Annotated in this window: 56 protein-coding genes and 2 pseudogenes (1 of these 58 running past the window's edge); 23 read left to right on the top strand and 35 right to left on the bottom strand. The window is 71.5% G+C overall.

The genetic code is table 11. The features are described from left to right. Positions 1–301: 301 nt before the first annotated feature. The 4 genes from RM590_RS22410 to RM590_RS22425 form a co-directional block, all read right to left on the bottom strand. Complete coding sequence (locus RM590_RS22410) at positions 302–2,359, bottom strand: beta-galactosidase (RefSeq protein WP_311706467.1); 2,058 nt, start codon at positions 2,357–2,359, stop codon at positions 302–304. A gap of 80 nt (positions 2,360–2,439) precedes the next feature. Further along, positions 2,440–3,789, bottom strand: coding sequence for an ABC transporter substrate-binding protein (locus RM590_RS22415; RefSeq protein ID WP_311706468.1), 1,350 nt, complete (start codon positions 3,787–3,789; stop codon positions 2,440–2,442). 236 nt (positions 3,790–4,025) lie between these two features. Beyond that, positions 4,026–4,967: a carbohydrate ABC transporter permease gene (locus RM590_RS22420; protein ID WP_311706469.1), complete on the bottom strand. Its 942-nt coding sequence runs from the start codon at positions 4,965–4,967 to the stop codon at positions 4,026–4,028. A gap of 7 nt (positions 4,968–4,974) precedes the next feature. Further along, positions 4,975–5,898, bottom strand: coding sequence for a carbohydrate ABC transporter permease (locus RM590_RS22425; protein WP_311706470.1), 924 nt, complete (start codon positions 5,896–5,898; stop codon positions 4,975–4,977). A gap of 199 nt (positions 5,899–6,097) precedes the next feature. Between RM590_RS22425 and RM590_RS22430 the strand changes: the two genes are divergently transcribed. Then, positions 6,098–7,087, top strand: coding sequence for a LacI family DNA-binding transcriptional regulator (locus RM590_RS22430; protein WP_311706684.1), 990 nt, complete (start codon positions 6,098–6,100; stop codon positions 7,085–7,087). Positions 7,088–7,186: 99 nt separating this feature from the next. Further along, the gene (locus tag RM590_RS22435; RefSeq protein WP_311706471.1) at positions 7,187–7,789 is read left to right on the top strand and encodes a dihydrofolate reductase family protein; all 603 of its coding nucleotides are present in this window, start codon (positions 7,187–7,189) and stop codon (positions 7,787–7,789) included. A gap of 40 nt (positions 7,790–7,829) precedes the next feature. Here the strand turns inward: RM590_RS22435 and RM590_RS22440 are convergent, their stop codons facing one another. The 4 genes from RM590_RS22440 to RM590_RS22455 form a co-directional block, all read right to left on the bottom strand. Beyond that, the gene (locus RM590_RS22440) at positions 7,830–9,293 is read right to left on the bottom strand and encodes a GH1 family beta-glucosidase (RefSeq protein ID WP_311706472.1); all 1,464 of its coding nucleotides are present in this window, start codon (positions 9,291–9,293) and stop codon (positions 7,830–7,832) included. A gap of 55 nt (positions 9,294–9,348) precedes the next feature. Beyond that, positions 9,349–10,284, bottom strand: coding sequence for a carbohydrate ABC transporter permease (locus RM590_RS22445; protein ID WP_311706473.1), 936 nt, complete (start codon positions 10,282–10,284; stop codon positions 9,349–9,351). 16 nt (positions 10,285–10,300) lie between these two features. Next, positions 10,301–11,263 carry a carbohydrate ABC transporter permease gene (locus RM590_RS22450; protein ID WP_311706474.1) on the bottom strand — a complete coding sequence of 321 codons (963 nt, stop codon included), beginning with the start codon at positions 11,261–11,263 and terminating at the stop codon, positions 10,301–10,303. Positions 11,264–11,547: 284 nt separating this feature from the next. After that, the gene (locus tag RM590_RS22455; RefSeq protein WP_311706475.1) at positions 11,548–12,873 is read right to left on the bottom strand and encodes an ABC transporter substrate-binding protein; all 1,326 of its coding nucleotides are present in this window, start codon (positions 12,871–12,873) and stop codon (positions 11,548–11,550) included. Between the two features lie 203 nt (positions 12,874–13,076). Between RM590_RS22455 and RM590_RS22460 the strand changes: the two genes are divergently transcribed. Then, positions 13,077–14,093 (top strand): LacI family DNA-binding transcriptional regulator, encoded by a 1,017-nt coding sequence (locus RM590_RS22460; RefSeq protein ID WP_311706476.1) that lies wholly within the window; start codon positions 13,077–13,079, stop codon positions 14,091–14,093. 23 nt (positions 14,094–14,116) lie between these two features. On the opposite strand, the gene RM590_RS22465 is transcribed toward RM590_RS22460, so the two are convergent. The 8 genes and pseudogenes from RM590_RS22465 to RM590_RS22500 all read right to left on the bottom strand — a co-directional run bounded on the left by RM590_RS22465 (position 14,117) and on the right by RM590_RS22500 (position 21,281). Beyond that, positions 14,117–15,073 carry a hypothetical protein gene (locus RM590_RS22465; RefSeq protein ID WP_311706477.1) on the bottom strand — a complete coding sequence of 319 codons (957 nt, stop codon included), beginning with the start codon at positions 15,071–15,073 and terminating at the stop codon, positions 14,117–14,119. Positions 15,074–15,451: 378 nt separating this feature from the next. After that, positions 15,452–16,435 (bottom strand): hypothetical protein, encoded by a 984-nt coding sequence (locus RM590_RS22470; protein ID WP_311706478.1) that lies wholly within the window; start codon positions 16,433–16,435, stop codon positions 15,452–15,454. Positions 16,436–16,537: 102 nt separating this feature from the next. After that, on the bottom strand, positions 16,538–17,140 hold the full coding sequence (locus RM590_RS22475; protein ID WP_311706479.1) for a hypothetical protein: 603 nt from the start codon (positions 17,138–17,140) through the stop codon (positions 16,538–16,540). After that, entirely contained in the window at positions 17,137–18,534 is a 1,398-nt protein-coding gene (locus tag RM590_RS22480) for an AAA family ATPase (RefSeq protein WP_311706480.1), read from the bottom strand. The genes RM590_RS22475 and RM590_RS22480 overlap by 4 nt, the downstream gene beginning before the upstream one ends. 77 nt (positions 18,535–18,611) lie before the next feature. Further along, complete coding sequence (locus RM590_RS22485) at positions 18,612–18,899, bottom strand: hypothetical protein (RefSeq protein ID WP_311706481.1); 288 nt, start codon at positions 18,897–18,899, stop codon at positions 18,612–18,614. 75 nt (positions 18,900–18,974) lie between these two features. Continuing rightward, positions 18,975–19,610: a hypothetical protein gene (locus RM590_RS22490; RefSeq protein WP_311706482.1), complete on the bottom strand. Its 636-nt coding sequence runs from the start codon at positions 19,608–19,610 to the stop codon at positions 18,975–18,977. A 210-nt stretch (positions 19,611–19,820) separates the two neighbouring features. Further along, a pseudogene (locus tag RM590_RS22495) lies at positions 19,821–20,157 on the bottom strand (arsenate reductase/protein-tyrosine-phosphatase family protein); the annotation flags it as partial. A 188-nt stretch (positions 20,158–20,345) separates the two neighbouring features. Next, the gene (locus RM590_RS22500; RefSeq protein WP_311706483.1) at positions 20,346–21,281 is read right to left on the bottom strand and encodes an NADP-dependent oxidoreductase; all 936 of its coding nucleotides are present in this window, start codon (positions 21,279–21,281) and stop codon (positions 20,346–20,348) included. A 113-nt stretch (positions 21,282–21,394) separates the two neighbouring features. On the opposite strand from RM590_RS22500, the gene RM590_RS22505 reads away from it, so the two are divergent. Continuing rightward, positions 21,395–21,781 carry a winged helix-turn-helix transcriptional regulator gene (locus tag RM590_RS22505; RefSeq protein ID WP_311706484.1) on the top strand — a complete coding sequence of 129 codons (387 nt, stop codon included), beginning with the start codon at positions 21,395–21,397 and terminating at the stop codon, positions 21,779–21,781. A 439-nt stretch (positions 21,782–22,220) separates the two neighbouring features. On the opposite strand, the gene RM590_RS22510 is transcribed toward RM590_RS22505, so the two are convergent. Further along, complete coding sequence (locus tag RM590_RS22510; RefSeq protein WP_311706485.1) at positions 22,221–22,766, bottom strand: NUDIX hydrolase; 546 nt, start codon at positions 22,764–22,766, stop codon at positions 22,221–22,223. A 277-nt stretch (positions 22,767–23,043) separates the two neighbouring features. On the opposite strand from RM590_RS22510, the gene RM590_RS22515 reads away from it, so the two are divergent. Continuing rightward, entirely contained in the window at positions 23,044–23,556 is a 513-nt protein-coding gene (locus RM590_RS22515) for a GntR family transcriptional regulator (protein WP_394813951.1), read from the top strand. Continuing rightward, positions 23,553–24,332 (top strand): GntR family transcriptional regulator, encoded by a 780-nt coding sequence (locus tag RM590_RS22520; RefSeq protein WP_311706487.1) that lies wholly within the window; start codon positions 23,553–23,555, stop codon positions 24,330–24,332. The genes RM590_RS22515 and RM590_RS22520 overlap by 4 nt, the downstream gene beginning before the upstream one ends. Before the next feature lie 207 nt (positions 24,333–24,539). On the opposite strand, the gene RM590_RS22525 is transcribed toward RM590_RS22520, so the two are convergent. Further along, positions 24,540–25,721, bottom strand: coding sequence for a helix-turn-helix domain-containing protein (locus tag RM590_RS22525; RefSeq protein WP_311706488.1), 1,182 nt, complete (start codon positions 25,719–25,721; stop codon positions 24,540–24,542). An 846-nt stretch (positions 25,722–26,567) separates the two neighbouring features. On the opposite strand from RM590_RS22525, the gene RM590_RS22530 reads away from it, so the two are divergent. Beyond that, positions 26,568–27,302 carry a class I SAM-dependent methyltransferase gene (locus tag RM590_RS22530; RefSeq protein ID WP_311706489.1) on the top strand — a complete coding sequence of 245 codons (735 nt, stop codon included), beginning with the start codon at positions 26,568–26,570 and terminating at the stop codon, positions 27,300–27,302. Here RM590_RS22530 and gap read toward each other — a convergent pair. After that, positions 27,299–28,303 carry a type I glyceraldehyde-3-phosphate dehydrogenase gene (gap, locus tag RM590_RS22535; RefSeq protein ID WP_311706490.1) on the bottom strand — a complete coding sequence of 335 codons (1,005 nt, stop codon included), beginning with the start codon at positions 28,301–28,303 and terminating at the stop codon, positions 27,299–27,301. The genes RM590_RS22530 and gap overlap by 4 nt on opposite strands. Positions 28,304–28,383: 80 nt before the next feature. Between gap and RM590_RS22540 the strand changes: the two genes are divergently transcribed. Next, the gene (locus RM590_RS22540; protein WP_311706491.1) at positions 28,384–28,833 is read left to right on the top strand and encodes a MarR family winged helix-turn-helix transcriptional regulator; all 450 of its coding nucleotides are present in this window, start codon (positions 28,384–28,386) and stop codon (positions 28,831–28,833) included. Positions 28,834–28,879: 46 nt separating this feature from the next. Here the strand turns inward: RM590_RS22540 and RM590_RS22545 are convergent, their stop codons facing one another. Together RM590_RS22545 and RM590_RS22550 are read right to left on the bottom strand one after the other, a co-directional pair. Then, the gene (locus RM590_RS22545) at positions 28,880–29,542 is read right to left on the bottom strand and encodes a UdgX family uracil-DNA binding protein (RefSeq protein WP_311706492.1); all 663 of its coding nucleotides are present in this window, start codon (positions 29,540–29,542) and stop codon (positions 28,880–28,882) included. Between the two features lie 29 nt (positions 29,543–29,571). Beyond that, positions 29,572–30,264, bottom strand: a complete 693-nt coding sequence (locus tag RM590_RS22550; RefSeq protein ID WP_311706493.1) for a cysteine hydrolase family protein — start codon at positions 30,262–30,264, stop codon at positions 29,572–29,574. An 81-nt stretch (positions 30,265–30,345) separates the two neighbouring features. Here RM590_RS22550 and RM590_RS22555 point away from each other — a divergent pair, with 81 nt between their 5' ends. The 3 genes from RM590_RS22555 (at position 30,346) to RM590_RS22565 (ending at position 33,171) form a co-directional block, all read left to right on the top strand. Further along, positions 30,346–30,996 (top strand): TetR/AcrR family transcriptional regulator, encoded by a 651-nt coding sequence (locus tag RM590_RS22555; protein ID WP_311706494.1) that lies wholly within the window; start codon positions 30,346–30,348, stop codon positions 30,994–30,996. 140 nt (positions 30,997–31,136) lie between these two features. Further along, positions 31,137–32,570 (top strand): dihydrolipoyl dehydrogenase family protein, encoded by a 1,434-nt coding sequence (locus RM590_RS22560; protein WP_311706495.1) that lies wholly within the window; start codon positions 31,137–31,139, stop codon positions 32,568–32,570. A 94-nt stretch (positions 32,571–32,664) separates the two neighbouring features. Then, positions 32,665–33,171 carry a DinB family protein gene (locus tag RM590_RS22565; protein WP_311706496.1) on the top strand — a complete coding sequence of 169 codons (507 nt, stop codon included), beginning with the start codon at positions 32,665–32,667 and terminating at the stop codon, positions 33,169–33,171. A gap of 13 nt (positions 33,172–33,184) precedes the next feature. On the opposite strand, the gene RM590_RS22570 is transcribed toward RM590_RS22565, so the two are convergent. Next, positions 33,185–34,201 carry a peptidyl-alpha-hydroxyglycine alpha-amidating lyase family protein gene (locus RM590_RS22570; protein WP_311706497.1) on the bottom strand — a complete coding sequence of 339 codons (1,017 nt, stop codon included), beginning with the start codon at positions 34,199–34,201 and terminating at the stop codon, positions 33,185–33,187. Positions 34,202–34,356: 155 nt separating this feature from the next. On the opposite strand from RM590_RS22570, the gene RM590_RS22575 reads away from it, so the two are divergent. Next, complete coding sequence (locus RM590_RS22575) at positions 34,357–34,941, top strand: RICIN domain-containing protein (RefSeq protein WP_311706498.1); 585 nt, start codon at positions 34,357–34,359, stop codon at positions 34,939–34,941. On the opposite strand, the gene RM590_RS22580 is transcribed toward RM590_RS22575, so the two are convergent. The 3 genes from RM590_RS22580 to RM590_RS22590 all read right to left on the bottom strand — a co-directional run bounded on the left by RM590_RS22580 (position 34,934) and on the right by RM590_RS22590 (position 36,406). Continuing rightward, complete coding sequence (locus tag RM590_RS22580) at positions 34,934–35,563, bottom strand: uridine kinase family protein (RefSeq protein ID WP_311706499.1); 630 nt, start codon at positions 35,561–35,563, stop codon at positions 34,934–34,936. The genes RM590_RS22575 and RM590_RS22580 overlap by 8 nt on opposite strands. A 42-nt stretch (positions 35,564–35,605) precedes the next feature. Further along, positions 35,606–36,007 carry a hypothetical protein gene (locus RM590_RS22585; protein ID WP_311706500.1) on the bottom strand — a complete coding sequence of 134 codons (402 nt, stop codon included), beginning with the start codon at positions 36,005–36,007 and terminating at the stop codon, positions 35,606–35,608. 93 nt (positions 36,008–36,100) lie between these two features. Next, positions 36,101–36,406, bottom strand: coding sequence for an ABC transporter permease (locus RM590_RS22590; RefSeq protein WP_311706501.1), 306 nt, complete (start codon positions 36,404–36,406; stop codon positions 36,101–36,103). Between the two features lie 389 nt (positions 36,407–36,795). Here RM590_RS22590 and RM590_RS22595 point away from each other — a divergent pair, with 389 nt between their 5' ends. Continuing rightward, positions 36,796–36,969: a LacI family DNA-binding transcriptional regulator gene (locus RM590_RS22595; RefSeq protein ID WP_311706502.1), complete on the top strand. Its 174-nt coding sequence runs from the start codon at positions 36,796–36,798 to the stop codon at positions 36,967–36,969. Positions 36,970–37,126: 157 nt separating this feature from the next. Next, entirely contained in the window at positions 37,127–38,089 is a 963-nt protein-coding gene (locus RM590_RS22600; protein ID WP_311706503.1) for an NADP-dependent oxidoreductase, read from the top strand. Here RM590_RS22600 and RM590_RS22605 read toward each other — a convergent pair. Next, entirely contained in the window at positions 38,073–39,071 is a 999-nt protein-coding gene (locus RM590_RS22605; protein ID WP_311706504.1) for a zinc-dependent alcohol dehydrogenase family protein, read from the bottom strand. The two genes, RM590_RS22600 and RM590_RS22605, sit on opposite strands and share 17 nt — an antisense overlap. Before the next feature lie 89 nt (positions 39,072–39,160). Here RM590_RS22605 and RM590_RS22610 point away from each other — a divergent pair, with 89 nt between their 5' ends. Further along, complete coding sequence (locus RM590_RS22610) at positions 39,161–39,502, top strand: ArsR/SmtB family transcription factor (protein WP_311706505.1); 342 nt, start codon at positions 39,161–39,163, stop codon at positions 39,500–39,502. Between the two features lie 23 nt (positions 39,503–39,525). Here the strand turns inward: RM590_RS22610 and RM590_RS22615 are convergent, their stop codons facing one another. Genes RM590_RS22615 through RM590_RS22625 form a run of 3 tightly spaced genes read right to left on the bottom strand, consistent with a single transcriptional unit; the run spans position 39,526 to position 41,543 of the window. Next, entirely contained in the window at positions 39,526–40,572 is a 1,047-nt protein-coding gene (locus RM590_RS22615; RefSeq protein WP_311706506.1) for a cytochrome P450, read from the bottom strand. 10 nt (positions 40,573–40,582) lie between these two features. After that, positions 40,583–41,131, bottom strand: coding sequence for an FcoT family thioesterase (locus tag RM590_RS22620; RefSeq protein WP_311706507.1), 549 nt, complete (start codon positions 41,129–41,131; stop codon positions 40,583–40,585). A 1-nt stretch (position 41,132) separates the two neighbouring features. Beyond that, on the bottom strand, positions 41,133–41,543 hold the full coding sequence (locus tag RM590_RS22625; RefSeq protein ID WP_311706508.1) for a hypothetical protein: 411 nt from the start codon (positions 41,541–41,543) through the stop codon (positions 41,133–41,135). A gap of 210 nt (positions 41,544–41,753) precedes the next feature. On the opposite strand from RM590_RS22625, the gene RM590_RS22630 reads away from it, so the two are divergent. Next, complete coding sequence (locus RM590_RS22630) at positions 41,754–42,140, top strand: RNA-binding S4 domain-containing protein (RefSeq protein ID WP_311706509.1); 387 nt, start codon at positions 41,754–41,756, stop codon at positions 42,138–42,140. A 17-nt stretch (positions 42,141–42,157) separates the two neighbouring features. On the opposite strand, the gene RM590_RS22635 is transcribed toward RM590_RS22630, so the two are convergent. The 4 genes from RM590_RS22635 to RM590_RS22650 form a co-directional block, all read right to left on the bottom strand. Further along, on the bottom strand, positions 42,158–42,466 hold the full coding sequence (locus tag RM590_RS22635) for a GNAT family N-acetyltransferase (protein ID WP_311706510.1): 309 nt from the start codon (positions 42,464–42,466) through the stop codon (positions 42,158–42,160). A gap of 50 nt (positions 42,467–42,516) precedes the next feature. Beyond that, the gene (locus RM590_RS22640; RefSeq protein WP_311706511.1) at positions 42,517–43,122 is read right to left on the bottom strand and encodes a DUF305 domain-containing protein; all 606 of its coding nucleotides are present in this window, start codon (positions 43,120–43,122) and stop codon (positions 42,517–42,519) included. Beyond that, entirely contained in the window at positions 43,119–43,787 is a 669-nt protein-coding gene (locus tag RM590_RS22645) for a DUF3105 domain-containing protein (RefSeq protein WP_311706513.1), read from the bottom strand. Before RM590_RS22645 ends, RM590_RS22640 begins: the two co-directional genes overlap by 4 nt. Positions 43,788–43,893: 106 nt before the next feature. Beyond that, positions 43,894–44,268 (bottom strand): hypothetical protein, encoded by a 375-nt coding sequence (locus tag RM590_RS22650; protein ID WP_311706514.1) that lies wholly within the window; start codon positions 44,266–44,268, stop codon positions 43,894–43,896. Positions 44,269–44,414: 146 nt separating this feature from the next. Here RM590_RS22650 and RM590_RS22655 point away from each other — a divergent pair. From RM590_RS22655 to RM590_RS22670, 4 genes and pseudogenes are all read left to right on the top strand, one after another. Then, positions 44,415–45,185 (top strand): annotated as a pseudogene (locus RM590_RS22655) (sporulation protein); the annotation flags it as partial. Positions 45,186–45,473: 288 nt separating this feature from the next. Further along, positions 45,474–46,403 (top strand): sulfotransferase family protein, encoded by a 930-nt coding sequence (locus RM590_RS22660; RefSeq protein WP_311706515.1) that lies wholly within the window; start codon positions 45,474–45,476, stop codon positions 46,401–46,403. Continuing rightward, on the top strand, positions 46,400–46,855 hold the full coding sequence (locus tag RM590_RS22665) for a hypothetical protein (RefSeq protein ID WP_311706516.1): 456 nt from the start codon (positions 46,400–46,402) through the stop codon (positions 46,853–46,855). Before RM590_RS22660 ends, RM590_RS22665 begins: the two co-directional genes overlap by 4 nt. Further along, positions 46,852–48,036, top strand: a complete 1,185-nt coding sequence (locus tag RM590_RS22670) for a glycosyltransferase family 4 protein (RefSeq protein WP_311706517.1) — start codon at positions 46,852–46,854, stop codon at positions 48,034–48,036. Before RM590_RS22665 ends, RM590_RS22670 begins: the two co-directional genes overlap by 4 nt. Positions 48,037–48,051: 15 nt before the next feature. Here RM590_RS22670 and RM590_RS22675 read toward each other — a convergent pair whose 3' ends face one another. Both RM590_RS22675 and RM590_RS22680 read right to left on the bottom strand, forming a co-directional pair. Continuing rightward, complete coding sequence (locus RM590_RS22675; RefSeq protein ID WP_311706518.1) at positions 48,052–48,903, bottom strand: ABC transporter permease; 852 nt, start codon at positions 48,901–48,903, stop codon at positions 48,052–48,054. Then, complete coding sequence (locus RM590_RS22680; RefSeq protein ID WP_311706519.1) at positions 48,903–51,602, bottom strand: alpha/beta fold hydrolase; 2,700 nt, start codon at positions 51,600–51,602, stop codon at positions 48,903–48,905. Before RM590_RS22680 ends, RM590_RS22675 begins: the two co-directional genes overlap by 1 nt. 148 nt (positions 51,603–51,750) lie before the next feature. On the opposite strand from RM590_RS22680, the gene RM590_RS22685 reads away from it, so the two are divergent. The 3 genes from RM590_RS22685 to RM590_RS22695 form a co-directional block, all read left to right on the top strand. Next, positions 51,751–51,978 carry a potassium transporter TrkA gene (locus RM590_RS22685; RefSeq protein WP_311706520.1) on the top strand — a complete coding sequence of 76 codons (228 nt, stop codon included), beginning with the start codon at positions 51,751–51,753 and terminating at the stop codon, positions 51,976–51,978. A 3-nt stretch (positions 51,979–51,981) separates the two neighbouring features. Then, positions 51,982–53,217, top strand: a complete 1,236-nt coding sequence (locus RM590_RS22690) for a cation:proton antiporter (RefSeq protein ID WP_311706521.1) — start codon at positions 51,982–51,984, stop codon at positions 53,215–53,217. A 200-nt stretch (positions 53,218–53,417) separates the two neighbouring features. Further along, a protein-coding gene (locus RM590_RS22695; protein WP_311706685.1) for an MDR family MFS transporter crosses the window boundary here: on the top strand, positions 53,418–53,987 show its 5' end (the start). It continues 948 nt past the right edge of the window; 570 of the gene's 1,518 nt are visible here — the first part of the coding sequence; its start codon is at positions 53,418–53,420; its stop codon lies beyond the right edge, outside the window.

Consider the following 53,987-nt stretch of genomic DNA (forward strand, 5'->3'; position numbering starts at 1 on the left):
CTCCGTCCGTGGCCGCGGGGACCGGGAAGTCATCGACACACCCGCTCCAACGCGACAGACCCCCGACCGGACACCGGACCGGCCACCGAACCATCCGATTCACCGACCCGCGAAGTACGGGCCTAGCGCCGTACCGGACGCAGGGGAACCACGCGGCAGCCAGCCGCGCTCCACTTGCAATCCCAGCCCTTCCGCTTCAGGGCCGAGAAGTTGACGTGTGTCCCCTCGTTCTGCGTCGTTGCGATGAGGTGCCCCGGCCAGGGCCTGCCGGAGGGGCCCTGGCTTACTTACGCGCGGCGTCTCACCGGCCGGCGGGCCGGCGCAGCACCGTGACGCCGCGCGGATGCAGGACCAGCGGATCGTCCGCGGTCCCGCCGCCGGTCGGGCCGGAGAGGACGTCACCCGTGACGCCCGGCAGCCGGACCGGCTCGTCGGTGCGGTTCACCAGGAACCAGAACTCGGTGTCGCCGTCACCCCGGACGGCCAGCTCGACGTGGCCGCGCGCCTCCTCGGGCAGTTCGCTGCCAATGCCAGCCGCCGCCAGCAGCCGGGCCAGCACCGGGGTGAGGCCCTGCGCGCCGAGCCGGGTGGAGACGTACGCGGCGGATCCGGGGCCGGCCGGGCGGCGGGTGATCGCCGGGCGCCCGGCCTGGGCACCGGAGGTGTAGGTGGCCAGCACCTCGACGTCGGGCGCGGTGAGGGTGATCTCGTCCGTCCACAGCGTGCCGGTGGCGCCGTTGTCGAGCGTGACGGTCTCGTCGTCCAGCAGCGGGGCGAACTCCTCGATGCGGATCCCCAGCAGATCGCGCAGCGGACCGGGGTAACCGCCCAGCCAGGCATGGTCGTTCTCGTCGACGATGCCCGAGAAGTAGGTGGTCACCAGGTGGCCGCCGCCCTCCACGTAGGCGGTCAGCTCCTTGGCCAGTTCGGCGGGCAGGACATGCAGCACCGGCGCGACGACCAGGTCGTAGCCCTCCAGGGCCGCGCCCCGGGGCACGATGTCGGCGCGCACGCCCAGTGCGAGGAACGCCGAGTACCAGTCCAGGGCCTCCTGCCGGTAGCGCAGCCGGGAGGTGGGGTGGGAGTCCTGCTCGCTGGCCCACCACGACTCCCAGTCGAAGAGGAGCGCGGCGCGGGCCGGCCGGCGCGGCGCCCCGGCGGCCGGCGCGAGGTCGCGCAGCGTGGCGCCCAGCGCGCTCACGGCCCGGAACACCGCGCTGTCCGCGCCGGCGTGCGGGACCATCGCGGAGTGGTACTTCTCGGCGCCCGCCGCCGACTGGCGCCACTGGAAGAAGCAGACGGCGTCCGCGCCGTGGGCCACATGCAGCAGGGAGTCCCGGGCCAGCTCGCCGCGCAGCTTGGCGCGGTTGATGGGCTGCCAGTTGACGGCGCTGGTGGAGTGCTCCATCAGGAACCAGGGCCGGCCGCCGGCGATGTTGCCAGTGAGGTTGGCGGAGAACGACAGCTCGTCCAGGGACTGCGGGCCGGGGAGCACGTAGTGGTCGTTGGAGACGAAGTCGACCTCGGCAGCCCAGTCCGCGTAGTTCATGCCCTTGGTCTCGCCCATCACCATGAAGTTGGTGGTCACGGGCACGTCGGGCGTGATGCGCGTCAACACCTCGCGTTCGGCGACGAGATACTGCTTCAGCGCGTCCGAGGAGAACCGCTTGAAGTCGAGCTGCTGCGTCGGGTTGGGGTGCGAGGCGGCCAGCCGCGGCGGCAGCACCTGCTCGAAGTCGGAGTAGCGCTGCGACCAGAACGCCGTGCCCCAGGCCGAGTTGAGCGCGTCCAGGTCGCCGTAGCGGGCGCGCAGCCAGTCGCGGAAGGCGCGGGCGGCGTCGTCGGAGTAGTCGTAGATGTTGTGGCAGCCCAGCTCGTTGCTGATGTGCCAGGCCACCAGCGCCGGATGGCCGGCGTAGCGCTCGGCCATGGTGGTGACCAGGCGCAGCGCGTGCTCGCGGAAGACCGGCGAGGTGGGCCGCCAGTGCTGGCGGGCGCCGGGCCACACCGTCTCGCCCGAGGCGGTGACGGGCAGGATCTCGGGGTGCGCGGTGGTCAGCCACGGCGGCGGGGAGGCGGTGGCGGTGGCCAGGTCGACGCCGATGCCGCCCTCGTGCAGCAGGTCCATGATCTCGTCGAGCCACCCGAAGTCCCAGGTGTCCTCGGTGGGTTGGATCCGGGCCCAGGAGAAGATGGCCAGGGACACGACGTTGACGCCGGCCTCGCGCATCAGACGGATGTCCTCGTGCCACACCTCGCGCGGCCACTGGTCCGGGTTGTAGTCGGCGCCATAGGCGAAACGCGGGGTGGTGTCGCCGTTCGGCCGGCGCAGCCAGCGGTGGGAGCGGGCGCGGGACATCGTGCTCCTTCGGAGAAGTTCGCGGGAGAAAGCGGCGGAGGGGCCGGTCGGGGCCCCTCCGCCCAACGCAACGGGATTACTTACTCGTTGACGGTGAAGCCCTGCTCGGCGCCGTAGGCGATCGAGCGCTCCTGCCAGGCCGCCAGACCCTCGACCAGGGTCGTGTCGGAGACGTACGCCTGGCCGACGGTGTCGTTGAAGATGGAGTTGGCGTAGACCTGGTACGGCAGGTACGACCAGCCCTCCACGACGTTGGCGGCGGACTCGGCGAAGATCTCGTTGGCCTTCTGGCCGCCGAAGTACTCGAACTCCGTGTTCAGGAACTCCTCGGAGTTCAGGTCGGCCGTCGTCGCCGGGAAGGCCCCGTTCTCCAGCCGCGTCTGCACGCCGTCACCCGCGTTGGCGTACTCGATGAAGGCGTAGGCGAGTTCCTTCTTGCCGCTGGCCTCCGGGACGGCCAGCGAGCTGCCGCCGTTCTCCGCGCTGGCGGTGCCGCCCTCCTCCCACTGGGGCAGCGGGGCGACGCGCCAGTCGCCGGAGGCGTTCGGCACGCCGGACTCGAAGTTGGCCGGCATCCAGGCGCCGGTGGCGAGCGTGGCGATGGTGCCGTCGCCCAGGCCCTGGTACCACTCGTCGGTCCAGCCGGCGACGTCGCTGACCAGGCCCTCGTCGATGAGCTGCTGCCAGGTCTCGGCGTACGTGGTGGAGCCCTCGTCGGAGAAGTCGATGGAGACGTTCGTGCCGTCCACCGTGTAGGGCTTGCCGCCGGCCTGCCAGATGAGGCTGGTGGTGGAGCCGGCGTCACCGGTGTCGGAGCCTATGTAGACGTCCGGGTCGGCCTCGTGCAGATCACGGGCGGCCTGCACGTACTCGTCCCAGGTCGTCGGCACCTCGACGCCGAGCCGGTCGAAGACGGCCTTGTTGTAGAACAGCGCCATCGGGCCGGAGTCCATGGGCAGCCCGTAGATGCCGTCGCTGCCCGCGTGCACCGCGTTCCACGGGCCCGGGGAGTACGTGTCCTCCAGCTCGGTGGCGCCGAAGGAGGACAGGTCGGCGACCGACTCCGCGATGGCGAACTGGCCCAGCGCGTAGTACTCGATCTGCGCCACGTCGGGCACGCCCGAACCGGCCTGGATGGCGTTCTGCAGCGCGGTGTACTGGTCGTTGGCGGTGCCCGCGTTGACCAGGTTCACCTTGACGTTCGGGTTCTCGGCCTCGAAGTCCTCGACGACCTGCTCCAGGGTGGGCTCCCACGCCCACACCGTGATCTCGCCGCCCTCCTCCAGGGCCGCCTGCACGTCGTCGGGCGACGAGCCGCCGCCCGAGCCGCCGTCGTCGCCGCCGCCGCACGCGGTCAGCGCCAGCGCCAGCGCACCGGCCAGGCCGGCGCCGCGCACGAGGCGGCGTGCCGTGGTCGTTCTCTTGATCATTGCTTTCTCCTTGCGCGGGTGTCGCGGATGGGGTGCGGTGCTAGGGCCCGCCTTCAAAGAGGCCGCCCTGCCCTCGGCGCCTGGCACGCACGCTCGCTGCGTTGCCGAATCGCCCAAGTACGCCCAGTACGAGGACGATCCGGCGCCTTGCGATCGCACGCACCAGACCCCGCGGGCGGCCGGACGCCCCCTTTGAGGGCGGACCCTGTTTCCTCGGCTGGTGAAGGCCCGGCTGGTCATTCCTTGACGCTTCCGGCGGCCAGACCCGACTGCCAGTAGCGCTGGAGGAGCAGGAACGCGGCGATGAGGGGGACGATCGTGAGCAGCGAGCCGGTGATCACGAGGTTGAAGATGGCCTCGCCACCGGCGGTGGCCGCCTGGGCGTTCCAGGAGTTGAGGCCCAGGGTCAGCGGGTACCAGTCCGGGTCCTTGATCATGATCAGCGGCAGGAAGTAGTTGTTCCAGGTCGCGACCATGGTGAACAGCGAGACGGTGACGATGCCGGGGGCCAGCAGCGGCAGGCCGATCCGGAAGAACGTGCCGATCTCGCTGGACCCGTCGATCCGGGCCGCCTCCAGCAGCTCGGTGGGGATCGCCTCGGTGGCGAACACCCACATGAGGTAGAGGCCGAACGGCGAGATCAGGGACGGAATGATCACCGCCCAGGGCGTGTTGGTGAGGCCCATCTCGCTGAACATCAGGAAGGTGGGCACCGCCAGCGCCGTGCCGGGCACGGCCACGGCCCCGATGACGATGGCGAAGACCGCGCGCCGGCCGGGGAAGTCGTACTTGGCCAGCGCGTAGCCGCCGAGCACCGCCAGGAACGTGGCGCCGCCCGCGCCGACGACGACGTACAGCAGCGTGTTGAGCAGCCAGCGGCCGAAGACGCCGTCGTCGTAGGTGAACGTGTCGGCGATGTTGGAGAAGAGGGCGAAGTCGCCGTCGAACCACAGCCCGAAGGAGTCGAAGAGACCGGCCTGCGTCTTGGTGGAGTTCACCAGCAGCCAGACCAGCGGGACCAGGGCGTACAGCAGGACCAGGCCGGTCAGCAGCGTCAGCGTGACGCTGCGCCGGTTGCGGCGGGAGGGGCCGGAGGTGTCCTCGCGGCGGCGCTGGGGGCGCAGCCGAACGGCGGACTTCCGGGGCGCGGGGGTGGCGGTGTGGGCCGGAGCGCTCATCGCTTGCTCACGCTTCCTTTCGCATACCGCGCAACTGCACGATGTAGGCGACGACCATGGTCAGCAGGCCCATCACGATCGCGACCGTCGCCGCGTAGTTGTGCTGCTGGCCGGAGAAGGACAGGGCGTAGGTCAGGAGGTTGGGCGTGTAGTCGGTGGTAATCGCGTTGGGCGCCAGGTTCTGGAGGATGCTCGGCTCGTTGAAGAGCTGGAACGTGCCGATGATCGAGAAGATCGTCGCGATGACCAGCGCGCCGCGGATCGCCGGCAGCTTGATGGCCGTGATCACGCGTATCTGCCCAGCGCCGTCGATCTCCGCCGCCTCGTACAGCGAGTGGGGTATCACCCGCAGCGCGGAGTAGAAGATGAGCATGTTGTAGCCCACGAACTCCCAGGTAACGATGTTACCGATGGCGGCCAGGACCAGGTCGGGCGAGAGCGGGTCGGGCAGCTCGACGCCGAACGCGTCGTTGATGTTGCCGACCAGGCCGAAGCGGGTGCCGTACATGAAGCCCCACATCAGCGTGGCCACCACGGCGGGCACGGCGTACGGCAGGAAGATCGCTATCCGGAAGAAGTTCTTTCCGTACAGCCGGCCGCTGTCCAGGGCGAGGGCCACCAGCAGCGCGATGAAGAGCATGATCGGCACCTGGACGACCAGGAACATCGCGACGCGGCCCACCGACTCCCAGAACTGAGGGTCTTCCAGGGCCTGTTGATAGTTGTCCAGGCCGACGAACGAGTTGCCGCCCACCAACTGGTCCCGGTAGAGGCTGAGGTAGATCGAGTAGCCGATCGGTGCCAGGAAGACCAGGGCGAACACCGCCATGAACGGCCCGATGAAGCCCCACCCGGTCCAGCGCCCGCGCCGGCGCCGGGCGGACGCGACCCGGCGTCCTCCCGCGGCCGCGGGCGGTGACAACGTCGTCATGCGGTTTCCTTCGCTCTTCTCCGACCAGGACGTTTACGCGGACATATCCGGGAGCAGTGATCTCCCCGGCGCGTATGTTTACGTAAACATCGATTTCGCGAGATGTTTACACTGCTCCCTGGCAGGCGTCAAGGGTGGGAAGGAATCACGCGTGGGATCTCGGGCGGAGGACAGCCCGCGGCGGAAACGCCGCGTATCCATGGCGGACGTGGCCCGGCTGGCGGGGGTGTCGTCGCAGACGGTGTCCCGCGTCTCCAACGGGCACCCCGGGGTCGTCGAGACCACCCGCCAGCAGGTGCTGGCCGCGATGAAGGAGCTGGGCTACCGGCCCAACAGCGCCGCCCGGGCGCTGAAGCGGGGCGAGTTCCGCACGATAGGAATCATCCTGTTCACGCTGTCCACCACCGGGAACGTGCGCACCCTGGAGGCGATCGCCACCTCCGCGGCCCAGGAGGGCTACGCGATCACGCTGCTGCCGGTCGCCGCCCCGACGCAGGACGAGGTGCGCGGCGCGTTCACGCGGCTCGGCGAGCTGGCGGTGGACGCCGTCATCGCGATCATGGAAGTGCACCTGCTGGACGCCGCGACGGTCTCGCTGCCGCCCGACGTGCAGGTCGTGGTCGCCGACTCCAACGCGGGCGAACGGTACAGCGTCGTGGACACCGACCAGGCGGGCGGCACCCGCGAGGCGGTGCGGCATCTGCTGGACCTGGGCCACCGCACGGTGTGGCATCTGGCCGGTCCCGACGAGTCGTTCGCCGCCCAGCGGCGGACCGACGCCTGGCTGGCGACGCTGCGCGAGGCCGGGCGCGAGGTGCCCCCGCTGGTGCGCGGCGACTGGTCGGCGGAGTCCGGCTACCGGGCGGGCCTGGCGCTGGCGAACGAGCCGGACTGCACCGCGGTCTTCGCCGCCAACGACCAGATGGCGCTGGGCCTGCTGCGCGCGCTGCACGAGCGGGGCCGGGACGTGCCGGGCGAGGTGAGCGTCGTCGGCTTCGACGACATCCCGGAGGCCGCGACGTTCATGCCGCCGCTGACCACGATCCACCAGGACTTCTCCCAGGTCGGCCGGCTGTGTGTGCAGGGTGTGCTGCGGCAGATGCGCACGGACTCACCGGAGATCGGCACGACGCTCGTCCCCACCTGGCTGGTGCCCCGGCAGTCCACGGCCCCGCCGCCCGCCGGCTGACGCCCTCACGCCGAACGATTGCGCCGGGGCGCGCGTGCGGTGATCATGTCGGCGACGGGGTCCTGCTGGACCGCCGCCCGGTACGACGAAGGGTCCTTCGTGCGCAAGCTCGTGTACTACATCGCGGCCACCCTGGACGGCTTCATCGCCGGCCCGGACGGCGCGGACCCGACCGGCCCGGCGGGCTTCTGGCCCATTCCGGAGGACTACATCCGGCACATCGTCGCCGAGTACCCCGAGACCCTGCCGGCCCCGGCCCGCGCAGCGCTGAACGTGACGGCGGAGGGCACGCGGTTCGACACGGTCCTCGAAGGCCGGCGGACTTATGAGATCGGCCTGCGGGCCGGCCTCGCCGACGCCTACCCGCACCTGCGGCACCTGGTGTTCTCCCGGACGCTGACCGAGAGCCCGGCCCCGGACGTCGAGCTGGTCGCCGGCGATCCGGTGGCGACGGTGCGGGAGTTGAAGCGGCACGAGGGCAAGGACCTCTGGCTGATCGGCGGCGGGGAGCTGGCCGCCGCCCTGTACTCCGAGATCGACGGGCTGATCGTCAAGCTCAGCCCGCTGACCATCGGCACCGGCATCCCGCTCTTCTCCTCGAAGGGCGGATTCGACCCGCGCGCCTGGGAGTTGCGCGACCACAGCGTGCTGCCCAGCGGCGCGATCTTCCTCACCTACGAGCGGGGCGCCGCCACGCCGTAGGGAGTGATCCGGCGGGCGTTCCGCCGTGCGGCGCGTTACGTCAGTCCGGCAGCGCGTGCGGCAGGACGCCGGTGCGGGCCACGTCGGCGTACCAGCGCGCGCTGGACTTGGGGATGCGGCGGTGGGTCGGGTAGTCCACGTAGACCGCGCCGAACCGCTTGCTGTAGCCGTAGCCCCATTCGAAGTTGTCCAGCAGCGACCACAGGAAGTAGCCCCGGACGTCCGCGCCGGCCTCGATCGCCCGGTGCACGGCGGTGAGATGGCCGTGCAGGAACGCGATGCGGTCGGGGTCCAGGACCTCGCCCTCGGGGCTGACGTAGTCGTCGAACGCCGCCCCGTTCTCGGTGATCACCAGCGGCAGGCCGGGCACCTCCCGGCTCAGCCCCAGCAGCAGGTCGTGCAGCCCGCTGGGCTCGACCGCCCAGCCCATGGCCGTGGTCGGGCCCGCCGCCCGGTGGAAGGCGACGCCGTCGGCGCCCGGCCAGGGGCTGAACGCGCTGGCGCGGTGGCCGTCGGCCCCGTGCGAGGGCGCGTCGGCGGCGTCCGAAACGACCGTGGGTGTGTAGTAGTTGACGCCGAGGAAGTCCAGCGGCTGGGCGATGAGGGCGGTATCGCCGTCCCGGACGAAGGACCAGTCGGTGAGGGCGGCGGTGTCCTGCTGGACGTCCTCCGGGTACGCGCCGTGCAACACGGGTCCGGTGAACAGCCGGTTGGCCAGCCCGTCGATGCGGCGCGCGGCGTCGCGGTCGGCCGGGCTGTCGGAAAGCGGCCTCGTGTGATGGAAGTTGAGCGTGATCGAGACCTGGGCGTCCGCCGGCAGCGCCGCCCGCAGCGCCGAAACGGCCAGCCCATGCCCGAGGTTGAGGTGGTGCGCGGCGCGCAGGGCCGCCACCGCATCGGTGCGGCCGGGGGCGTGCACGCCGGAGCCATAGCCCAGAAAGGCGCTGCACCAGGGCTCGTTGAGCGTGGTCCAGGTCCGCACCCGGTCACCGAGCGCGTCGGCGGCGAGCGCGGCGTAGTCGGCGAAGCGCTGGGCCGTCTCGCGCTCCGGCCAGCCACCGGCGTCCTCCAGCTCCTGGGGCAGGTCCCAGTGGTAGAGGGTGGCCACCGGGGTGATGCCGCGCTCCAGCAGGCCGTCGGCCAGCCGGCGGTAGAAGTCCAGGCCGGTCCGGACGGCCGGGCCCCGGCCGGTGGGCTGGACGCGCGGCCAGGACAGCGAGAACCGGTAGGCGCCGACGCCGAGTTCGGCCATGATCGCGATGTCCTCGCGCCAGCGGTGGTAGTGGTCGGTGGCGATATCTCCGGTGTCGCCGTTGCGCACCTTGCCGGGCGTGTGGGAGAAGGTGTCCCAGATCGACCGCGTGCGGCCGCCCACGTCGGCGGCCCCCTCGATCTGGTAGGCGGCGGTGGCGGTGCCCCACAGGAAGCCAGGCGGGAAGACCCGGCCGGTGGGGGCGGGCGCGACGGCCGGGGCGGAGTCGGCGGTACGGGGTGCGGTGGCCAAAGAGAGATCCTCTCGTGCGCTGCGGTGGGGGGTGGCGGAGGGCGCCGGAGGGCGGTCAGCCCTTGACGGCGCCCTGCATGATGCCGCCGACGATCTGGCGGCCGAAGACGACGAACATGACGAGCAGCGGCAGCGTGCCCAGCAGCGCGCCGGCCATGATGAGCGACTCGTCGCGGATGTATCCGGCGCTGAGCTGGGTGAGGGCGACCGGCACCGTGGGGTTGTCCATGTTCAGCGCGATGTACGGCCAGAAGAAGTCGTTCCAGGCGTGGACGAACGTGATCATGAACAGCACGGCCATCGCGGGCCGCGCGATGGGCAGCACGATGCTCCAGAAGATCCGCAGCGAGTGCGCGCCGTCCACGCGGCCGGCCTCGACGAGCTCGTCCGGCAGCGCCTCGGTGAGGTACTGCCGCATGAAGAACACGCCGACCGCGCTGACCAGCGTGGGGAAGATGACCGACGGCAGGGACAACGACCAGCCGAGGTCACTCATCATCATGAACAGGGGCACGACGCCGAGTTGGGGCGGAATCATCATGGTGCCGATGACGAGCATCAGCAGGATGTTGCGGCCCCGGAAGCGCAGCTTGGCGAAGGCGAAGCCGGCCAGTGTGGCGAAGAGCACCGTGGACACGGCGATGGTGCCGGCGACGATCAGGCTGTTGGTCATCGCCTTGCCCAGGGCGGCGTCCTCCCAGGCGGTCTGGAGGTTCTTGAAGAGGTTGGGTCCGGGGAGGAACGGTGGCGGGGACTGGGTGATGCGCGTGTTGTCGGTCGAGGCCGCCACCATCGTCCAGTAGAGCGGGAAGAGGGAGATCAGCGTCGCGACGGCGAGCAGCGCGTAGGTGACGGGTCCGGCGTGGTGCTGGCGCCCGGCGCCCATGCGGAGCGTCAGCCGGGACTTGCGGGCCGAGGGCGCGGGTTCGGTGGGACGGGCGGGATGGGCGAACGGCGCGGTCCGCCGGCCCCGTACGGAATCGGTGGTCATGGCAGCGGCTCCTGGGTCAGAACTTCCGTGGGCGGCGGGCCAGCAGGCGCGACACGACGCGCTGGAGGACGAAGAGCAGGATGAGGATGAGGAACATCGCCCAGGCCACGGTGGCGGCCCGCCCCATCTGCCCGAGGCGCCAGCCCTCTTCGTACAGCAGCAGGCCCAGCGTCTGGTACTGGTTGTCCGCACCGCCGGTGACGCCGTTCTGGCCCTGCCCGAAGATCAGCGGCTCGCCGAAGATCTGGGTGGCGCCGATGGTGGAGAGCACGATGGTGAACACGATGGTGGAGCGGATGCCGGGGATGGTGACCCGGATGAACTGCTGCCAGCGCGACGCGCCGTCGATCGCGGCGGCCTCGTAGCGGTCCCGGGGGATCGCCTGCATCGCGGCCAGGTAGAGCAGGGCGTTGTAGCCGGTCCAGCGCCAGATCACGATCGCGGAGATCGCGAACTGCGCGGGCCACTTCTCGTTCTCCCAGTCGACGTTGTCGATGCCGACCAGGCCCAGCGCCCAGTTGATCATCCCGAAGTCGCGCTCGAAGAGCATCGTGAAGACCAGGGCGGCGGCGCCCACGGAGGTGGCGTACGGGGTCAGCGCGGCGACGCGGAAGAAAGTCGAGCCGCGCAGCCGGTAGTTGAGCAGATGGGCGAGGCCCAGCGCCATCAGCAACTGCGGCACGGTGGAGATGACGCCGATGGTGAACGTGTTGCGCAGGGCGTTCCAGAACCGGTCGTCCTGCCAGAGCTCGACGTAGTTCCCCAGCCCCTCCCACTCCATCATGTCCATCGCCGACAGCTCCACGTGGTGCAGCGAGATCCAGGACGTGTAGAGCAGCGGGTAGAAGCTGAAGGCGGCGAAGATGATGAAGAACGGCGCTACGAACGCGTAGGGCGCGCCCCGCATGTCGAGCCGGTGCAGCAGGTTGCGCCGGGCCTGCCGCGTGCGGTGGGGCACCGAGGTGGTGGAGGTGGCCACGAGGGCTCCCTTCCGGGTGGACGCGAATGAGGGAGGAGGGGGGTAGGGTCCGTCTTCGAAGGGGGCGTCCGTCCGCCCGCGGCGTCTGGTGCGTGCGATCGCAAGGCGCCGGATCGCAGCTCGTACTTGGTCGTACTCGCGCGATTCGGCAACGCAGCGAGTGTGCGTGCCAGGGGGTACCTCCCGCTTGCGGGGGAGCGTCGTGGGCAGGACGGCCTCTTCGAAGACGGGCCCCAAGACCGCGCGCCGGATCGGGCGCGCGGTCCCGGCGGCCGGGGCCGGCGTCAGCCGGCCGCCCGTTGCGCGTTCTCGTCGACGGCTTCCCAGGCCGCGTCGGGGCTCTCGCCCTGCGCCTCGATCTGGTTCAGCCCCTGCGCGAAGGCGTCCTTGATGGTGCCGTCCTTGCGGCCCAGCACCAGATCGTCGGGAATCTCCGTGGCGGCGGCGCTGAAGATCTCGCCGATGGGCGCGTCGCTGAAGTACTCGGAGGTGCCGGTGCGCACGGCCTCCGACTCCATGGCCTCCTGGGAGGACGGGAAGATGCCCATCTCCTCGAAAAGGTACGCCTGTTGCTCGGGGGCGGTCAGCCAGGCGACCAGGTCCATGGCCTCCTCCTTGACCGGGCTGTCCTCCATGACGCCGAGGAACGAGCCGCCCCAGTTGGCCCCCTGGGGCGCGGGCGCGACGTCCCAGAGCCCGGCGTTGGCCTCGCCGGCCTTCTCCGAGATGTGGGCGAGCATCCAGGCCGGGCACGTGGTGGTGGCGAAGGTGCTGTTGGCCAGGCCGGGGTCCCAGCCGCGCTGGAACTGCCGCAGCCCGGCGGTCATTCCGGACTCGGCCACCTCCGAGGACAGGTCCCACGCCTCGGTGACGACCGGGTTGTCGGCGTAGATCAGGTCACCTTCGGCGTTGTAGAACTGCTCGGAGTGGCCGTAGATCATCGCGTTGAACAGCCCGGACGCGGAGTCGGTGTAAAACAGCTCGGGGTCCTGGGAGTTGGCCATGAACTGCTCACCGACCTCGGCGTACTGGGACCAGTCGTCGGCCCAGAGCGCGCCGACCTCCTCCCGGTCGGTCGGCAGCCCGGCCTGCTCGAACATGTCCTTGCGGTAGCAGATCGCCATCGGACCGGTGTCCGTGCCCAGGCCGATCACACGGCCGTCGGGCGTAGTGACCTGGCCCTGCTTCCAGGGCAGGAAGTGGTCGGTGTCGGGCACGTCGGCGAAGTCGGCGAACCGGTTGGCCTGGGTCTGCACCATCTCGGCGGCCCGGGCGATCTCTATGCCCTGAATGTCCTTCAGGCCGCTGCCGGCCGCCAAGTGGGTTTGCAGCGCGGTGTAGTAGGTCGGCTCGTCACCGGCCACCTCGGCCTCGATCTCGATGCCCGGGTGCTCGGCCTCGTAGCGTTCGAGGATGTCGGTCTCGGCATACCCCATGACGCCGAACAGGCCCATGGTGATGGTGATCGTCCCGTCCTCGTTCCGCGCGTCGTCATCCCCGCCGCCCGAGCACCCCGCGACAAGCGCGAGCGAGGTGACGGCCGAAGCGATGACCAGACGGCGGGGGGCCCTGCGGCCCCGAGAGCGGAACAACTTGCGGGCATGGCCCATGGTCGTCCTCCTTGCGGCTGCTTTGTCGCATCAGAGCGAAAGGCCCTTTGGGATCGATCCCATTCTTAGTGGGAACGATCCCATCGGGTTGTGGAAGACTGTCCCGTGAAGGTCGGCGGTGTCAAGCACATTGGTCTCAAACCCCTTGTGGCGGAAGTGTGTTGATCCAGCCGCAACCGCCGGAGAGAGGAGAGAGGTCAGCCATGGGGGGTAATCAGCGGCCCACCATCAAGACGGTGGCCGCCCGGGCCGGCGTGGGACGCACCACGGTCTCGCGCGTGCTCAACGGGTCGCCCCTCGTCAGTGACGAGGCCCGCGCCGCGGTGCTCGCGGCGATCGCCGAGCTCAACTACGTGCCCAGCTCGGTGGCGCGCTCCCTGGTCACGAGCAGGACGGACTCGATCGCGCTGGTCATCCCGGAGTCGGAGAGCCGGCTGGGCTCCGAGCCGTACTTCTCCGCGGTGATCCGGGGCGTCAGCGACGGACTGGCCGGCACACAGATCCAGTTGCTGCTGATCCTGGTCCGCGACCAGCGCGGACTGGAAAGCCTGGAGGAGTTCCTGACGGCCCGTCGGGTGGACGGCGTGCTGCTGGTCTCGGTGCACCGGGACGATCCGCTGCCGGGCCTGCTGGAGACACTTGAACTGCCCACCGTCCTGGCCGGACGGCGGTCCCCCGAGGAGTCGTTGACCCATGTCCACTCCGACAACGTGGGCGGGGCGGCGGAGGCGGTGCGGCATCTGCTGGGCCGGGGTCGCAAGACGATCGGCACGATCACCGGCCCGCTGGACATGGACGTCGGCAACAGCCGGCTGAGCGGCTGGCGCGAGGCGCTGGTTGACGCGGGCCTGGCCCCCGACGAAACCCTCATCGCCACCGGTGACTTCACCGAGGAGGGCGGCCGGCTGGCGATGCGCGCCCTGCTGGAGCGTCACCCGGATCTGGACGGCGTCTTCGCCGCCTCGGACGTGATGGCGGCCGGCGCCCTGGCCGAGCTGCGCCGCCACGGCCGCCGGGTCCCGGACGATGTGGCGCTGGTCGGCTTCGACGACTCGATCGTCGCCCGGCACACGGATCCCCCGCTGACGAGCGTGCGCCAGCCGGTGGAGGAAATCGGGCGCACGATCACGGAGTTGCTGCTCCAGGAGATCGCGCAGCGGGGCACCGCGCGGCAGCGGGTGATGCTGCCCACGTCGTTGATCGTGCGGGGCTCGGCGTGAGGGGGCGCGGCGGCGCGCGCCCGTCAGGTCGCCGCGCCCACCCGCCGCCGGACGCGGCGCACCTCGCGCGCCAGGTCGGCCGGTGCCGCCACCAGGGTGCCAAGCGCGCAGGCGCCGAGGAGCACGCCCCATGGGGCGGTCCCGCCCAGGCGGTCGACGGGGAACGGGGCGACCCACCCGAGCGGGTCGACGGACACCTCCAGCCGCTCCCCCACCTCGACCGCCTCCTTCGGCGGGATCGCCGCGGTACCGAGGTCCTCGCCCCCCGGCTCCTCTCGCAGCTCGTAGTTCTCCCCGCCGCTCCCCGACCGGGCGGTGACGGTCGCCGTCGTCCGCTCGCCTAACGCGTCGTGATAGGCGTGCCCGCCGAAGAACAGCGCGATGGCCGGGAGGATCAGGGTCAGCACCGTGAGGGCGGCCATGGCCCGCCACCCGAGGCAGCGCACGCCGATCGAGCCCAGCAGCGGGCCCAGCACGATCAGCAGGAGCACGTGGCCGCCCGGCTCCGGCACGCCGGCCAGGACCAGCAGCGCCAGCCCGGCCAGGTAGGCCAGGGTGACGAGCATGACCCGGCCCGCCTGGTGTCCGATGGCGCCGGGCGTGCGCCATCTCGCCCCCTGGAACACATCCGCGACCTCGCGCAGGCTCGCCCGCGCGGCTTTCCTGGCCTGGTTCAAGTCCGCCAGGTCGGCTGCGGACGGGCCCTGTCCTGCCGCGTTCTCGTCCCGCAGGGCGCCGGGCGCCCGGATGGCCCGGGCAGCTCGCGCGGCGACGTCCTCCACGTGCCGGACGGCGGTGGACAGGGCGCGCAGCATCCCTTCGCGTGCCCCAGCGTTCAGGCCGGCGCGAACGGCGGCGCCGATCGCCGCGCCGCGGGCCCTCGACCGCCGCGCCCAGCTCAGCGGCCCCGGCCGCCAGGGACCGGCCGACTGCCGCGCCGCGTCGGCGTTCTTGTCTTCGGTCGCCAGGAAGGCCAGCACCTCCAGCGCCCCCGGCCAGCTCCTGAGCGACCGCCGACGCGCCGCGCACGGCGCCGGCCAGCGGCGGCCGGAACTGATCGGGGCTCACCGCCAGACTCGCCTGGAGTTCCAGAGCTCGCTCGTACACCCGCCGAACGGGGGCCAACTCCGGATCATCGTCCTCGAACATCCGTAAGCGATCGACGGTTTCCGGGATCGCCGCCTCGGCCCGGAACGTCAGCGCGGCCCACGCCAGGTAGCCGCAGACCACCCCGACCAGCACCGCGATCGCCACCGGCCCCCCGGCCAGCCCGACCAACGCGGCCCCGCCCACCGCGACCACCACCACGATGCCCGAGCCCCATCGATACACCCACCCCGGGCGCGGCTGCTCACCGGTCACCGCCGCTTGCCGCCGTTCTCCTCGATGAGCTGGAGGAGCTGGTCGGCGGCGCTGTGTCCCTGCATCAGATCGGTGGGCAGGGTGAACGCCTTGGGGTAACTGCCGCGGCCGGGCGCGGCGTTGTAGGTGATGCCGTTGATCTCCAAGCCGACCGTCGTGCTCAGGGAGGCCCGGATCGGCCAGGCACTGACCTCGCGCACGGGCGCACCGGCGATCAGCCGCTGATCGTTGTCCAGCAGCGACAGCATGCCCTGGTCCCGGTCGATGGTGACGAAGCCCTGCTGCGCCAGAGGGTGCAGCCCTTTGCCGATCTGCACCTCGTCGAAGACGATGCGCGCCCCGGGCCCGGCCAGCACCGGCCGCGGCCCCTCGCCCGAGCCGCGGGGAACGAACCTGAGCGTGGCGGCCATCCGGTCGACGAGCTCGACGACCCCGGGGTCGATGGTGCCGGGGATCCAGGTGGCGGCGAACAGGAGGATTTCTTCGGGGTATTCCTGCGCGAACACGTAGTGGCGCACATACTCGATCGGCATCTGCTCTCCGCGGTAACCGGTGTCGGAGAGGAGGCCCCCGTAGGCCCGGCAGGCAGGACCCGCGGGCAACTGCACGGTCGAGATCTCCGGTTCCCCGACACGGGTCAGCGGGGGATCAAGCGGCTTGCTGGCGTGCTCAAAGGCCCCCGCCAACGTCCGCTCGAAGTCGGGGACTGTCCGCCTGGCCTCGATGCTGGCGGGCAACAGGGGCTCCACGTTGCGCCGGACCGGTGGCACGTACACGACCGCTGGCTCACTGCCGTCCACCAGCCTGTCTTGCCATGCACTCTTCAGCTCCGGGTACAGGGTCTTGGCATACCGCTTGTTCTGCCGCCCGCCTCGGTCGGCGACCTGCTGTGCCGCCCGCTCGGCGCCGTCCTGGACGGTCACGTCCAACAGCAGCCAATCCTCGGCGGGATAGTCGAACGTGGGCACCCACTCGGTCATCATTCAGCTCCCTTAGTCCCATCCGTCACCGGGCCGTGGCCCCGCTTCGGCCGGCTACCTCTCCTGTTTCCCGGCGACGGCTCCCATCCCGCAGGGGGCCGGTCATCCCCTCTTCTCTATCCGCAACGAGGCGGCCATGACATCAGTCGTGTCGGTCATGTCCGGGCCGAGGGCAAAGCTGGACCAGGTGACGGAGAACTTGAACATGCCCTCGGGGCACTCCGGCGGCAGGACGTAATAGTCGATGTGCTCGATCATGAAGCGACGCTCGTCGTCGCCCGCGTCGTTCATCAGCACCTCCTGGACCCGGCAGGCCGGGCCCGCAGGAAGTGTGACCGCCGTGATCTCCGCCTCCCCGAACCGGTCTGGTTGCAGCGAGCTCACCAACTCGGTGATCGCCTCCACGGTGCGCTCTTCCGGGAGGCACTTCCGTGCCTGAACGTACGCGCTGACCGGCACCAGGGGCCGGGTGGACAGCGGGACAGGAGGCACGTACACCACCACAGGCGCGGCACGCCGCTCCCGCATCCCCTCCCAAATCACCTTGAGCTCCGGATACACCGCCTCGGCGTACTCATGCATCCGCTCGCCCTCCCGATCGGCGACCTCCTGCGCCGCCCGCTCAGCACCGTCCAGCGCGTGCGTCGGGAGATCCAGCCAGCCCCCGAGCCCTGGGTAGTCGAACTGCGAGAACCACTGGGTCACTGAACGAGCGCCTCACTCTCCTGGTAGGAGAACTCGCCCACCATGACGGGCTCGCTTATCGCCATCGCCAGCGGTTCCGGCGGTGGGGAAGAGAACGGCATGTCCCCCTCGAACGAGACCTCTCTGGGGAGAGGGAAGGTCAACTGGAAGCCACCAGGCCCCTGCCCCTCCGGGTCATGCGTGACCAGGGTCGTTGCTGTGCCGGCGGCCCAGCTCCCGAATTCGAAGACGGTGGCCCGGCTCGCTGCGGCGGCCGCAGCGCCAGCCGAAGCGGAAGTGGCGGAACCCATAGCAGTGGGGTTGGCCGCAGCCCTCAGACTGAAATTAATTGACCAATTCGCGGGGTTGAAACCCCGAAAGCTGCCGGCGAGATCAGTTCCGGCGCCGTGGAAAGCATGCCGACCCCAGCCCAGAGCCCCGGGGTTGAACGAGCGGCCGAAGGCGTGGATCGGCGCCTCGGCCAACTCGGTGGCTGCCTGCGACTGGCGGAAGTGGCTCAGCACAGCGCGAGGGCTTACCCCCATCTCGCGCAGCCGACTCAGGCGTTGGGCCGAGTCGAGGCCTGATTCGAGGCCCTCACGAGCCGTGTTGAACACCGCCCGACTCCCCGGGCCGCGTGCCGCCCGGGCCGCAGCTCCGGCGACCCGGCCGATGCCGAAGGTGAGCAGGCCGATGGAGTCCAGCATGACGCCGTGCCAGTCCCCATTGACAGCGTTCGCCAGTAGAGAGAGGGCGGTGGCGATCGTGGCGACGGCGGCGAGTGCCTGGCCGAGGACCGGGACCCAACACAGGACTAGCGACGCCAGTCCCGCGATCGCGGCGATCTGCCCGGCGATCTCTCCGACGGCGGCCATGAAGTCCTGGAAGGCGTCCCAGGCCGCGCCCATCCGGTCCCAGAAGCCGTCGGTAAGCCCGTCGCCGCCGATGAACTCCCCGATCGCGTCCGCCGCCCGTTGTGCCGCGACATCCTTGTCCTCGATCAACTGGGCCAGCCGATTGCGCAGCCGGGTCAGTTCGGCCCGCGCGTTCTCCATCTGACCCTGCAGAGCCGCGTGTTGCTCGTGGGTTTCGGAGTCCTCCTCCTCGGCCGCCTCCACCCGGGGGCCCAGGCTGTCCAGCTCCTCCTGCACCTGCTGCGCCTGCCGCCGCAGATCCAGGCTCTCCTCCTGCACGTCCTGCAGGTGCGGCCAGTACTCGGCCAGCGCGTTGGCCGTGGCGTCGTAGCGGCCGTAGGCGCGCCAGACGTCGTCCGACACTTCGTTGGCCTTCTCCCGGAAGGCCTCCCCCGCGTCCGACTGCCAGCCCTCCCGGCTGTCCGTCACTTCCCGCAGCAGGTTCCGCGCCGTCTGTATGGAGTCCGCGGTGCGCCGGTAACGGGCCGCAGCCTCCTGCACCAGCTCCCAGTCACCGGGAAGGGATCGTCGCCGCTCTCGGTCAGCGGGTGCCAGTCCGTGGGCCGTCCGCTCATCGTTCAGCCCTCCCCCTGCAGCGCGTTGGCCAACGCGGTTTCGAGCCCGTCGTAGCCCTCCGCCGCCGACTGCGCCAGCTCGGCGAGCGTGGTCAGCCCCTCCATCAGCTTGCCGCGGTGGATCTTCCAGCTCTCCGCGAACTGCTCCAGCTCGTGGGCCAGATCGCCGTGGCAGACCTCGTCGGCGTAGTCCTCGGCGATGTCCTGGGCACCGTCGAACTCGCCGGCCACGAAACGCAGCTTCTCGCCGAGCCGCCCGACATCCTCGACCGTGACAACGAGATCGGACATTGTCTCTCCCTCCCCTCGGGCCACCGAGTGTCCCGGCGCCCTGATGAACGCGGCTGTTACGACTACGACCGGCTCCTACGACCACTGCAGGGATGCCGCGATTGCGTCGAACATCTCGACCTGGGCATTGGCGAGTTCGGGTATCGGTGTGGTGAACGTCAGCACCAGCCAGGCGGTGGAGTGCGGGCGGGGCAGGTAGTGGTCGAGCGCCGTGCTCGGACGGTCGGCGGTCTGCCCGAGCTCCAATGCCCCCTCCCCGAGCACCTGACGACGGCAGCGCACCGACGGCCCGGACGGCAGTCGCACGGTCGTGACCTCGGCCTGCTTCCCGTACTTGGCGCGGAGTCCGTCGGCCAGCAGTTCCACCGGCGGCTGCGACGGCAGCGCGGGGTTCTCCGGCTCGACGAGGACCAGCAGGCTGGCCGGCACCGGCACGCCCAGCACGGCCTGGGTGGACAGGTACAGCTCCAGCCCGTCGCGGTGCGCCGCCCGGTCCACCAGGCCGGACAGCAACTCCCGGAGCTCTCGGCGCCGCGCGGCGTGCTCGTCGCGGTTCGGATAGGTCCTGTCCAGCAGCACCCGGACGGACCGTTCCCGCTTCTCCTGTGAACGCAGCGGAATGCGGAACCACTCCGTCGGCGTGATCAGGCTGTAGCGCCTGGGAGGCCGTAAGTCCTGCTCGCTCGTTGCCTGTTGTCCCGCCTGACTCACGCAATACCCCCCTGCTGAGCTGATTCCCGGATGATATCGAGTGCACGGGTGGCCGCCGGGGCACACCCCCGGTGTCCGGCGCGGGCGCCAGGCACCCTGCTCTAGTAACGCGCGGAAAGGGGACTGCGGTTGCGGGCAAGACGGCTTGTTGGGCCGTTCGGGGGAGCGGATTTCGTCGGCACGTCGTCGCGAGTCGTCACCAATCGGTGGCTACGGGGACGCCGTCCGGCGCGCCATGTCGGGCCCCTCTCGCCGAGCGTCCATCTCGGCGATCGCGTCTCGACGCGAGCCGGATCTCGTCGCGGATCGGGCGGACCGCCTCGATGCCCCGGCCGACCGCGTCGTCCGACTGGCAGTCGAGGTAGTTCTTGCTGGGGATGACCGGGCAGGCGTCGCCGCAGCCCATGGTGATCACATAGTCGGACGCCCGCACGGCCTCGGTGGTCAGGGACTTGGGCTGCTCGGCGGAGATGTCGGTGCCGACCTCCTTCATCGCCTCGATGGCCGCCGGGTTGACCTGCGCGGCCGGGGGCTGTCCGTAATACCGCCGTTGACTGCTCCGAGGTCACCGGCGGTCACGGCGGGTCTCGCTGCCCATCGCGATAGGCCTGCTGGTCACGAGGTAGCCGGTGCCGGCCAAGGCCCGCTGCGGCGGCGTGACGGGAGACGCCGGCTGCCGCGCCCCCGCCCCGGCGCTGCTCCCGATCGGCCGCGTCGGGGTGGCGCCCGGCGATGTCACGGGGTGAGGACGAGCCGTCCCCGCAGGCCGCCCTTGGCGAGCAACTCCTGTGCCTGGGCCGCCTGTTCCAGCGGCAGGCTGTCCGCGACGCGCGGGGTCAGCCGGCCGCTGGCGGCCAGTGAGGAGAGCCAGGCGAGGGCCGCTCCGTCCGCGGCGACCCACTGCTCGGCGACCCGGATGCCCCGCAGTGGAAGCGGTGCCGCTCCGGCGATGAGCGAGACGAAGGCCCCCCGGTTGCGCACGGCGTCCAGCGCCCGCACGCCGAGCACCGCGGCGTCCAGCGCGCCGTCCACGCCGCCGGGCACCAACGCGCGGACCGCTTCGCCGAGTTCGGCGGAGCGGGGCACGAACCACCGTGCGCCCGCCGCCCGGACGAACGCCTCGTCCCCGGCATCGGCCACGGCCACCACGCGCAGGCCGCGCAGCGCGGCCAGTTCCACCGCGAAGCCGCCCACCGCGCCCGCGGCGCCGGTGATCAGCAGCGTCGCGCCCGGCCGGAGGCCGAGCAGGTCCAGCGCCTGGAGGGCGGTCAGCCCGTTCAGGGGCAGCGTGGCGGCCTCGGCCGCCGAAAGGCCGTCGGGCGCCGGCGCGAGGGCGTCGGCGTCGAGGACCACGAACTCGGCGTAGGCGCCCAGCGGCACATCGAGCCGGTCGTGCAGCCCGATCACCCTGTCCCCGGGGGTGAACGCCGTGACGCCGGCGCCGACTTCGTCGACGCGTCCGGCCACGTCCCAGCCGATGCCAGTGACATCGCGCGCGGTCATCAGCCCGACCGTGGCCAGCACGCCCGAACGCGTCGCCAGGTCAACCGGGTTGACGGTGGCGGCCTCGACCCGGACGCGCACCTGCCCGGCGCCCGGCGCGGGCACCGGCACCTCGGTGACATCCAGAACTTCCGGTCCGCCGAAGGACTTCGCAACTACGGCTCGCATCGCCGACTCCTCACATGAATCGCAGGGGTTCCTGCCACCAACGACCCTATGGAGAGCTACTCTCTATTGTGAAGTAGGCACTTTGCAGTGCGTACCGAACCTGGAGGAGAGCCATGGCAACGCCCCCGGACGTCCGCGCCGCCTATGACGCGTATCTGGCCGAGTGCCCCACGCGGCAGCTGCTCGACCGGATCAGCAACAAGTGGGTCGGCCTGGCCGTCAACGCGCTCGCCGAGGGCCCGCAGCGCTACAGCGACCTGTCCCGACGGCTCGCGAGCATCAGCCAGAAGATGCTGACGCAGACGCTGAGAACGCTGGAACGCGACGGCCTTGTGCAGCGCACCGTCACCCCCTCGGTGCCGGTCCGCGTCGACTACGCCCTGACGCCCCTGGGGCGGGGCCTCCTTCCCGTCATGCGGGCGATCAAGGACTGGGCGGAGCAGAACATGGACGACGTCCTGGCGGCCCGCACGCGCTACGACACCGACGCCGTCAACTGACCGACACCGCAGGCGAGTTCACTCGACGGGACGGCGATCCGGGCGGCTCGTACCGGAAACCGCCACGGCGAACCCGTCACGCCATGCCATGTCGAGCCTCACGACCAGGTCGGCCTACCGCGGATCGACCCACTCCCCAGGCCACCCGTCCTCCGGCCGATCGCCGTCCCGCTCTGACCTCATTGCCCACCTCCTGCGCATGTCAGACGCAGACCGTAGCGAGGAGTTGCCCGGGAGCCGTTCGGTGGGGAAGGCGGCGGTGTCGTCCCAACTCAGTGTCCTGGAACCCGTGCGGGGTCACCGGTGTGGCGTGCAAGGTACCGGAAGAGCCCCGGCCATCGGGAGAATGATGGCCGGGGCCACGAGCAGCGGCTCCCAGGTGCCACGGCCGCGAGGGTTTGCCCGCCGTCACAGTCAGTCGCTGGCTCGGGCGATCAGGTCAGCGCAGGGCCTGCATGACGCGGCTGCGCAGCGTCTCGTCCGCGATGGTCCCGGCGTCGCGCCACGCCGCGGCGGTGACCTCCTCCGTCTGAAGCTCGCCGACGTCGGCCGAGGTGGTGCGGAAGAGGAACCGGAAGTCGACGTGCTGATGTTCGGGCTCGCCTTTGGCATCGTTGGCGGGGATGGGGTGCACATCGATGTGCAGCGGGCGCGGTCCTGCCGGGACGACGACCGAAACGGGAATGCCGGTCTCCTCGGTCAGCTCGCGCCGCGCCGCGTCGACGAGCCGGGAATCGTCGGCCTCGAGGTGCCCGCCGGGCAGGAGCCAGCGGTCGAGGGCGAGGTGGTGGATGTGGAGCACGCGGCCGTCGGGGTCGGCGAGGATCGCCCCAGCGGTGGCGTGTCCGCGGAACTCCTTCCTTGAGGTGAGGTCGGCCCCGGCGTCGAGGAGGTCGAGGACGGGCCCGAGTTCCCGCTTCTCGTCCGGGTGGGCCTCCAGGTACTCGTCGACGGTCTCGCGGATGTGGTCCGGTGTGATGGCCATGATTGAACGGCAGCCATGTGGTCCTGCCGACGCGGAGCGAGCGGAGGTGCGGAGCCGGGGGAGTCGCATTGCCGTGACAGGGACACGGTCGATCACCACCTCGTTCCTGGGCTGCACACCCGCGAGCACCGTACTGCTATTCACGAAAGGCAGCAAGGATGTCGGCCAGGGCGTGGATCTCTTCAAGGGTTCGCTTACCGTGTAAAGCAGCAAGGTCGGAAGATCGTCCGCTGGACGGGAGGACGCCGTGAGCACCAGCGAGTGGATCAGCACCTCGATGCCGTACCTGACGCCGCGCGAGAAGGGTCAGCCAGACGCCTGGGGCGCTGAGACCGCGGCCAAGGGGCGGCGAGGCAGTCAGCGCATCGTCAATGCCGGGGAAGTCGCGGCGCCGCCCGAGGTTGCTGCGCTGTTCGGGGTGTCCGTGGGGGCGGATGTCGTGGTACGTCGGCGGATCATGTATCTCGACAGCGAGCCATGCGAGTTGACGGACACCTACTACCCGGCGCATATCGCTCGGGGCACCGGTCTCGCCGAGACGGCCAGGATTCCCGGTGGAGCGGTGACGCTGCTCGCCGAACTCGGGCATGTGGGCGCCCGGGTCCGCGAGGACGTGACCGCCCGGATGCCCAGCGAGGACGAACGAGAAGCGCTGCGGACAGAACCACACGAGCCCGTTCTGCGGCTGACACGGCTCACGCTGGACGGCGACGACCGGCCGATTCAAGCCGACATGATGGTCATGCCCGCACAGCGCCAGCGGCTGCGTTACGAGCTCAGGATCGGATGACCGTGCCCAAGACCGAAGCGGACGCACACGACCCCCGCTCGCTGCACGAGCGGATCGCCGCCGACCTGCGCGACGAAATCATGAGCGGCGACTTGTCCCCGAGCGCCAAGCTTCCATCCACAGCCCAGCTCAAGACCAGATTCAGTGCCTCGAACGCGACCGTGCAAAAGGCTCTGCGGCTCCTCAAGGACGAGCACTTGGTCATCGGCCGGCCCGGCGCCGCTGTCACCGTCCGCGAGCACCGCCAGCGGACCGTGCGGCCCGCCTCCTCCATGGCCCCCGCGGGCCCCGGCGAGGCCTACCGCTGGCTCACCGAGGCCGCGAAGCATGGTGTGCGAGCGCGGAGCAAGCTGCTCGACGTGGCGGAGACCACTCCCCCGGCTGATGTCGCCGTCGCACTGGAGTTGCCAGAAGGTGGCACCGCGCTGCTCCGCCGCCAGATCCTCATGAACGACGATGAGCCCGTGGAACTGGTCAAGTCCTACTACCCGTTGGAGATCGCCCGCGGCACCCCGATGATGGAACGCCGCAAGATCAAGGGCGGCACACCGACTCTCCTTGCCGAGCTGGGCCACCCGCCCCGGCGCAGCGTGGATCGCGTCTCCGCCCGGGTACCCACGCAGGAGCAGTACACGGCGCTCCGGCTTCCCAGCAGCCTGCCGATCCTTCGGACTCTGCGCGTCGTCTACAGCGACGAGGAGCGTCCCATCGAGGTCACGGTCATGGCCAAGGCCGGTCACCTCTACGAGCTGCGATACGAGTTCGCGCCGGAGTGACCGACGTTCAACGCCACCGATGACGCGGCGGCACAGCCGGACGGGGAGCATCTCGCGCAGCGCAACACGGCCGAGCCGCACGTAGCGGCACCGCATCAGGCCCGATGGGGCCCCCGCTCTTCGAGGCTCGTTCCATGGTGCCCGCCTCGGACCTCGGAGGCCGTCCGCCCCAGCCAGTCGGCTTCTGCGAGCTGCGACGCCCGATAGTCAGGGTCCCAATCCCGAAAGTTCCAGAAGTCGTGTCAGCAGTGGATTGCTCCGTTTGTGCATTGATCCCACAACGCGCAAAACCTCCTGCGCCATGGGGTGAATGCGTGTCAGTTGTGGGGCGATCTCCCACGCAGAAGCAAGGCTTTCGAGGGCGCCATCGCTGTCGCCCATATCCAATTGCGCCCTGCCTTTGGTGATGTAACTCGGCGCTAGGCGAGTCGGCGGCAGACCCCGAAGAGCTTGCCCCAAATTATCGGTGAGCTCCAGGGCATCTCTCGGCTTGCCCAGATCAACCCATGTTGCCAGTTGATGGGCGAGAGTATTCCTGGGGCCAAAAGTAACCCCGTGCACTTTGAAGTCTGAGGAAAAGTATTCCGACACGCGCCTGGCGTACTGGACGTGTCGATTAGCTTCCCTCTTGGCCTCTTTGTCATCGCGGAGCCTGCCCGCCAACGTCATCCCACGCAAGTTCAGGATGCCGACGGCGATGTCTCTCTCCTCTCCCGAAAGCGCACTCTCGGCCGCCGCGATGGCTCGGTCGATGAGAGTAAGCCCTCCCTCGCAATCCCCGAAGTTCAAGTATGTTCCTGCTCTATCCCTGGCTGCGACTGCCGCGCTCAAGGGATTGGGCTTCTGCTCCGCCGCCCAGCGCTGACGGGACACTGCCAACTCAGCCAAATCCATCCAGCGATGCCGAGCGGAGAGCCAGTAGATGGCGCCATAGACGTCCGCCAGTATGGCCCAGCCCTCCGCGCTATTTGCCGAGCACGCATAAGAGGTGGCGTCGCGCAACGCGACGGGCAGCAGCGGCGTTAACACGGAAAGATTGACCGAGTCTCGCAATTCGTCGATGCTGGTCAACCGGGCGCGCAGCTCCTCTTTCTGGGGCGGGGCGGTGCGAGGGAGGTCGTAATCGCGAATCGCAGCCCTGAGATCCATCACTGTGGCCTCTTCTGACCGCGCCACGGGATCACGTCCCTGCACCTCGGCCATCGATACGCCCATGGCGCGCCCCAGTGCGGCGGCTGTTGCCGGAGTAAGTGTTCGGTCCCCTACCTCGATCTTGCTCAGCAGAGATACGGAGACAGAAGCCAATCGGGCGAGCTGGGCTTGTTGAAGCCCTCGTTCCTTGCGGAGTTTCGCAACGTTCGCCCCCGGAGCCAGACGTGTCCCAGTCATGGTCATTCCCCTGAGAGTTGGTTCAGGTGCTCTCCCATAGTCCCACGCCCCCGAGCTGGGCGCCCGCATCTGTGCAAGTGCTGTGCAAGTCACTCTGCGGCCAGAGGAGTTAACTCCCCGTAGGCGCACGGGCACGCTGCATGAGCCGTCGTACAGAGGCTTGTGCAGTGAACTGCTCTACCGCGCATAGGAGGTGCCTCCGCAGCCATGGGCAAGGCTCAGGGGCGTGGCCAACCTGTTCGTTGGAGGCAGGCTGACATGGCACAGACGGGCGGGTCGCCCAACGGAAGTAGTCAGCGCGGCGGACAACGTGGGTTCTGGGGCGTGAGCATTGACGAGCTCGCATCCGATGATGCGCCGCAGTATCTGCGCGAGCCGGTTCCCGAAGTCAGGCGCTGCGAATGCGGCGTTTTCCTATGGGACGAAACGACGCACCAGTGTGCGCCATCTGAAGATGAATAAGGAATTGAACGAGGACTTCTTAGTCCCGCTGAAGGCGGGGTGTCCGTCGCCATTTTGTCGAGGCGTCGGAAGCAACCACACCGGTCTTTCGATAGGAGTGCATCACCATGGCCCTTCGCCGCTCGCGCGGGACCGGCCGTAAGGCCGCAGCCCGCCGGGAGGCAGCGGTTAACGCCGAAAAACCCTCTCCGGCGGGCCCCGAAAAGGCCCCGGGACGGGCCCTCGCGGGGGTGTCCGCGGGGGTTCCCACCGGTCCCCGGGCCAAGGCTTCTCCGCGACCCCGCCAGGTGCCCAGCCGGGCCTGGGCGGCTTTCGCGTACCTCTTCTGAGCTGGGCTTTTACCATGCCGGAGCCTACGATCGGCGCAGCGGAAAGGGGAGTTCGATGGACCGGAACATGCGCACCGTGGAGGACGTCCTGCGGCTGCTGGACGGCCTGTTCGCGCCGGAGGCCGACCGCTGGAGCGAGGGCGGCGGCGCCTCCTGGTGGGACGGCTTCTACGCGGACCGCGACAAGGAGGTGCCGTTCTTCGTCGCGAAGCCCGACGAGAGCCTGGTGTCGTACCTCGAACGCGGTCTGATCACCCCGGGCCGGGCGCTCGACCTGGGCTGTGGTCCGGGCCGCAACGCGCTGCGTCTCGCCTCGCTGGGCTTCGAGGTGGACGCCGTCGACCTCTCCCCCACGGCCCTCGCCTGGGCCGAGGAGCGCGCCGCCGAGGCGGGGGCCGAGGTGCGGTTCCGCCGCGGCGACGCGTTCGCCCTCGTCGGCACCGAACTCGCCGGCCCCTACGACCTGATCTATGACTCCGGCTGCTTCCACCATCTGCCGCCGCACCGCCGGATCAGCTATCTCGCCTTCCTGGACCGGGCGTTGGCGCCCGGCGGCCATCTCGCCCTGACCTGTTTCGCGGCCGGGGCGATGGGATCCGAGCTCGACGACGCGGAGTTCTACCGCGACGCCCGCCTGCACGGCGGCCTCGCCTATACGCCCGAATCCCTGCGCCACATCTTCGCCGGTCTGATGGAGGTCGAACTGCGCCGCATGCGTCAGGAGCCGCCGGACTCGCCGCGCTTCGGCGAGCCGTTCCTGTGGGCGGCCCTCTTCCGGCGCGCGGGTTAGAGGGTGCCGCCGACCAGGAGGGCCAGGTCGATGAGGCGGTTGGAGTAGCCCCATTCGTTGTCGTACCAGCCGACGACCTTGACCTGGGGGCCGACGACGCGGGTGAGTTCGGCGTCGAAGACGCAGGAGGCCGGGTCGCCCGCGATGTCGGTGCTGACGATGGGTGCCTCGGTGTAGGACAGCAGGCCCCGGTAGGGACCGGCGGCGGCGCGGGCGTAGGCGTCGTTGATCTCGTCCACGGTGGTGGGGCGGCTGGTGGTGACGGTCAGGTCGGTGACCGAGCCGGTGGGGACGGGCACCCGCAGGGCGAACGCGTCCAGGCGGCCCCGGAGTTCGGGCAGGACCAGGCCGATGGCCTTGGCCGCGCCGCTGGAGGTGGGCGCGATGTTGAGGGCGGCGGCGCGAGCGCGGCGCAGGTCCTTGTGCGGGGCGTCCTGGAGGTTCTGGTCCTGGGTGTAGGCGTGAACGGTGGTCATCATGCCCGCCTCGATGCCCACCGCGTCGTGCAGCACCTTGGCCAGGACGCCCAGGCAGTTGGTGGTGCACGAGGCGTTGGAGATGATCGTGTGGCGCTCCGGGTCGTAGGCGTCCTGGTTCACACCGAGCACGACGGTGACGTCCTCGCCGCTGGCCGGGGCGGCGATGATGACCTTCTTCGCGCCGCCGTCGACGTGTGCCCGGGCCTTGTCGGCCCGCGTGAACACGCCGGTGGACTCGATGACGACGTCCACCCCCAGCTCACCCCACGGCAGGCCGGCCGGGTCGCGTTCGGCCAGGACGCGGACGGTGGTGTCCCCGACCCGGATCGCGCCGGGCTCGGCGGTGATCTCGCCGGGGAAGCGGCCCAGGACGGAGTCGTAGGCCAGCAGATGGGCCATGGTCGCCACGTCGCCGAGGTCGTTGAGCGCGACGATCTCCAGGTCGTCGCCGCGCGCGACCGCGGCCCGGAAGACGTTGCGGCCGATCCGCCCGAATCCGTTGATGCCGATACGAACAGTCATGGTGTCTCTCCTTGCGTCGACGCGGGGTGCGTACCCGAACAGCATAAGCAGCTTAAATAAATCTGCGATATATTTCCGGCGTGCACGAGACCCCCGACGACGGCCTGGACGCGGAGGCGTTCACCGCGGCCATCGAGAACTTCAACCGCTTCTACATCCGGCTCCCCACGCTGGAGAAGCTGCCCTTCACGACGCTGTCGGTGCTGGACACGCTGGCGACCCGCGGCAGCCCGATGCGGCTGTCCGAGCTGGCCAGGACCGAGCAGATCAGCCAGCCCGGCATCACGCAGCTCGTCACCCGGCTGGAACGGGAGGGGCTGGTGGAACGCCGCCCCGACCCGAGCGACGGGCGCGCGGTCCTGGTCCACATCACCGAGGCCGGGCGGCGGATCGGCCGGTCCCGCCACGCCGACCGGACGCGCCATCTGGTGCCGCTCCTGGCCCGGTTGACGGCCGAGGAGCGGCAGGCGATCGCCCGGGCGCTGCCCGCCCTGTCCCGGCTCGCGGAGCTCGGCCGGGGCGCGTCGTAGCGGCTCACGTCAACCGGCTCATTCGGCACCGTCGGCCCTGGGGCGGTCAGCGCAGCAGGCGGGCCGCGACGCGCAGGTCGGTGACGAACTCGGCGTAGACGGCTTCGCGTTCCTCGTCGGCGCGCAGGATCGCGGAGGGGTGGATCGTGGCGACCATCGTGCTGCCCTCGCCGCCCGGCAGCGGCAGCGGCTGGGGGACGCCGCGTTCGCGGGTGACCCGGAACGACGAGCCGCGCAGCGCCTTGCCCGCCGAGGCGCCGAGGGCGATGACCACCTCCGGGGAGATCTCGCGGAGTTCGGCCTGGAGCCAGGGCTTGCAGGCGGTCAGTTCACGCAGGCTCGGCGGCTTGTGAATGCGCCGCTTCCCGCCGCCGGGGCGGCCGAACTTGAAGTGCTTGATCGCGTTGGTGATGTACGTGTCGTCCGGGTCGATGCCGGCCTCCTCCACCGCCCGCGTCAGCACCCGGCCGGCCGGGCCGACGAACGGCTCGCCGCGCCGGTCCTCCCGGTCGCCGGGCTCCTCCCCCACCAGCAGCACGCGGGCCGCCGGATCGCCCGCGCCGAAGACGGTCTGGGTGGCGTCCCGGTACAGCGGGCAGCCCTCGCAGCCCGCGGCGGCCCGCCGCAGGTCCGGCAGGCCCGCGTCCTCGGGCACATACGGCCCGGCGTCGTAGTCCTCCGGGCCGGGGCCCCTCGTTCCTCGCGCCATCGTCCCCGGGTACCCCGGCGGAGGCGGGTCTATCCGGCGGCGGCCACCGCCCGCAGGAAGCCGGCCGAGTCGCCGACCCAGCCGAAGTTGCGCTCGATCAGGGCGAGCGAGGAGGCGTGGTACTCGGCGCCCTGCGGCTCGCCGGTGCAGTCCTCCAGCAGCAGCGCGCGGTAGTCGCGGAACATCGCGTCCCTGATCGTCGACTCCACACAGATGCTGGTGGTGCAGCCGGTGACCACCAGGGTGCGGATCCCGAGCCGGCGCAGCGTGGCGTCCAGGTCGGTGCCGGGGAAGCCGCTGAACCGGGTCTTGCCGATCTCGATGTCGCCCGGCTCGGGCGTCAGTTCGTCCAGAACGCGGGTGTTCCAGGTGTCGCGGATCAGGACGCGGCCCGGGGTGCCGTCCGGCGCGGTCAGCGGCGTGCCGACGCCCGCCGCCGCGTGAACGAGCCAGTTCTTGGCGTCGTGCTCGCCCATGTCGGACAGGTCCGGGGCGTATCCGTGCCGGAGGTAGATCACGCGGAGCCCGGCGGACCGGGCGGCGGCCAGGACGCGGGCGGTGGGCTCGATGGCGGCCCGTATGACGGAGATGTCGCCGCCGCCGTGGTCGAGCCCGCCGCCGGGGGCCCCGAAGCCGTTCTGCATGTCGATGACGACGACCGCGCCGGTGGCGGGGTCGATCGTCAGCGGCTCCGGCCGCGCGTCGATGATGATCACGTCCACTGCCCCTCGCTCGTCAACTTCACATGGCGTGCACTTCAGAAAAGTACACAGGGCGCGCAGTTGTGTGCAAGGCTGTCCGGCATGAGCCGGTCCATCGACGCCCCGCGCAACGCGCGCAGCCGCCGCACTCGGTCGGCCATCCTGGCCGCCACCCGCGCGCTGCTGGAGGAACGCGGCCTGGAGGCCCTGACGATGGGCGAGGTCGCCGAGCGCGTCGGGGTCTCGCGCCGCGGGATCTATCTGCACTTCGCCTCCCGCACCGAGCTGGTGACCGCGCTGTTCGACTACCTGGCCGGGGAGGAGGGCCTGCACACGTCGCTGCGGCGGGTCTGGGAATCCCCCGACGCCGTGGCCGCGCTGGACGAATGGGCCCGCCACCTGGCCCGTTACCATCCGCGCGTGCTCGCCGTGGACCAGGCGGTGCGCCGCGTCCGGCGGCACGACGCCGACGCCGCCCGGCACGCCGAACGCACCATCGCCTCCCAGCTCGCGCACTGCCGACGGCTGGCCGAGTGGCTGGCGCGCGAGGGGCGGCTCGCCGCGCCGTGGACCGTGCCGAGCGCCACCGACATGCTGCTCGGGCTCATCTCGTCCGACATGGTCGAGACGCTCCTGAACGAACGGGGCTGGTCCGCCGACGAGTTCGGCGACCGGCTGGCGCTGCTGCTGCGCCGCGCCCTGGTCGCCGACCGCGGTGACCGGAACGCGCCACGCCCCCCCGCGCCCGCCTGACGGAGCGCGGGCGCGGGGCGCGTTCACCGGCGCGCGCGACGGCGTGCGCGACGGCGCGCCCGGGTGGGCCCCGTGCCGGGCCCGGCCTACGGTGGGCCCCGGCCCTTTCCGTTCCGCCACGGCCCCGAGGAGCGTTTCCCATGACCGAACCTTCCGCGTACGACGTGATCGTGATCGGCGCCGGCCCGACGGGCGAGAACGTCGCCGACCGGACCCGGGCCGCCGGGCTGACCACCGCGATCGTGGAGGCCGAACTCGTCGGCGGCGAATGCTCGTACTGGGCCTGTGTCCCCAGCAAGGCGCTGCTGCGCCCGGCCGCCGCGCTCGCCGCCGCCCGCGCCGTCGCGGGGGCGCGCGAGGCGGCGGGCGGGCGGCTGGACGCGGGCGCGGTGCTGGCGCGGCGCGACCGGTTCGTCGGCGACTGGCACGACGACGGGCAGGCGTCCTGGCTGGAGTCGGTCGGCATCGACCTGGTGCGCGGCCACGGCCGGCTGACCGGGCCGCGCCGGGTCGCGGTCCGGACGCCGGACGGCGGGACGCGGGAGCTGACCGCCCGGCACGCCGTGGTGGTGGCCACCGGCAGCCGGGCGGTGGTGCCGAAGCTGCCGGGCGTGGCCGAGGCCCGCCCGTGGACCAGCCGGGACGCGACGAGCGCCAAGGAGGTGCCCGGGCGGCTGGCCGTGGTGGGCGGCGGCGTGGTGGGCGCCGAGATGGCGGCGGCGTGGAGCGCGCTGGGCTCGGAGGTGACGCTGCTGATGCGGGGCGAACGGCCGTTGCCGCGGATGGAGCCGTTCGCCGGGGAACTGGTCGCCGAGGGGCTGGCGGCCCGGGGCGTGAACGTGCGGGCCGGGGTGTCGGTCAGCGGCGCCGAACGCCCCGGTGGCTCGGGCCCGGTGACGGTGTCGCTCGACGACGGCGGTCGACTCGTGGCCGACGAGATCCTGTTCGCGACCGGCCGCCGCCCGGCCACGGACGACCTGGGGCTGGAGACGGTCGGCCTGGAGCCGGGGTCCTGGCTGACGGTGGACGACACCCTGCGGGTCACCGGCGTCGAGGGCGGCTGGCTGTACTGCGCGGGCGACACCAACCACCGGGCGCTGCTGACCCATCAGGGGAAGTACCAGGCACGCATCGCGGGCGCGGTGATCGCGGCGCGCGCCCGGGGCGAGCGCGTCGACGACGCGCCGTGGGGCGCGCACGTGGCGACGGCCGACGCGGCGGCCACGACGCAGGTGGTGTTCACCGAGCCGGAGGCCGCCGCCGTGGGCCTCACCGCGCGAGAGGCCGAGGAGGGGGGCCGGCGGATCCGCGTGGTGGACTACGAGTTGGGGAACGTATCGGGCGCGTCGCTCTACGCCGACGACTACCGGGGCCGGGCCCGGATGGTGGTCGATCTGGACCGCGGCCATCTGATCGGCGCCACCTTCGTGGGCCCGGGCGCGGGCGAGCTGCTGCACGCGGCGACGATCGCGGTGGTGGGCGAGGTCCCGGTGGAGCGGCTGTGGCACGCGGTCCCGGCGTTCCCGACGGTCAGCGAGATCTGGCTGCGGCTGCTGGAGACCTACCGGGGCTGAAAGGAGATGCCGCCGCCGGGCCGGGCGCCGTAGCCTGACCCGGCAGGACGCAACGGCAGAAGACGCCCCGAGAAAGAGAAGCAGAGGCCCAGCGGTGACCACGGAACGAGTCAGCCCCCCGGTGACCGGCGGCGAGCGGGAAATGCTGCGCGGCTTCCTCGACTTCCACCGGGCGACGCTGGCCATGAAGTGCGAGGGCCTGTCGGACGAGGAGCTGCGGCTGCGGTCGATGCCGCCCTCGACGCTGTCCCTGCTCGGCCTGGTGCGGCACATGGCCGAGGTGGAACGCACCTGGTTCCGCCGGGTGATCAACGCGGAGGACATCCCGCTGGTGTGGTCGGACGAGGGCGACTTCCAGGCGGCGTACGACCCGAGCGGCGCGACCCGCGACGAGGCGTTCGCCGCCTGGCGCGCGGAAGTCGACCACGCGCGGCGCATCGAGGCGGCGGCGGAGTCGCTCAATGTGACGGGCTACCAGGCGCGTTGGGGCGAGGAGGTGTCGCTGCGGCTGGTGATGCTCCACCTGATCCACGAGTATGCCCGGCACAACGGGCACGCGGACTTCCTGCGCGAGGGCATCGACGGCACCGTGGGCGCCTGAGCGGCGCCCCGCCTCACCCGCGCACGCGGCGCCACTTGCGGAGGCTGACCATCTCGCGCGGCGGCGTCAGCTTGCTGCCGACCTCGACGTAGGAGACCTCGGCGGCGTAGACGCTGCCCTCGGAGTCCACCGCGACGCTGTGCAGCCAGTTGAACTGGTCCGGCGCCTCGCCCGGCAGCGCGGCGCCGAACCTGGTGACCAGCCGCCCGTCGCGGTCATAGACCTGGATCTTGTGGCCGATGCCGGGCACGCCCTGCTGCACCGGCGGCGGGCCCTGCTCGGCGACGTAGACGTTGGTGTCCTCGCCCTTGCCGGCGCAGACGGCGACGGCCTTGTGCGCGTGCCAGGCGGTGCGGAACTCGCCGTCCAGCGAGAACACTTGGACCCGGTGGTTCTCCCGGTCGCAGACGATCACCGCGTCGTCGCCGAACATGGCGACGTTGTGCGGGAGGCTGAACTGGCCCGGGTCGGTGCCGGGTTCGCCCCACGAGGTGATGTGCCCGCCGTCGGCGTCGTAGCGGTGGACGCGCGAGTTGCGGTAGCCGTCCGTGATGAAGACCTCGCCCGTCTTGGGGGAAATGGCCACGTCCGTGGGGCGGTTGAAGGGGATCCCGCTCTGGAAGGCGCTCGGCCGGCCGGTCCCCAGCACCAGGAGCGTGTTCCCCCGGGTGTCGGTCTTGGTGATCGTGTTGCCCACGTCGTCCACGAGCCAGAGGTGGTCCTGATGGTCGACGGTGATGGCGTGGGCGCGCAGGAAGCGGCTGCCCTGCCAGCGCGGCATGGGGTTGCCGTAGGGATCCTCGAACAACTCGGTGCCGTTGAACGGGGTTTCGTTGCCCCACATGTCGACGAGGTTGCCGTCGCGGTCGAAGACCAGGACCGGCATGTTGCCGCGGTTGAAGACATAGACGCGGTCTCTCGAGTCGACGGCGACGGAGGTGGCCTCGGTGAGCCAGAGTCCGTGCGGGATCTTGGCCCAGAAGGGCACGGGTTCATAGACGGTTTCGCTGGTCGCGGGTCCGACGGCCATCGGTTCCCTCCCTGTGCGCGTGGGTCCGGAATCTTAGCCGGGCGTCCCTCCTTCGAGTGCACCCCCGGCCCGTGATGCCTGCGGCTCGCCGGGGCGGCGCATTCTCTCTGCGGTCGGCTTTCCGCCGCCGTCCCACTTCTGTTCAAGGAGGCTTCATGTCCGTGCGCCGTCGTCGCGCGTCGCTGTTCGCGGTGGCCACCGCGGGGGTCCTGTCGCTCGCGGCCGCCCTCTCCGGGGCCTCGCCCGCCGCCGCCCAGCCCCTCTACGACCAGGACCTGGTCAACAGGCTGGACGGCGGGCGCCTCGCCCTGGACCGGGACGGCCGGGAGCGGAACGCGGACGCCATCACGCTCCGCGATCCGCAAGGGAGTGCAAGAACCGAGTCCTGGGACGTCGATCTGACCGAGGACGACGAGGGCGGGTGGTACGCCATCATCCGCAACCGGGAAACGGGCCAGTGCCTCCAGCCCGGCCGCGAGGTCCCGGCGCGCGGGGTGCCGGCCACCGTGAGCGACTGCGACGGCTCGGCCCGCCAGACCTGGCGGCTGACGCCCGCCGACCGGCGCGACCCGGAGGCCGGCTGGTATCTGTGGCGGCCGCTGACGAACGAGGATCTGGCGCTGTCCGTCGACCGGTTCCACGGCGGCGCGTGGGACTCCCTGCACCTGGACACGGCCTACCCGAGCGACGACCGGCTGTGGCGGCTGGGCCCCAACGACCGGCCGTGGGAGATCAACTGAGACCGCCGCCGGGGTGGGCCGGGGCGCGGCGGACATACTCCCGGTCCGGGTCGTGCGGCAGCGCCGGGGCGCCGTCCACGGTGAGCCCGGCCCGTTCATGGGCCCGGTCGTACGCGAAGTGCCGGTCCTCCTCGGCCATCCACTCACGCCACAGCGGCAGCGCGTCCTCGCCGTCCCGGAGCAGGCCGCGGCCAAGGCGGGTGGCCGGGTCGGTGTCGATCCAGATCGCGTGCGTCAGCCGGTCGGCGACGGCCAGCCGGGAGGCGCTGACGCCCTCCAGGACGACGACATCGGTCACCGGGACGTCGTGCCACTCGGCGAGTTCCCGGCGCTCCCAGTCGTAGCGCTGGTAACGCCCGGGGCGGCCGGCGCCGAGCGGGCGCAGGACCTGCTCCTCCAGGCGGGGCCACCAGTCCTCGGTGCCGTCCCAGGACGCGAAGTCGTCGGTGTGCAGCACCGGAACCCCACCGTCGAACGCCGCCGCCAGCCGCGCGGCGAACGTGCTCTTGCCCGCGCCGCCGGGGCCGTCGACGGCGACCAGCCGGACGGGCCCCAGGCGCGGCGGGCCGGTCTGGATGTCCGCGGCGAGGGCGGCGAACGTTTCAACGACGGTCGGGGTCACGGCGCGTGAGCCTAGCCTGCCGCGGCGGGGGCCGCGAGCGGATTAACGGGCGGGCGGCTGGCTGCCGTTCATGTACTCCTCGCACAGGTCCCGCAGGTACTCGTCCCAGTAGTCGTCGCCGATCTGGCATTCCTCGGGGCGCGGGCCCTCCCAGGTGGGGGCGGGCGGGGTGGTCTCCGGTTCGTCGGTGGGCGGCGGCGGTCCCTCGGTGCTGGGGGTCGTCGTGGGCTCGGGGGGCGGCAGCGGCGTGGTGAGGTCCTCCTCCGGGGAGGGGTCGGTCAGCGCCGCGTCCGGTTCCGGGGCGTGCGGCGTGGGGGCCGCGGTTCGCACGGGGCGGGGGGCGTCCTCGCCGTCGGGGGTGGCGGTCCCGCTCGTTCCGCAGCCGCCCAGCGTGACCGCGGCGAGCGCCGTCGCCGCCCCCAACGCCCTTGTTCCTATGCGCACTTGCTGCCTCCGGTGGGCATCCGTTCGGCGTGTGTGCCGGATACTCTCTCAGACGGCCGCGCGGGCGACGGCGGCGCCCGCCCCCCGCGCCCCTCAGAGGGTGATCCGGGGGTCGGCGGCGCCCTGGAGGATGTCCACCGCGGTGTTGGCTGCGATGTGGACGGCGCCCAGGACGAACGTGACGCCCGCCACCGCGGGGAAGTCCGAGACGGGGATGCCGGCGCCCAGGTAGCTGCCGAGTCCGGGCCAGCTGAAGACGCTTTCGACGACCAGGACCCCGGCGAACATGAAGCCGACCTGGAGGCCGCTCATGGACAGCGCGGCGTTCACCGAGTTGCGGGCGACGTGGCGCAGGACGATGGCCCGTTCGGTGAGGCCCTTGGCGCGGGCGGTGCGCACGTACTCCGCGTCGTGCGGCCGACGTTGAAGTCGTCGACGGCGCCGTGTCCCTCAAGTCCCTTGCCGAGCCTGGGCGGTTGGTCGAAGAAGCCCTCCCCGAAGTCGTGATGGTGATTGCCGTTCTCGTGGGCGTGGTCGTGGGCGTGGTCGTGGTCGTGGGGGAGTTTCCGTGTCCGGACATGAACCCTCTCGGTTGCTCGTCGCTCGGGCAGGACGAGAACGCAGGAATTGCCGAATCGATTCGTCAATGGCCTTCGGGGCTCCGGACGCGGTGTTTACACACTCGATCGACGACCGGCCGCAAGCACCCCTCCCCGACCCGGGACCGAAGCGTGGGCGTAACACCGGGGACCGGCCGGGCCGCGCCGGCCGCTCGTATGATGAGCACCATGAGGCGCCGAACAGTCACGCTCAAGGACGTGGCCCGGGCGGCGAACGTGTCGCCGAGCACCGCGTCGGAGGCCCTGTCCGGCACCGGCCGCATGACGGAGGCAACGCGCGCGGCGGCGAGACGCTGCTGCCGGCCCGGATCCGCTGGCGGGAGTCCACGGCGCACCGGCTGAGCGACCCGGTGCGGGCCTGACAGGAGCCGGGAGCGGGCGGCGACCCGTTCCCTCCGGGCGCGCCGTCGGCGGCCCAACGGCGCGTCAGCGTGCCATGCTCGGGGGGTGAATGCCCCGGTTGGGGCGGTTTGCCGCGCGCAGGAAGGGAGCCCCAGCGATGCCCCGGGCGGTCAGGTTCAGCGAGTACGGCGACGTCGACGTCCTGCGGGTCGAGGAGGTGCCGATGCCCGACCCCGGCCCCGGGGAGGTGCTGGTGCGGGTGCGGGCCGCCGGGATCAACCCCGGCGAGGCGGCCGTCCGGCGCGGGCTGCTGCACGAGCGGTGGCCCGCGACGTTCCCCTCCGGGCAGGGCAGCGATCTGGCCGGGCTGGTGGTGGCGTCCGGGCCGGGGGTGACCGGGTTCCGGACGGACGACGAGGTGCTGGGCTGGACGGACGCCCGGGCCAGCCACGCGGACTATGTGGTCACCGGCGCGCGGCAGTTGGTGCCCCGCCCGGTGGGGGTGCCGTGGCCGGCGGCGGGCGGGCTGTTCGTGGCGGGCAGCACGGCGTGGGCGGCGGTGCACGCGGTGGGCGCGGGCCGCGGGGACACCGTGGTCGTCGCGGGCGCGGCGGGCGGAGTCGGCTCGCTGGCCGTGCAGTTGGCGCGGAACGCGGGCGCCACGGTGATCGGGCTGGCCGGCCCGCACCACCACGAGTGGCTGTCCGCGCGGGGGGTGGTCCCGGTGGCGTACGGGGAGGGCATGGCGGAGGCGATCGTGGCGGCGGCGGACGGCGCCCGGCCCGACGCGTTCATCGACACCTTCGGCGCGGACTATGTGCGCCTGGCCCTGCGCCTGGGCGTCGAGCCGCAGCGGATCAACACCATCATCAACCAGCGGGACGCCGTCGAGTTCGGCACCCGGACCGCCGGGAACGCCGAGGGGGCGGACCCGGAGGTGCTGGCCGAGCTGGCGGCGCTGATCGACCGGGGCGCGCTGGAGGTGCCGATCTCCGCTACCTACCCGCTGACGGAGGTCCGAGCGGCCTTCCGCGAGCTGGAACGCCGCCACACCCTGGGCAAGATCGTGCTCGTCCCCGGAGGCCCCGAGCCCAGCGCGGTGGTCAGTGCGGGACGGTGACCACGATCTTGCCGATCTGGGCGTTCGACTCCAGGTAGCGGTGGGCCTCGACGATCTCGGAGAGTTCGAAGGTGCGGTCCACCACCGGCCGGAAGGCGTTCGAGCGCAGGCCGGAGGCGACGAACGCCGCGGCGCGGCGCAGCCGTTCGGGCCGGGTCGTCGTCTCGTGCATGCTGTAGGCGCGGATGTTGAGCGCCGGCATGCCGAGTTCGATGCCCGGGTAGGGCGTGGGCTCGCCGCTCAGCGCGCCGTACACCAGGTGCGTGCCGCCGGGGGCGACCACCCCGGCCAGCTCCCGAAGGCCGGGGCCGGCGACCGCGTCGAAGACGAACTCGGCGCCCCGGCCACCGGTCGCGGCCAGCACCCGTTCGGTCACGTCCTCCGACTCGGTGACGATCACCTCCGCCGCGCCCTCCTTCAGCAGCCTGTCCTTCTTGTCGGCGGTGCGGGTGAGGGCGATCGGCGTGGCGCCGACGCGGTCGGCGACCTGGATGGCGGCCAGGCCCACGCTGCTGGACGCCGCGTTCAGCACGACCGTGTCCCCGGGCCGCATCCCGCCGACCTCCACCAGCGCGCCGTAGGCGGTCACATACGGCATCCACACCGCCGCGCCCTCGATGGCGCCGATGCTGTCGGGCCGGGGCAGCAGGGCTCTCGCGGGCACGATGGCCCGCTCGGCGTAGACCCCGTAGTCGTTCAGCGAGAACGACGGCACGACGCTGATGGGCTGGCCGGTCGCAAGGCCGGTCACGCCCTCGCCGACCGCCTCGATCACACCGGCGGCCTCGTACCCCAGCGTGGCGGGGAACTTCTTCACCGTCTCGATGTAACGGCCGGTCCGGAACAGCACCTCGGCCCGGTTCAGGCCGATCGCGTCGACCCGGATCCGCGCCTCGCCCGGCCCCGGTTCGCCGACCTCCACGTCCGCCAGCCGCAGCACCTCGGGCCCGCCGAGTTCGTCGAACAGCACTGTTGTGGCCATCACTTCGCCCTTTCGCCGTGGGAACGCCCTCACTCAAACCCGAAAGTACGATGACTGTCAACCTTTGATGGATGTCGTACGATGGGGCCATGGACACCGATCGCGTCCCGCCCCACCCCGACATGCGGACGATCACGCTTCAGCGCGTGCTGGAGGCCCTCGTCGACCCGGTGCGGCGGAGCATCGTCACGCAGCTCTGCGCCGCCGCCACCGACGTCAAGTGCGGGGGGTTCGACCTGCCCGTGAGCAAGTCCACCGCCACGCACCACTTCCGGATCCTGCGCGAGGCGGGTCTCATCCGGCAGTACTACGTCGGCACCGCCCGGATGAACGCCCTGCGGCGCGAGGAGTTCGAGGAGGTCTTCCCCGGCCTGCTCGACGCGGTCGTCGCCGCGGACCGGGCGCCCGTCCACGGCGGCGCGTCCCGCTGAACGCGCCGCAGGGCAAGCCAAGTTCAGCGTCGGCCTGCGGCGGGCCCGATCTCGTCCCAGGTGACGGGCAGCGCGGCGGGCCCGACCATCGGCGCGTCCGCCCTGAACTCGATGTCCGCCAGCGGAACGGCCAGCCGCAGCGAGGGAACGCGCCGCAGCAGGGTGCGCAGCGCGAGGTCCAGCTCGAGCCGGGCGGTCTGCTGCCCGACGCAATGACGCGGACCGAGGCCGAAGTGTCCGACGGGGCGGCGGGTGAGGCCGGGGCGGTCCGGGCCGGGGAACGGGGCGGGGCCGCGGTCGTGGCCCCGGTCGGCGGGCTGGAGGGCGACGACGACCAGATCGCCGGCGGCGACTCGCTTCCCGCCGAGTTCGGTGTCCCGGGTGACCTCGCGGGTCAACGCAGCGGCGCCGCCGAAGAAGCGGACCAGTGCGCCGACGGCCTCGGGCACCCGCGCCGGGTCGGCGCGCAGCCGGTCCAGTTCACCGGGGTCCTCCAAAAGCGCGAGCATCCCCTGGGCCAGGGTGGTGGCGGTGGTGTTGAGGCCCGAGATCAGCAGGCCGCCGCCCATCATGACCATCTCGTCCTCGGTGAGCGGCTGTTCGCTCCGGACGCCGCTGGTGATCAGTTGGCTGAGGACGTCCTCGCCGGGGGCGGCGCGGCGTTCCCGCAGCAGGCGGCGCACATAGTCGAAGAGGGGGCGGCTGCCGGTCTCCGGGGCCGCGCGGCCGGCCGAGCCGAACGCGGCGGCGGCGACCGCGCGGAACAGCTCCCGGTCACCGCGGGGCACGCCGAGCAGCCGGGCTATCACCGAGGTGGTGACCGGAACGGCGAAACCGGCGCAGAGGTCGGCGGGCGGACCTGCGGCGGCCAGCGCGTCGAGGCGTTCGTCAATGATGTCCTGGACGACCGGGCGGAGCGCGGCGAGCCGCTCGGGCATCTCCGCCCCGGGACCGGGGCGGGTGCTGAACCGCTCGGAGTCGCCGAGGACTTCGCGGACATCGGCGTACCGGGTGACCAGCCAGGTGGTGCCGCCGCCGACGACGGCGCGTTCCTCGGAGGGTGTGGGCATGGCTTCCTGCTCAGGACGGGGCGCCGGGGCGCGGCGGGATGCGGACGGCGATGCGGACGCGGCCGTGGCAGGCGATGGGTTCGCTCTCGCCGAACCGGATCCTGGTGGAGAGGATGAGCAACGGGCCGTTCCCGCCGTCGCGTTCGACCACGTCGGTGACGTCGAGCTCGCCCCAGAAGCTGCGGCCGCGGATGGCGCGGCGGTAGGCGCTGTGCATGTCGACGATGAACATGTCGCCGAGCTGCCGGGCCCAGTAGTCGTCCATGGTCCAGCCGTCGAGGGCGCGCAGGGCGCGTTCCTTCACCGACTTGGCCAGCATCAGATAGCCGATCTGGTTGAAGCAGATGACGAACTCGACGGCGTTGAAGTGGCCGGTGTCGTCGATGTAGCAGGACTCGGGCACATGGAACGTGCCGCGCACGGTCAGGCCGCCGCCCGGCTCCCCCGGCTGACCCCGGACCACCATGCCGGCCGACCGCAGATAGCGGCAGTTCGGCTTGTAGACCCGCAGCACGTCCGCCAGCAACGCCGCGTCGTTGCCGTACTCCTCAGCGGCCATGTCAGGTCAGCCCGGACGGCCGGAGCGTGCGGGAGCAGTCGTGCCGTGGGAATTTCTCCGCATTCGCCGAGACAAGGATGTCGCGGTGTTCCGGGCGGCGATGGACAAGTCGGCCCGAGGCGGCCACCACGCCCGCCGGCCGGCCGAATTCAATGAACTCGGCGGACTTGATACGCCGGATTTCCGGAATCTCGATTCGCTGTTCGCACACCGTTTTCCCGACCGGCACCAGGCCGCCCGCAGGCGCCGCCACCTGGTCGAAGTCCTCGAACGCACCGCACATCTTCGCACCTTCTTGCGGAATTCTGATCAACGCCCATCCCTCTGGTGATTCGCCGGTGAAGCGGAATTCAGAGCGTGGCAGCCGGGGTGTTCGGCGCCAAGGCGGATTCTCTTTCACCAGGGGGGCCATGAATTCGAAGTAGGGGTGCCTAGGGGGGCGCCTACGGGTTGGTTTTCCAAGCGCTAGGGGTGGCCCATTGGCGCCCGAAAAAATAGACGTCGAAAATTTCCGCGAGCGCTCCCGCCGAAGCCGCCGCGGGCCCGGGTTTCCCGCCACCCCCGCCCGGCCGGGCACGCGGCCCCCGGCGGGACCGGCCGGACAGGGCCTAGAGTCGGAGGCATGGCAGAAGAAGGTGCGGTCCAGGGCAGCGTGCGGGTCGACGCCTGGATCTGGGCGGTGCGGCTGGCGAAGACGCGTTCGCTGGCGGCCTCGGCGTGCCGGGCCGGGCACGTCCGGGTGAACGGTGAGCGGGCCAAGCCCGCGTCCCCGGTGCGCCCGGGGGACGAGGTGCGGGTCCGCCAGCCGGGCCGGGAGCGGATCGTGGTGGTCAAGCGGCTGCTGCGCAAGCGCGTGGGGCCGCCGGTCGCCGCCGAGTGCTTCATCGACAACAGCCCGCCCCCGCCGCCGCGCGAGGAGGCCATCGCCGTCCCGGTCCGCGACCGCGGCACCGGCCGCCCCACCAAGCGCGACCGCCGCGAGATGGAACGACTGCGCGGCGCCCGGTAAGGCGACCGACGCGCGGGTCAGTCGCTGACGCGGCTGCGGTTCTCGTACGCCAGGTCGTGATACTCCGGATGGCGCTCCAGCCAGCCGGAGATGAACGGGCACGGCGCCAGGACCCGCAGGTCCCGGCTCCGTGCGTCGTCCAGCGCGGTCCTGGCCAGCGTGGAGCCGATCCCCCGGCCCTCGAAGGCCTCCCGCACCTCGGTGTGCGGGTACACCGCGAGGTTCCCGGCGCGCAGGTAGTCGGCGAAGCCGGCCAGTTCCCCGTCGATCCACGCCTCGAAGCGTGCGGCGTCCGTGTTGTCCCGGACCGATGCCGTTGCGTTCATGCCGTCCATCGTCGCCCGCCCCCGGTCGGCCCGCACGCCGGTGCTGCCGGTCAGGCGCCACGTTCCGCGAGCATGTCCGCCATCAGCGAGATCTCCGATTCCTGGGCGTCGACCATGCCGGCCGCGAGGCGGGTGACCTCCTCGCTGCCGGCCCGCTCCACCGCGGCCCGCGCCATCTCCACGCCGCCGCGGTGGTGCTCGGTCATCAGCCGCAGGTAGAGCACCTCCGCGTCCCGCCCCCCGGCCCGGCGCAGCTCGTCCAGCTCCTCGTCGGTGGCCATGCCGGGCATGTCCCAGCCATGGCCGCCGGAGTGGCCGGCCATCCAGGACATCGGCTGGGAGGTGCTCTTGGGCATGTCCCAGACCTCCAGCCAGCCGAGCATCATGCCGCGCTGGTTGGCCTGGGTGTTGATGATGTCGAACGCCAGGAGCCGGACGTCCTCGTCGTCGGTGCGGTCGCGCACGATGAACGACATCTCGACGGCCTGCTGATGGTGTACCGCCATGTCCCGGGCGAACCCGACGTCCACCGAGTCCGCCGCGGGAGTGGCGGGTGCCGCCGAGTCCTCCGGGGCCAGCGTCGAGACGGCGATCAGCGCGGCCGCGACCGCGCCGATCAGCGCGCTGGCCACCGGCAGCCAGCGGCGGCCGGTCACTGGGTCAGCCCGCCGCCGCACGCGGCGCCCAGCTCGGGGGTCTGGTCGCCCTGCACGTAGGCGGTGAAGAACTGCTCGACCCGCGGGTCGTCGGCGGTCTCCAGCGCGAGCTGGTGGCCCCAGGCGGTGAGCACCACCGGGGACTCCTGGCTGGGCAGCGGGCTCATCAGCGAGTAGGGCGTGGCCGAGACCCGGTCGGACAGGGCGCTGATGTCCGCCTCCGTGGCGGCGTCGTTGTAGGTGACCCACACGGCGCCGTGCTCCAGGGAGTGCACGGCGTTCTCCTCCGGTATCTCGGAGTCGTACACGTCGGCGTCGCAGTTCATCCAGGCCCTGGCGTGGTCGCCGCCGACCGGCGGGGTCATCGCGTAGTCCACGTCCCCGGTGACGTGGTCCCGGCCGAGGTCCGACCAGGTCTGCTCGCCCTCGATGTCGCCGGCCTGCGGCGCGCTCACGGGCTGTTCGGTGCTGCCCTGGTCGTCGTCGTCCTCGGCGGTGGCCACGAGGTAGCCGCCGCCGGCGACCAGCGCGGTCAGGACGACGACGGTCGCGATGATGGCGAGCAGCCGGTTGCGGCGGTCACGGGCGCGCTCCTGGCGGCGAGCCTCCTCGATACGGGCGCGGCGCGCGTTGAGGGCGCTGTTCTTGCTCTGCTTGGCAGCCATGGGAAGTCCTCGGCGAAAGGGGGAAAGGGGGAAGGTCGTGCTGGCCGGCCGCGCGGCCGGGGCGGCGGCGCGGGGCGGTGGAACAGCGGGACGAGCTCTTCTCTTCCTAAGTTCGCTGGACCTGGAGGCGGTGCAGATCGACGGCGGGCACGCCGTCGAACGGGCTCCCGGCCGGGCAGACGGCGGCCAGGGCGCGGGCGGCCGGGGGCACCGGGTCGAGGGCCGGGACGTGCAGCGGGACGGGGGGCGGGGGCACGGGGTCGGCCGGCGAACCGGGGCCGCCGTGGCAGGTGCTGCCCGGCTCCTTGTAGTCCTTCAGCGGCTCGATGCTGGTGCGCGTCCGGGGGCCGTCACCGTGGTCTGCCGCCGCGGCGGGCGCGCACAGGACGGCGGCGCACAGCACAGCCACCACGGCGAACACACAACTGAGCACGGTGGCGCGCAGGATGGCACCACCGTGACCGACGTGTGTTCGTATCATCACCCGTCATCGTACTCACGGGACCCTCCGATGGCGACGAACCGTTTCCCCGCTTCGCTGCGTCCCTGACGGTAGCGTGTAAACGGCCCTGTGCCGCACGAAAGTTGCTCAAATCCAGACGTAACGACTCAAAGGAGAGCACCGAGATGGTGTTCAAGCGGTTGCTCGGATCACTCGGCGTCGGTGGCCCCTCGGTGGACACGATCCTGAACAGCGGTGTGGTCCTTCCCGGTTCCGCCCTCGGCGGCCAGGTCCTGGTCCAGGGGGGATCGGTCGACGCGGAGATCACGCAGATCACGCTGGACTTCGTGGCCCGCGTCGAGGCCGAGACGGACGAGGGGGAGAGCCAGGGAACGGTCGTCTTCCACCGGGAGACGGTCGGCGGCGGCTTCTCGCTGTCCGAGGGACAGCAGTTCTCCGTGCCGTTCTCGATCGGTGTGCCCTGGGAGACCCCGGTCACCGAGATGTACGGGCGGCCGCTGGGCATCGGCCTCGGTCTGCGCACCGAGCTGGCGATCGCCGGCGCCATCGACAAGGGCGACCTGGACCCGCTGTCGGTGCGCCCGCTGCCCGTCCAGGAGGCCGTGCTGGACGCGTTCGCCCGGATCGGCTTCGGATTCCGGTCGGCCGACCTGGAGTTGGGCCGCATCGGCGGCACCGGCCAGACGCTGCCGTTCTACCAGGAGATCGAGCTCATCCCGTCGGCGCAGTACGCGTCCGTGATGCGCGAGGTCGAACTGACCTTCCTGGCCTCGCCGGCCGGCCTGGAGGTCGTGCTGGAGGCGGACAAGCGCGGCGGCCTGTTCTCCGGCGGGCACGACGCCCTCACCCGGTTCACCGTGAGCCACCAGGACGTGGCCGGCACCGACTGGGCGTCCGTGGTGGACTCCTGGGTGCGTCAACTGGCCAGCGGGCGCCGCTGATACCGGCGTTCCCCGGCGCTTTTCCCCGGCCGTGCGAGGGCACGGCCGGGGGCCCGCCCGGTAACCGCCGGGAAAGCGCCGATCATTCACTCCTGCGTGTGAACTCAGTATTCCCCGGACCGCCGACAGCCACCACTTCCGTCACTTCAGAGGTCAAGCGCCACAAGGGAACCAACCCACTTGGCGGGCAGTGGATTTCCGAAGCGTGAATTCACTGGTGTAAGAACAACGGGAATCGACATCCGTTGTTCTCGCCCTGGTTGGTGTTTAGCCTCGTACGCCATGAATGTGCTTCGGAAACTCAATGCCACGCTCGGCTCCACCACCGGATTCCAGGTGCGCCGGGTCCGCCCCAAGCCCCCGCGCGCCGGCACCTCCCCGCCGCGCCCGCCCGGCCGCGCCTCGCGCCGGCCGAGCCCGGCCACCACCTACCGGCGGCCCGCCCGCTCGGGCATCGACCGCCTGCTGAAGGAACCGGTGTTCATCATCGCGCCGGTGCGGTCCGGCTCCACGCTGCTGCGCATGATGCTGAACGGGCACTCCCGGCTGCACGCGCCGCACGAACTGCACTTCCGGCGCCTCGAGGTGCACTGCGCCACCGGCCTGGCCGAGAAGTCCCTGGCCGCGCTGGGCCTGACCCGCGGCGACGCCGAGCACCTGCTGTGGGACCGGCTGATGCACCGCGAACTGGTGAAGTCCGGGAAGTCGTTCATCGTGGAGAAGACCCCGGGCAACGCCTTCGTCCACCAGCGCATCGCCGACTGCTGGCCGGACGCCCGTTTCGTCTTCCTGCTGCGGCACCCGGGCTCCATCGCCCAGTCCTGGCACGAGGCCGACCCGGTCCGCCGGGGCCCGGAGGAGGCCGCGCTGGACGCCCTGCGCTTCATGAACGCGGTCGAGCGCGCCCGGGGCAACCTCACCGGCCACACCATCCGTTACGAGGAGCTGACCGAGGACCCCACCGCCGTGCTGAAGGGCGTCTGCGACTTCCTCGACCTCCGCTGGGAGCCGGCGATGCTGGAGTACGGCGAGCACAACGACGACGAACCGGAGAAGGGGCTGGGCGACTGGAAGGAGAAGATCCGCTCCGGCCGGGTGCAGCCGGCCCGCCCGCTGCCCCCCGCCGACCAGATCCCCGACGTCCTGCACGACATCTGCGCCGCCTGGGGCTACCCGGCGGGGCTGCCCTCCCCCGGGCGGGCGACCTCATGAGGCCGCACGCGGAGCTGGCCCAGGTCTGGCCGCGCGACGGCCGGCTGCGGCTGGTCGGCCGGCTGCACGGCCACCTCCATGGAACGGCCCCGGCGGCGGAGCGGCCCTCCGACTGGTGGCTGCTGGCGGTGGCGCGGGAGGACGAGGGCCACCGGGTGCGCCGCCCGGCGCCGCTGCACGGCCCGGAGTTCGACGTGTCCCTCCCCGTGGCCGACTTCGTGCCGGACGGCCTCGCGCTGCCCGTGTTCTGGGATCTGTACCTGGCCCCCGACCCGGGGGCGAACCCCGGCGACCTGCTGCGGGTCGGCCGGCTGCTCGACGACATCCAGGGCAAGAAGAAGATCATGATCTTTCCCGGCCAGTCGGTCACCGCGTCGTCGGGAGCGGCGCTGGTCAAGCCCTACTACACGATCAAGGACAACCTGTCGGTCGAGGTCAAGGCGGCACGATGAAGATCCGTTACCTGCTGCTCCACGCGTATGGCATGGGTGGCACCATCCGGACGGTGATCACCCAGGCCAACGCGATGGCCAGGGCCGGGCACGATGTGGAGCTGGTCAGTGTGCTGCGGCGCAAGGACCGGCCGCACTTCCCCGTCGACTCCCGGGTGCGGCTGCGGACGCTGACCGATCTGCGGTCCGGCGCCCGCGCGCCGCGCCCGGCGGGGCCGCTGGCCGGGCTCCGCGCCTGGCGCACGGACCGGCAGAACGGCAGGCCGCCAAGGCACATCCCGGCCAGCGAGCCGGGCCACCGGGCGATGAACCGCCGCATCGAGGCGGCCACGATCCGCTGGATGTCGGAGCTGCGGGACGGGATCCTGGTCACCACCAGGCCGGCGCTGAACATCCTGGCCGCCGAGTTCGCGGACGGCGGCGTCATCCGCGTCGGCCAGGAGCATGTGAACCTGGGCACCCACAAGGAAGACCTCCAGGCGGCCATCGTCCGCTGGTATCCGCGCCTGGACACGGTGGCCGTGCTCACCAGCCGGGACCGCGAGGACTACCGGCGGATGGCGCCCGGCACCCGCGTGGTCCGCATCCCCAACGCGGTGCACTCGCTGAAGCAGAAGCCGTCCACCTGCTCCTCCAAGATCGCGATCGCGGCCGGCCGGCTGCGCCCGCAGAAGGGCTTCGACCTGCTGATCGAGGCGTTCGCGGAGACCGTGAAGGAATTCCCCGACTGGCAGTTGCGCATCTTCGGCACCGGCGACAAGCAGCGGGAGCTGCGCGCGCTCATCGACGAGCACCACCTCTACAATCACGTCTTCCTGATGGGGCAGACCGCCCAGTTGGACGAGGAGATGGCCAAGGCGTCGATGTATGTGCTGAGTTCGCGCTACGAGGGCCTGCCGATGGTGCTCATCGAGGCCATGTCGCACGGCCTGCCGGTGGTCAGTTACGACTGCCCGACCGGGCCCGCCGACGTGATCAGCGACGGCAAGGAGGGGCTGCTGGTCCCGCCGGGCGACGTGCCGGAGCTGGCCGGGGCGATGCGCCGCCTGATGGCGGACGAGGACCTGCGCGCGCGGATGGGCGACGCGGCGCTGGGGACCGTGGAACGGTACTCCCCCGAGGCCATCCGCGAGCAGTGGGCCGACCTGTTCTCCGACCTCGCCGGTGAGCGGCGCCGCTGACGCTCGCGGCCGGTGCTAGGAGACGATGTCCCTGGTGCGGAAGCCGCGGTAGGCCAGGGCGAACAGCACCAGCGCGTAGGCCCCGGAGACGGCCGCGCCGCGAATCATGCCGCCCCACTCGATCTGCGGCTGGAGGGCGTCGGCCCAGGCGAACTGCCAGTGCGCGGGCAGGAAGTCGCGCCAGTCGCCCAGCGCGGTGATGGCGTCCAGGATGTTGCCCACGATGGTCAGGCCGATGGCCCCGCCGACCGCGCCCAGCGGCGCGTCGGTCACCGTGGACAGCCAGAACGCCATGGCGGCGGTGATCAGTTGGGCGACGAAGACATAGCCGACCACGATGCCGAGCCGGGCCACGGCCTCCCCGGCCGGCACGCTGCCGCCGGTGGGCAGCGTCAGCGGGCTCCAGCCGTAGACGGCCGTGCCCAGGCCCAGCGCGACCAGCGGCAGCACGGCCATCGCGGCGGCGCTGAACAGCAGGGCGACGGCCAGCTTGGCGGTCAGCAGCCGGGTGCGCGGCACGGGCGCGGCGAGCAGGTAGCGCAGCGAGGACCAGTTGGCCTCGGCCGCGATGGTGTCGCCGCAGAACAGCGCCACCGGCACCACCAGCAGGAACCCGGTGGACAGGAAGAGGCAGGTGGCGGCGAAGTTCGCGCCGGAGACCGTGGCGGTGTCCAGCAGGGTTCCCTCCTCCGAGCCGCCGGGCTCGCCGCCGACGGCGAACGCGGCGGCCACCACGAACGGCAGCGCCACCAGCAGGACGGCGACGACCAGGGTGCGGCGGCGGCGCAGTTGGCGCACCGCCTCGACGCGCAGCGGCAGCGTGCGGCGCGGCACATAGCCGGGGGCCGCGTCCAGGGCCGTGGTCATCAGGCACCTCCGATGAGGGTGAGGAAGGCGTCTTCCAGACGGCGGTGCGGGCCCATGCTGTGCACGGGGATGCCCAGCCGGACCAGCTCGACGAGGAGTCCGGCGGCCCCGGCCTCCGCGCCGTCGCCGTCGAGCCGCACCAGCAGGCCGCCCTCGGCCGGCTCGGCGGCGGCGACGCCGGGCAGCGCGGACACCTCGGCCAGCAGCGCGTCGGTGAGCGGCCGGGGCGTGCCGATCAGCAGCGTGTGGCCGTGCCCGACGATGTCGGCCACCGGGCCGGACTGGACCAGCCGGCCGCCGGCCATCACGACGAGGTGCGTGCAGGTCTGCTCCACCTCGGCCAGCAGATGGCTGGAGACGATGACGGTGCGGCCCTCGGCGGCGTAGCGGATCATCACGTCCCGCATGGCGCGGATCTGGGGCGGGTCGAGTCCGTTCGTCGGCTCGTCGAGGATCAGCAGCTCGGGCAGGCCGAGCATGGCCTGGGCGATGGCCAGCCGCTGCCGCATGCCCTGGGAGTAGGTGCGGACGGCGCGTTCGACGGCGGAGCCGAGCCCGGCGATCTCCAGCGCCTCGTCCAGGTGGGCGTCGTCGGCCGGCCGGCCGGTGGCGCGCCAGTACAGCTCCAGATTGGCGCGCCCGCTCAGGTGCGGCAGGAAGCCGGCGCCCTCGACGAACGCGCCGACCCGGGAGAGCACGGGCGCGCCGGGGCGGATGGCGTGGCCGAAGACGCGGATCTCGCCGGCGTCGGGAGTGATGAGGCCCATCAGCATGCGCAGGGTGGTGGTCTTGCCGGCGCCGTTGGGTCCGAGAAGGCCCAGCACCTGGCCGCGGGCGACCTGGAAGGAGAGGTCCTGGACGGCGTAGCGGTCGGCGGACTTGGCGTAGCGCTTGGTGAGGCCGGTGATCTTCAGCGGGACGTCGGCCAGTCGCGGGTCGGGGGCCGGGGTGCTCGCGGCCGGGCGGCCGGTGAGCAGCAGCCCGGCGGCGAGGGCGGCGGCGGCCAGCGGCAGGCCCCAGGTCCACCAGGGCAGCGGCGCGGCGCCGGTGCTGACGTCGGGCGCGGTGGGCACGGTCAGGCCGGGACCGGCCAGCGAGACGGTGTGGGTGGCGGGCTCGGCGGGCGAGGCGTAGCCGAGATCGGTGGTGGACAGCACCAGCCGCATCCGGTGCCCGGCCTCGAACGGGTAGTCGATGGCGGGGAGTTGAACGTCCACGGTGCGGCCCGCGGCGACGCCGTCGATGCGCACGGGCGCGACGAGCTGGGCGGGCAGGGCCTGTTGTCCGCCGTCCGGGGCGATGTCGTAGACCTTGGCGAAGAGAACGGCCGAGGGCTGGTCGGACTCGATGTGCAGCCGGACGGTGGGCGCGCCGGTGACGCGGACGGTCTCGGCCAGTGGCTCGGACTCGAAACGGGCGTACTGGCCGGGGAAGTCCAGGGACAGGCCGAAGCCGAGGGCGGTGAAGTCGCCGAGCGCGCCGAGGCCCGGCACGGCGGAGACGGCGGGCGGGGAGCCCCCGGCCGGGTTGACGAAGGTCTGCTCGCCGCCGGTGAGTTCGACGGTTTCGGGGTGGCCGGACAGGCCGGGGTACGCGTCGCCGGTCGCGCCGCGCAGCAGGGTGGCGCCGTCGGTGGAGTCGAAGCCGGTGATGCGGGTGGCGCGGAAGGCGGGTCCGGTGTCGACGCCCTCGTCGTCCTTGAGGTAGCGGTCGAACCAGTCCAGCACGCGGCGGTCGGTGCGGCCGGTCTCGGCGACACCGCCGTCGTGGCCGGCCCAGATCCAGTCGACGGCGACGGGCGCGCCGCCGGCGGCGATGGCGGTGGCCATGGCGTCGGACTGGTCGAGGGGGAAGAGCGAGTCGTGCTGGCCCTGGATGACGAGGGTGGGCACGTCGATGTTCTCGGCGACGGCGACGGGGCTGCGTTCGGTCAGCAGGCGGCGGGCGGCCTCGTCGGGCTCGCCGGAGACGGCGACGCGTTCGTAGAGGTCGCACAGCTCCTCGGTGAACCGGCCGCAGCCGGGGGCGCCCGGCGTGCCGGCCGACCGGTCGACATAGCCGGCCTCGGTGGAGCCGGTGGTGAAGAGGATGCCGGCCCACAGGCGTTTGAAGACGCCGTCGGGGAAGAGGGCCTCGGCCAGGTCCCAGTAGGTGATCTGCGGGGCTATGGCGTCCACGCGGTCGTCGTGGCCGGCGGCCAGCAGGGCGATCGCGCCGCCGTAGGAGGCGCCGGTGACGCCGACGCGCGGGTCGCCCTCGGTGTCGAGGGCGACCTCGGGCCGCTCGGCGAGCCAGTCGATCAGGCGCCGCACGTCGGCGACTTCGGCGTCGGGGTCGTTGAGGCCGATGCGCCCGGTGGAGTCGCCGAAGCCGCGGGCGGACCAGGTGAGGACCGCGTATCCCTCGGCGGCCAGCCGTTCGGCCGCGGCGCGGGTGTCGTCCTTGCTGCCGCCGAAGCCGTGCCCGATGAGTACGGCGGGGCGGGGCCGGCCGGGGTCCCCCGCGGTGAAGAAGGAGGTGTCGATCCGCACGGTCCTGGGGCTGCCCGGGGCCTCCGGCATCTCCAGGACCGCGTCGCTGCGGTGCACCGTGGGGCCGTCGTCCGCGGTGACGGCCCAGGTCCCGGCGCCCGCCGCGACGGCGAGGGCGGCGGCCGCGGCGAGCAGGCGTCCCCGGCGGCGGGGCCAGCGGAATCTCATGTCGACCGGGGTCCCTTCGAGGCGTCAGGCGATCACACCACGCTACCCAATCGGCCCGACGGCTCCGGACACGGCACCGGGGCATCGGCCCGGTCCGGACCGGTGAGGGGAGAATCGGGTGATTCGCCACGATTTCTGAAAGGGCGTCATGGGCAAGGGTGTGCATGTGCAGGATCTGCCGGGCGTCGGCAAGCGGTACGACATCGACCTGGGCCGCCCGGATCAGCGGATCTCGGTGGTGCTCCGGTCCGGCGGGATCCGTGACCTCTATGTCTTCGCCTCGGCGTCGGCCGATCCCACGGCGGTGATCGAGCTGTCCGAGGAGCAGGCGCGCAAGGTGGGCGCGGTGCTGGCGGCGACCTTCTTCGAGGCGTGAGCCGTGGAGCACGCGGATCTGCTCGGCCTGGGCGCGGCGGTGCTGCTGGCCGGCCTGCTGGCGCGGCTGGCCCGCCGGTACGGGCTGCCGTCGGTGCCCTGTTACATGCTGGTCGGCATCGCGTTCGGCCCGGGAACCCCGGGCCCGGTGCTGGTGGAGCACCCGGCGGAGCTGTCGTTGCTGGCGGCGCTCGGGCTGGTGCTGCTGCTGTTCCACCTGGGCGTGGAGTTCCCGGTGGACCAAGTGGTGGGCGGCGGGCGGCGGTTGTTCATGGCGGCGGCGTGCACGATCGGACTGAACGTGGGCTCCGGGCTGCTGCTGGGCCTGGCGCTGGGCTGGGGGGTGCCCGAGGCGCTGGTGATCGCCGGGGCGCTGGGCATCTCGTCGTCGGCGATCGTCACCAAGACGCTGATCGAGCTGCACCGGCTGACCAACGCGGAGACGCCGGTGATCCTCGGGATCATCGTGATCGAGGACCTGTTCCTGGCGGTCTATCTGGCGCTGCTGTCGCCGGTGCTCTCCGACGCGGACACGGCTGCGGAGCTGGCCGGGGACGTGGCGCTCAGCTTCGGGTTCCTGGTGCTGCTGTTCGTGGTGGCGCGGTTCGGCGCGCGGGGGGTGGGGGCGCTGCTCGGCAGCCGGGAGGACGAGCTGCTGGCGGTGCTGACCATCGGGCTGGTGGTGCTGGTGGCCGGGGTGTCGCAGGAGGTCGGCGTCTCGGACGCGATCGGGGCGCTGATGATCGGGCTGGTGGTGTCCCGGACGGAGCTGCGGGAACGGGTCGAACGGCTGGTGCTGCCGCTGCGGGACGTGTTCGCGGCGGTGTTCTTCGTGACGTTCGGGATGACCATCGAGGTGGCGGACCTGGGGCCGGTGGCCGTTGCCGTGGCGCTGGCCGTGTGCCTGACCGTGCTGGCCAACGTGTCGGCGGGCGCGGTCGTCGCGCGGCTGTTCGGCTTCAACCAGCGCGCCGCCGCGAACATGGGCCTCACCGTGCTGGGCCGGGGTGAGTTCTCCCTGATCCTGGCCACGCTGGCCATCGGCGCCGGGCTGGACGACCGGATCGGGCCGTTCGTGGCGCTGTATGTGCTGTTCCTGGCGGTGCTGAGTCCGCTGCTCGCCGCCCACGCGCGGTATCTGGCGCGGATCATGCCGGACTGGATGCTGCGGCCGGGCTGGCGCTGGTGCTTCCCCGACGAGACGCTGGTGCGCGCCCCGCTGGGCACGTCCAGAAAGTGACTGCGCACACCAGGAAGTGACTGGCACATCAGGAAGTGAAAGGCAGGCCAAAGCTTTCGCCAATTAGTTACGTGTACTAACCATCTTTGTCGTATCGTCGCTGGGGAAGCCACTCTCAGGGAGACCGTTTGACCACGCGTAGTGAGAACCCGGCGACGTCCACGAGCACCGCCGCCACACCCCCCGCGGCGAACCCCGTGATGACGCACACGGAGATCATGAAGGCGCTCTCCGGGCTGTTGCTCGGCATGTTCGCCGCCATCCTCTCCTCCACCATCGTCACCAACGCCCTGCCCCAGATCATCGGGGACCTCGGCGGTGGCCAGTCCGCCTACACCTGGGTCGTCACCGCGACCCTGCTGGCGATGACGGCCTCGATGCCGCTGTGGGGCAAGCTCGCCGACCTGTTCAGCAAGAAGCTGCTCATCCAGACCGCGCTGCTGATCTATGTCGGCGGCTCGCTGATAGCGGGCCTGTCGCAGAACCCGGCCATGCTGATCGCGGTCCGCGTCGTGCAGGGCCTGGGCGTCGGCGGCCTCATCGGCCTCTCCCAGATCATCCTGGCCGCGATGATCCCCCCGCGCGAACGCGGCCGGTACAGCGGCTACCTGGGCGCGACGTTCGCCCTGGCCACCGTGAGCGGCCCGCTCATCGGCGGGATCATCACCGACACCCCGGGCCTCGGCTGGCGCTGGTGCTTCTACATCGGCGTGCCGGTCGCGCTCGCCGCGCTGGTCGTCCTCCAGCGGACGCTGCGCCTGCCGGTCGTC

It is taken from the genome of Streptomyces litchfieldiae (assembly GCF_031845365.1).
GTDB lineage: Bacteria > Actinomycetota > Actinomycetes > Streptomycetales > Streptomycetaceae > Streptomyces > Streptomyces litchfieldiae.

What these genes read in the sequence shown, in the direction of transcription:
- RM590_RS22410 (WP_311706467.1), bottom strand. Translation starts at nt 2,359, where the DNA reads ATGTCCCGCGCCCGCTCCCACCGCTGGCTGCGCCGGCCGAACGGCGAC.
- RM590_RS22415 (WP_311706468.1), bottom strand. Translation starts at nt 3,789, where the DNA reads ATGATCAAGAGAACGACCACGGCACGCCGCCTCGTGCGCGGCGCCGGC.
- RM590_RS22420 (WP_311706469.1), bottom strand. Translation starts at nt 4,967, where the DNA reads ATGAGCGCTCCGGCCCACACCGCCACCCCCGCGCCCCGGAAGTCCGCC.
- RM590_RS22425 (WP_311706470.1), bottom strand. Translation starts at nt 5,898, where the DNA reads ATGACGACGTTGTCACCGCCCGCGGCCGCGGGAGGACGCCGGGTCGCG.
- RM590_RS22430 (WP_311706684.1), top strand. Translation starts at nt 6,098, where the DNA reads ATGGCGGACGTGGCCCGGCTGGCGGGGGTGTCGTCGCAGACGGTGTCC.
- RM590_RS22445 (WP_311706473.1), bottom strand. Translation starts at nt 10,284, where the DNA reads ATGACCACCGATTCCGTACGGGGCCGGCGGACCGCGCCGTTCGCCCAT.
- RM590_RS22455 (WP_311706475.1), bottom strand. Translation starts at nt 12,873, where the DNA reads ATGGGCCATGCCCGCAAGTTGTTCCGCTCTCGGGGCCGCAGGGCCCCC.
- RM590_RS22460 (WP_311706476.1), top strand. Translation starts at nt 13,077, where the DNA reads ATGGGGGGTAATCAGCGGCCCACCATCAAGACGGTGGCCGCCCGGGCC.
- RM590_RS22470 (WP_311706478.1), bottom strand. Translation starts at nt 16,435, where the DNA reads ATGACCGAGTGGGTGCCCACGTTCGACTATCCCGCCGAGGATTGGCTG.
- RM590_RS22485 (WP_311706481.1), bottom strand. Translation starts at nt 18,899, where the DNA reads ATGTCCGATCTCGTTGTCACGGTCGAGGATGTCGGGCGGCTCGGCGAG.
- RM590_RS22500 (WP_311706483.1), bottom strand. Translation starts at nt 21,281, where the DNA reads ATGCGAGCCGTAGTTGCGAAGTCCTTCGGCGGACCGGAAGTTCTGGAT.
- RM590_RS22505 (WP_311706484.1), top strand. Translation starts at nt 21,395, where the DNA reads ATGGCAACGCCCCCGGACGTCCGCGCCGCCTATGACGCGTATCTGGCC.
- RM590_RS22510 (WP_311706485.1), bottom strand. Translation starts at nt 22,766, where the DNA reads ATGGCCATCACACCGGACCACATCCGCGAGACCGTCGACGAGTACCTG.
- RM590_RS22515 (WP_394813951.1), top strand. Translation starts at nt 23,044, where the DNA reads ATGCCGTACCTGACGCCGCGCGAGAAGGGTCAGCCAGACGCCTGGGGC.
- RM590_RS22520 (WP_311706487.1), top strand. Translation starts at nt 23,553, where the DNA reads ATGACCGTGCCCAAGACCGAAGCGGACGCACACGACCCCCGCTCGCTG.
- RM590_RS22525 (WP_311706488.1), bottom strand. Translation starts at nt 25,721, where the DNA reads ATGACTGGGACACGTCTGGCTCCGGGGGCGAACGTTGCGAAACTCCGC.
- RM590_RS22530 (WP_311706489.1), top strand. Translation starts at nt 26,568, where the DNA reads ATGGACCGGAACATGCGCACCGTGGAGGACGTCCTGCGGCTGCTGGAC.
- gap (WP_311706490.1), bottom strand. Translation starts at nt 28,303, where the DNA reads ATGACTGTTCGTATCGGCATCAACGGATTCGGGCGGATCGGCCGCAAC.
- RM590_RS22545 (WP_311706492.1), bottom strand. Translation starts at nt 29,542, where the DNA reads ATGGCGCGAGGAACGAGGGGCCCCGGCCCGGAGGACTACGACGCCGGG.
- RM590_RS22555 (WP_311706494.1), top strand. Translation starts at nt 30,346, where the DNA reads ATGAGCCGGTCCATCGACGCCCCGCGCAACGCGCGCAGCCGCCGCACT.
- RM590_RS22560 (WP_311706495.1), top strand. Translation starts at nt 31,137, where the DNA reads ATGACCGAACCTTCCGCGTACGACGTGATCGTGATCGGCGCCGGCCCG.
- RM590_RS22570 (WP_311706497.1), bottom strand. Translation starts at nt 34,201, where the DNA reads ATGGCCGTCGGACCCGCGACCAGCGAAACCGTCTATGAACCCGTGCCC.
- RM590_RS22575 (WP_311706498.1), top strand. Translation starts at nt 34,357, where the DNA reads ATGTCCGTGCGCCGTCGTCGCGCGTCGCTGTTCGCGGTGGCCACCGCG.
- RM590_RS22595 (WP_311706502.1), top strand. Translation starts at nt 36,796, where the DNA reads ATGAGGCGCCGAACAGTCACGCTCAAGGACGTGGCCCGGGCGGCGAAC.
- RM590_RS22600 (WP_311706503.1), top strand. Translation starts at nt 37,127, where the DNA reads ATGCCCCGGGCGGTCAGGTTCAGCGAGTACGGCGACGTCGACGTCCTG.
- RM590_RS22605 (WP_311706504.1), bottom strand. Translation starts at nt 39,071, where the DNA reads ATGGCCACAACAGTGCTGTTCGACGAACTCGGCGGGCCCGAGGTGCTG.
- RM590_RS22610 (WP_311706505.1), top strand. Translation starts at nt 39,161, where the DNA reads ATGGACACCGATCGCGTCCCGCCCCACCCCGACATGCGGACGATCACG.
- RM590_RS22615 (WP_311706506.1), bottom strand. Translation starts at nt 40,572, where the DNA reads ATGCCCACACCCTCCGAGGAACGCGCCGTCGTCGGCGGCGGCACCACC.
- RM590_RS22620 (WP_311706507.1), bottom strand. Translation starts at nt 41,131, where the DNA reads ATGGCCGCTGAGGAGTACGGCAACGACGCGGCGTTGCTGGCGGACGTG.
- RM590_RS22625 (WP_311706508.1), bottom strand. Translation starts at nt 41,543, where the DNA reads ATGGCCCCCCTGGTGAAAGAGAATCCGCCTTGGCGCCGAACACCCCGG.
- RM590_RS22630 (WP_311706509.1), top strand. Translation starts at nt 41,754, where the DNA reads ATGGCAGAAGAAGGTGCGGTCCAGGGCAGCGTGCGGGTCGACGCCTGG.
- RM590_RS22635 (WP_311706510.1), bottom strand. Translation starts at nt 42,466, where the DNA reads ATGAACGCAACGGCATCGGTCCGGGACAACACGGACGCCGCACGCTTC.
- RM590_RS22645 (WP_311706513.1), bottom strand. Translation starts at nt 43,787, where the DNA reads ATGGCTGCCAAGCAGAGCAAGAACAGCGCCCTCAACGCGCGCCGCGCC.
- RM590_RS22650 (WP_311706514.1), bottom strand. Translation starts at nt 44,268, where the DNA reads ATGATACGAACACACGTCGGTCACGGTGGTGCCATCCTGCGCGCCACC.
- RM590_RS22660 (WP_311706515.1), top strand. Translation starts at nt 45,474, where the DNA reads ATGAATGTGCTTCGGAAACTCAATGCCACGCTCGGCTCCACCACCGGA.
- RM590_RS22665 (WP_311706516.1), top strand. Translation starts at nt 46,400, where the DNA reads ATGAGGCCGCACGCGGAGCTGGCCCAGGTCTGGCCGCGCGACGGCCGG.
- RM590_RS22670 (WP_311706517.1), top strand. Translation starts at nt 46,852, where the DNA reads ATGAAGATCCGTTACCTGCTGCTCCACGCGTATGGCATGGGTGGCACC.
- RM590_RS22675 (WP_311706518.1), bottom strand. Translation starts at nt 48,903, where the DNA reads ATGACCACGGCCCTGGACGCGGCCCCCGGCTATGTGCCGCGCCGCACG.
- RM590_RS22680 (WP_311706519.1), bottom strand. Translation starts at nt 51,602, where the DNA reads ATGAGATTCCGCTGGCCCCGCCGCCGGGGACGCCTGCTCGCCGCGGCC.
- RM590_RS22685 (WP_311706520.1), top strand. Translation starts at nt 51,751, where the DNA reads ATGGGCAAGGGTGTGCATGTGCAGGATCTGCCGGGCGTCGGCAAGCGG.